The following is a 57671-nucleotide window of genomic DNA, read 5'->3' on the forward strand; positions in this document are numbered from 1 at the left end:
GGAAAATCAAATCACAATAAACTACAATCCTCTTTCACAGGTCGAAACTCTCTCGGCTCAGTGAAAAAAATGTCCGTCAAAATGGGGCAACTCCATACAGCTTTGCTAGAGATATTCTCCTCGGCAAATAATTAATCTCGGAATTACTCTCGTTGCGATGCTATTTGCACTCGCGCAAAAAGTATTCGATACTTTCGATGAGCATATTTAGAAGGACTCGACCGCAGCGCGCAGCCCCTTTAAATTCATCATCATTTGCTTCTTGATCCGTTCGCGGCCAAGGTTACGTTTTAAACGACTGCCTAGGCCGGTAATTTGATCAGTGGAAGTCCGGTGCGTATAAAACACGATGGAGCCATCACGGTACGGCAGGCAACCAACCATCAGATCGCTAGAGTTGTAGGAGTGTCCAACAAAAAACTGCCTGGTGACAATCAATGGGCCAGCCTCGGATGCGAGCAGGATACGGTGGCTGAGAATGGCCGTAGGTCGCTTTTCCACTTCCCGGTTAAGCCAAAAGAATCGTTCCTCGGCACTAGGCGGCAATGAGGTTGGATAATTTAACCAGACTTGTTGTAAAGCTGGGGAAAGACGCGCCAGTAATTTGCTGTCAGCAGCTGCAAGACGTAATTCCTCTGCAGGACTGGCGTTTGCTCTGTGGCGCGCGTAAGATGCGATTCCAGCCAGACCCTGCTTGCGGTAAGCTTGCCAGCGCTGCACTAAAATCTGCTGATAATGCTGCGATACGCTTGCAACCAGAGTAGCTTCATCGGCATCGGCCAATTTCTCCCTGAGCGGCGCAAAGCTGTTGATTTCCTCGGCAGACAAATTAAATTGATCACCTGGTACAGCAGCGAGCAAATTCCGAACCTCATCCCTCTGCTTAACCGTAAAAGCAAACCCTTTGAAGGCATCTATGCCGGATTGTGGAGGAATCTCACCCAGTGCATAGACATCCGGATCAATCGTTGCAAAATCACCCCTCTTGAAGAAAGCTGCGAGTTTCGCCGGTGATGATGGAATATACATGCCCAGCCCTATCGCCAATTCCTTCTGGGTTGTCTTACTCATTTTAAAAGTAACGATCTTGCCTCGCTCCAGGTCAGCTATTTTATTCTGACTCAACTTGAGCATGGCAATGATATTCTCAGCAGTGGGCGTGGAAGCTGCGATTTCCGTAGCACACAATAACAGCATCTGCACTAGAAAAAGCCAGGAAAATTTAACGCACATGGGATAGCTATTGGCACGCTTGCTCATTCATACCTCCTTATACTCAGCATAAGTTGTGAATTCGCGGTTTCGGGTTACCTATCCTCTCGTCCCAACTTTGTTAAAGTATATTCAGAAATATAGGCTATATCACCGCGCAAGCGAAACGGTATCCAGCTGATTGGATTAGACAAATACTTTTGGTAAAAGTACCCGGAAAGGTCGAGAAGAGAATAAATGTGGGTAAAAGATATTTGCCACGATTGGGAGCAGAAAACACCTGGTCGATGATTTACTTATATGAATGTTGGATCAATCGACAGCCAGAACGGCCATTAGCGAGACAGTACAACTGCTCAATAATTCAGAAGCACTATCGCGTGCTCGCAAGTTTGTTTAGAAAGATACCATGCTCTGGTATCAGCAATCGGTTTATTTACCACTATTTAAGATCGCCAGTATTTATGCGTCATGTAGATACGGATACGAAAATAAAAGGGAGTAGCCTAACCTACAATTAATGATGATCTCTTTCAGCATATATTTCCGCTTCCACACTCTCCGAACAACGCCGCATCGTTGCCACAATCGGCCCGCTCATGGTCCATTGCGATGAACTGGAGAAATTGCGCGCCGAACCGAGCAGAAGCGACGGCTGTGCATATGTTCCACTCAGGTACTTGCTGGAGGCTGTTTCGTCATTCCCGCACAGGTGGGAATACCGCGCGATATCCCACTTTGCCGGCCAAGGAAGAGGTAATAAATTGGGTGCAGATATCACGTTCAGAGAGTTGCTTTTTATTCATTGCTCAACTGTCTTGCCTCCTTTCCCAGCTACGATGCAGACTGCTTATTAGCCGCGATGAGCTGTGGCGTTAAATGAGGGGCGATAATTTGCAGTAGCTGGACAAAGATCTTGGGATTGCCTGCGACGACCTGTCCGCTCTTCATGTAGTTTTCATTTCCCTCCAGATCGCTGACCATGCCCCCTGCCTCGAGAATCAGCAGACAGCCTGCGGCAATATCCCATGGAGACAAGCCGATTTCCCAGAAACCGTCGTAGCGCCCGGCTGCAACATACGCCAAATCCAATGCAGCAGAGCCAGGGCGGCGAATGCCAGCCGTTTTGGGGATGATATCCTTGAACATGCCGAGATAAGCTTCCAGAAAGGAAAGATCACGGAATGGAATACCGGTACCGATCAGTGAGTCCGCCAGTTGGGCGCGCTTACTGACGCGTATGCGTTGATCATTGAGATAGGCGCCACGTCCACGGCTCGCGGTGAACAATTCATTGCTGACCGGATCGTATACCACCGCCTGCGACAGAATGCCTCGATGTAATAACGCAATTGATACCGCATATTTAGGGAAACCATGCAGAAAATTGGTGGTACCATCCAGCGGATCGATAATCCACTGATAATCTGACTTTTTGGGGTCTCCGCGATTACCGCTTTCTTCTGCTAGAATCGAATGCGTAGGATAAGCATCCAGCAATACTTTGATGATGGCTTCTTCAGCCGCACCATCTACTTCACTGACAAAATCACTGTGCGATTTGCGCGAAACATTCAGAATGTCGAGGTTTCGTGAAGCCTGATTGATAATACTGCCTGCACGGCGCGCGGCTTTGACCGCGATGGTAAGCATTGGATGCATTTTATAAGACCAAGAAATATAAAGAATTAATTGAAAAGCGTAATTTTAATATGAATCTCCTCTGCCCGCTCGATAATGTCCGGATTGTGTTAAGCCATACCAGCCACCCCGGCAATATTGGGGCGGCCGCAAGAGCGATGAAAACGATGGGATTAGGCGCACTGTACCTGGTCAATCCCAAATCCTTTCCGGACAATGAAGCGGATGTCCGTGCCAGCAATGCTCGGGACATCCTCGAACGAACGCATGTGTTAGGCAGCCTTGAAGAAGCGCTGCATGATACTGTGCTGGCCGTAGCAATGACCGCCCGTCCGCGTGATCTATCCAGCCGGACTCTTGACGCCAGGCTGGCTGCGAAGGAACTGCTTGAGCATGCAGCACAATCTCCGGTTGCATTGGTTTTTGGCAGGGAAAGCTCCGGGCTGACTACAACTGAAATCAGCAAGTGTCAGCTCACGGTGCATATACCGACTAACCCTGATTATTCTTCTCTCAATCTGGCTGCTGCGGTGCAAATCATGGCCTATGAGCTGCGCATGGCGTTCACCGAAACAATTACTGGGCAATCATTCGCTCAACCTCCCGTGCAGTCAACGCTACAGACAACCAGACAGCTCGCCAGCTTCCACGAGATCGAGTTGTTTTATCGCCATCTGGAACAAGCCATGATCGATAGTGAATTTCTCGATCCCAAGCAACCTAAACGACTCATGCAGCGAATACGTCGTATGTTCGCGCGCGCTCACTTGGAAAAAGAAGAAGTGAACATCTTGCGCGGTATACTCAGCGCATTGGAGAAGCATCGCTCAAGGTAAGTTTTTTCGTTTGGATTGACTTAACCAGGTTATTTAGCGATGATTGCTGTTGATGCTTCTTCACTTACCTCTGTTTAAAAAAGGAATGATCATGACAACTAATACAATTTTCAAGCATAAAGTTAATACCATTATCAGTAACAAACATTTATTGAAACATCCTTTTTACATTGCCTGGACCGAAGGCAAACTGACCAAAGAACAATTACGGCATTATGCAGAACAATATTTTTATAATGTGCTGGCTGAGCCTACCTATTTGAGCGCCGTGCATTTCAACACACCGCACATTCATGCCGAAACCAATAGCGGTGATATCAGTGTGCGCCAGGAAATACTCAAAAACCTGATCGACGAAGAACATGGTGATGGTAATCATCCGGCTTTATGGAAAGCGTTTGCATTTGCCCTGGGCGCGGACGATAAAAGCCTGGCCAATGCAGCCGCACTGCCTGAAACAGAAAATCTGGTGTCGACCTTCCGTGACATTTGCTTGAATCAGCCTTTCTATGCAGGTCTCGCAGCACTGCACGCATTTGAGTCGCAAGTCCCCGATATCGCTGCAGTAAAAATTGATGGACTGGCTCGGTTCTACGGTATGGACAATCCGGAGGATTATGAATTCTTTTCGGTTCACCAGAAAGCAGATATTTATCACTCACAAGCCGAATGGGCGATTATCGAGCGATTTGCTGATACCCCCGCAAAGCAGGCTGAAGTGCTCGCTGCTACCCAGCGTGCATGCGATGCGCTATGGAAGTTCCTGGATGGTATTCATGAAACCTATTGCGCCAATCTGAGCTGCGATAAAGAAACTGTTGTCACTCTGCATTAATTAAACATACTGGTGGATAACATCCTGTTATCCACCAGTATTCTCAAAACCCCACTTCTGCCGCCTTCATTCCAATGGAATGATCCCTTCTAAAGTCGCAAAGCATCGATTCCGGCTGGTGGTTAAAAAATCCTGGAAATACGGAAGGGAAGCGATTTCTTTGCGCGTCGTCACGAATAAGTCGCTCCATAGCCCGTTAACACCGATGCGTCTGGCGATGACATAATCATAATCGACATAGCTCTTGATCCCCCAATTGGGTAATGCCGCGATACCGCGGCGGCTGGCTACCAACTGCAAGATAGCCACAGTCAACTCCGCTGTCCGCCGTTGCCATGGTATACCCGCGGGCATCAGCACCTTGCTGATCAGATCGATACGTTCTTCCGGTACTGGGTAGGTAATGAGGGTCATATTGGTAAAATCTACCACATCCAGAACGCGCTTCTTTCCTAGCTCATGACCTGGCGCAAGTACTGCCAGAATCTCGAAGCGAAACAATGGATGATGAATGAGACCTCGCTGAAGTTTATTTTCTGAGCCAATGACAATATCCGCCTCTCCCTGTTTGAGCAGCTTGATAGGGTCAGCGTGAAATCCGGACACCAGATCCAACTCTACCTCCGGCCAATGCTCGCGAAATGTGTCCATGATCGGCATCAACCAGTCAAAACAGGTATGGCATTCCAGCGCGATACGTAAATTCCCTGTGGTTCGCTGCGAAAGCCTAGCGAGATCCCGCTCTGCCGCCTGCACCTCCATAATAACTTTTTCTGCTAATCGAACAAGGCGCTTCCCTGCATCAGTCAGTTGGATGGCATGTCCCTGACGCTGAATCAGCGGCAACTGATAATAATCCTGTAATGCCTTGATTTGATGAGAAAGCGCCGATTGGGTGAGATGCACGCGCTTAGCAGCGAGCGATACGCTGCCGGTTTCCTGCAACGCTGTCAAAGTACGAAGATGGCGTAATTCAAGCATATATGAATATTATTCATTCTTATAACAGAAACTTTCATTTGATTCATAGTTTAGCATGTCACACAATCATTATTCTCTTCAATTCAATAGAAAAAATAATCATGGCTTTGACACATAATCTGGGATTCCCACGGATAGGCGCACACCGGGAATTGAAACGTGCTCTTGAAGCATACTGGCACCAGGATATCGATGCCGGGCAATTACAAAAGCAAGCGCAAGCGATACGCGAAAGAAACTGGCTGGTACAAAAGGAAAAGGGTATCGATCTGATTCCTGTAGGTGATTTTGCACTCTATGATCATATGCTCAATATGACCGCATTGCTTGGAGCAGTGCCGGAACGTTTCAATTCAAGTCAGCATGAAACGCCGCTCGACGTGTATTTCGCCATGGCGCGCGGCGCATCTCATCAGTCAGCGATGGAAATGACCAAGTGGTTTAATACCAACTATCACTATATCGTTCCAGAATTTAACAGGCACACTCAATTTCATATTGCCTCAGAACAACTGTTTAATGAAATCACTGAGGCCAAAACCCTGGGGATTTCTCCCAAAGTGGTATTGATCGGACCACTAACCTATTTATTTCTGGGCAAGGAGACAGAACCAGATTTTAACCGCCTGGATTTGCTACCCCGCCTGCTGCCAGCTTATCGCGATATTTTGGCTAGAATTGCCTCGTCGGGCGTACAGTGGGTCCAGATGGATGAGCCATTTTTGACATTCGATCTGGAGGAAATCTGGTTAACAAAACTGAATGAAGCCTATACAGCGCTGCAAGGAAGCGGCACACAATTGCTGTTGACGACTTATTTTGGCGCGGTTGATAACCATGCGGAAAAACTCAAAGCCTTACCAGTGGATGGCTTACATATCGATTTATGCCGCGCGCCGCATCAGCTTACTACATTTCTTAGCGATTACCCCACCAATAAAATCCTGTCACTTGGAATAATCGATGGACGCAATGTATGGCGTGCCGATCTATCCCAGGCGCTGGCAACCTTGTCGCAGACGCAATCGATTTTAGGTGAGCGATTATGGATTGCACCCAGTTGCTCGCTATTGCATTCTCCAGTGGATCTCGATCTGGAAACCCGACTGGATGGTGAAATCAAGAACTGGCTCGCTTTCTCGGTGCAAAAGCTCAATGAAATCGCGATTCTCGGTCGTGGCCTGAATAAGGGAGAAGCATCGATCGGGTCATTTCTAGAAGCTTCCTCTCAGGCAAAACAAACAAGACAGCAATCTAACCGGATACATAATCCAGTCGTACAAGAACGACTGAAAAGGCTGACATCTCATGACTGCCAGCGTCACCATCCCTTTGCCCAACGGCAGTCGCTACAACATCAGCATTTTCAGTTACCGTTGCTGCCCACAACCACTATTGGCTCGTTTCCTCAGACAGCTGAGATTCGTAAGGCGCGCGCAGCTTTCAAGAAAGGTGAGCTTACTCATGTCGAATACCTTGAGATTATGCGCATTGAAATTCAGGATGTCATCAAGAAGCAGGAAGAAATAGGGCTTGATGTGCTCGTGCACGGTGAAGCCGAACGCAACGATATGGTTGAATATTTTGGAGAGCAGTTGTGGGGATATGCTTTTACTGAAAATGGCTGGGTACAAAGCTACGGCTCCCGTTGTGTCAAGCCCCCTATTCTCTATGGTGATATTTACCGCCCGGAAGCTATGACGGTCAACTGGATCAGCTATGCCCAGAGTCTAACCAGCAAGCCGGTCAAAGGCATGCTGACTGGCCCGGTGACCATGCTGATGTGGTCGTTCGTACGCGACGATCAGCCCTATTCAGAAACTGCATTGCAGCTTGCACTGGCCATTCGCGATGAAGTGAAAGATTTGGAACAGGCAGGAATTGGCATGATTCAGATCGATGAACCTGCCTTTCGCGAGGGACTCCCTCTGAAAAAAGCTGACTGGTCTGAATATCTGCAATGGGCAGTCAAAGCGTTTCGTGTCGCGAGCTCAAGCGTAAAGGATGAAACACAGATTCATACTCATATGTGCTATTCGGAATTCAACGACATTTTGCCAGCCATCTCGGAAATGGATGCAGACGTGATTACCATTGAAACGTCACGTTCACGCATGGAATTGCTGGATGCATTCGTACAGTTCGCTTATCCCAATGAAATCGGCCCTGGTGTGTATGACATTCATTCCCCACGCATCCCGGATACTGGCGAAATGCTGGCATTACTGGAAAAAGCGCTGCGACACATCGGACCCCAGCAATTATGGGTCAATCCGGACTGCGGACTGAAAACGCGAGGTTGGCCGGAAACTCAAGCTGCACTGGAGAAAATGATCAATGCTGCACGCATCCTGCGCGATAGGCTCGCTGTTTGATGCCACCAGCGGGAGAGTCCGTACCGAATCATTTTCACTCGCACGATTGATGTATCGGAAAAGTTTGAACTACTTGTTTACTTTAGGCATTATAATTTCCATTGATTAGATCAACGTTCGGAAGCGTGCAGATCAATCTATAAATTACTCCGTTTTGCTCCCTGGCAAATCCGGGAGCAAAACATCATCAGCAAATCATCGCTCAATTTTCAGCATTATCATGGATGAACAATCAAGTCTGCTGGCGCTGTTTACCAGCAGTTTCCTGGCTGCCACGCTTCTTCCAGGTGGCTCAGAGGCCGTATTAGTGGGCGTGCTCATGGCTTACCCTGAACTTTATGGACCAGCCTTGGGAATCGCAACGCTCGGCAATACGCTGGGTGGAATGAGTTCCTATATGATAGGCCGTTTATTGCCGGATGAGAAAGCCATGCTCAGCAAAATCGGCAGTAAAACGCGTGGAGTGGAGTGGACACGCCGTCATGGCGCACCGATACTCTTTTTTTCTTGGTTACCCCTAATCGGCGATGTATTGTGTGTTGCTGCAGGCTGGCTACGTATTCACTGGCTTTGGGCTGTTATATTTATCGCTGCAGGAAAGTTTGCACGCTATTGGGTGATTGCGACTGCAATCAGTTAACCCCACTCCCAATCTCTGAGGGTTAACTGGTTATTACCTAATTCTTTATTTCTCAAGTAATTTCTGCAGTTCTCCACTTTGATACATCTCGGTCATGATATCTGAGCCACCGATAAATTCACCGTTAATATAAAGTTGAGGAATGGTTGGCCAGTTAGAATACTCTTTAATTCCCTGGCGAATTTCCGAATCAGCCAGCACATCAACCGAAAGAAAGCTTTGAACGCCACATGCATTAAGTATCTTAACGGCGTTCGCAGAAAACCCACACAGTGGTTGCTCAGCGGTGCCTTTCATATATAACACTACCGAATTGGAATTAACTTGCTGCTCAATCAACTCATTCACGTTCACGTCTTGATATCCTCCTTAATTAATGATCTTTAAAGCTGGTTTTATTATTGGATGGTCACGTAACATTATGGTTCTATTTCTTTTTAGGAATCATTGCGATATCTCTTGATCGATCCAGAGAGATGCAGAAGAAACACCCTTCTCATATTCTAGCAGTTAGCTTGTCGCTAGCGTACGATCATATTGTTGCCCACCGCTCACGCGAGGGATCCCCGCCAAATCCGGGCAAGAGAATATGTTAATGAAATTGGATTCTGCCAGCAATTGCCGGCAAATAACGGCCTGATCATAACCATGCTCCAGCAGCAGTTCACCGCCTGTGGCCAAAAAATCAGGCGCATTGGCAATGATCTGGCGAATACAAGCGATACCCTCATCCACTGCTGTCAGCGCCAGACGGGGCTCAAAACGAAGATCACCCTGACCCAGATGCGGATCTCCCTCAGCAACATAAGGTGGATTCGAAACGATCAGATCAAATCTCTCCTGATCAAGCCCATCAAACCAGTTTCCCGCCAGTAGCTGCACATTATCCACGTCCAGTTTTTCTGCATTTAACTGAGCGACTGATAATGCATCACGCGACAAATCGACTGCAGTAACCTGCGCAAGCGGTCGATGCTTGGCAATAGTGAGCGCGATTGCACCACTCCCAGTACCTAGATCAAGAATATGACACGCTTGATTAACTGGAATACGTGATAAGGCAAGCTCTACCAATAACTCTGTTTCCGGACGTGGAATCAGCACGGCCGGCGTGACTTTAAAAGTCAAATCATAGAATTCACGTTCACCGACAAGATAGGCAACCGGTTCACCTGCAATTCGCCTTGTGATCAGCGATTGGAAAGAGTCAACTTGCTCGGGACTCAGTACATAGTCTGAGTAAGCAGCAAGAAAAACGGTGTTTACCTTTAGCACGTATTGAAGCAGTAAGCGTGTCTCTATGTCATCTATGTGACAGCGAGCGTCTTGCAGCGCCTGTGCAATGGTAACTTGGAGATTTGCACAACTACTGTCAGACAGGGACCGACACCCCCTTCTATCCATCATTTTTCCATCATGGATGCCAGCTGCTCTGCCTGGTGTTCAGCCATCAATGCTGAGCATAGCTCATCGATATCTCCGTCCATGATTTGATCCATCTTGTAAAGTGTGAGATTAATCCGATGATCTGTTACCCGTCCTTGCGGAAAATTATAGGTGCGAATCCGCTCAGAGCGCTCTCCACTCCCCACCAGTGATTTACGTGTTGCCGCCTGCTCTGCCTGCTGCTCACGCATTTGCTTATCCAGAATTCGAGCAGCTAGCACACTCATCGCCTGCGCTTTGTTTTTGTGTTGAGAGCGCCCTTCCTGACATTCGACGACGATACCTGTCGGTAAATGGGTGATACGCACGGCTGAATCAGTTTTATTGATATGCTGACCGCCTGCACCAGATGCCCGGAAGGTATCAATCCTTAAATCAGATGAATTCAGTTCAACTCCAGTAATTTCATCCACCTCTGGAATAACCGCTACCGTACAGGTAGAAGTGTGTACTCTGCCCTGCGTTTCTGTCGCGGGCACACGTTGCACCCGATGGGCACCTGATTCAAACTTGAGTCGGGAGTAAGCACCATAACCGATAATCCTGGCGATAATTTCCTTGTATCCACCCACATCGGAAGGATTTTGCGAAATGATCTCGACTTGCCAACGCTGACGCTCAGCAAAGCGTGTATACATACGAAACAGATTTCCCGCAAACAGCGCAGATTCATCTCCACCTGTGCCCGCACGAATTTCCAGAAAAATATTGCGCTCATCACTGGGATCTTTGGGTAATAACTGCTTAAGCAGATCAGTTTCGATTTTCTGGAGTTTTTCTTTCCCAGCCACCATCTCAGCATCAGCAAAATCACGCATCTGAGGATCAGCACCCATCTCTCTAGCGGTTTGAATATCCAGCTCGGTTTGCTGATGAGCCTGATATAGCTCAACCACTGGAACAATCTCCGCTCGCTCGCGTGTGAGTTTTCGATAATTATCCAAATCGGCTGTAATCTTCTCACTGCTTAATAGCTGGTTCAATTCTTCCAGCCGTACACTCAGACGAGTGAGCCGGTCTGCAATACTCTTATTCATTGTGGGTAATGTAGTTGATATAACCGATTGATCAGCTCAACCAGCTTATCTCGCTCATCATCGGCGGCATGATTCAGCATGCTGGAAGGAAGGTGTAAAAATTTATTGGTCAGCCCATTGCTGAGCGATTCGAGTATCTTCTCCGGATCCTCACCTTTTGCCAACAGCTTCTGAGCGCGTGTAAGCTCGTGCCTGCGAAACCGCTCGGCCTGATCGCGTAATGCTCTGATGGTCGGAACCAATTCACGCGTTGCCAGCCAACGCATAAAATCGATCACATTGGACTCAATAATGGTTTCAGCTTGCGCCACTGCACTGAGGCGTGAATCTAGCCCCTCTTTGACAATATCAGCCAGATCGTCCACGTAATAAAGAAAAACATCATCCAGCTCTGCAACTTCCAGTTCGACATCCCGAGGCACGGCCAGATCGACAATAAAAATGGGCCGGTGTTTGCGAATCTTGATTGCGCGCTCCATCATTCCCTTACCCAAGATCGGCAGCGGGCTCGCGGTGCAGGTAACCACAATATCGTGCAATGCTAGTTGCTCTGGTAATTCGCTAAGCGGAATTGGCCGCGCGTTGAAGCGCCGCGATAATGCTTCGGCCCGTTCAGCAGTGCGATTAGCAACCGTAATCCGTTTAGGACGCCTAGCCGCAAAATGACTAGCACAAAGCTCAATCATCTCACCCGCACCAATAAACAGGACATTCTGCTCGCTGATATCACCAAAGATGCGCTCTGCTAAACGAGCAGCGGCAGCAGCCATTGACACGGAACAGGCGCCGATCTCAGTAGATGTCCGTACTTCCTTAGCTACAAAAAAAGTACGTTGAAACAACTTATGCAGCAGCAAACCCAGCGTTCCAGCACTCTCCGCTGATTTGATTGCATTTTTCATCTGACCGAGTATCTGGGGCTCACCCAGCACCATGGAATCCAATCCACTGGCAACCCGGAAAGCATGTTTGACTGCCTGCTCTCGTGGCAATCGATACAGATAAGGATCTAATTCGCGTACGGTTAAATGATGAAAATCCGTAAGCCAGTGCACAGCTGCGTCGGGCTTATCGGTGCTACAGTAAATTTCGGTACGATTACAAGTTGAAACAATGGCCGCCTCTTTAACTGCATGATGCCCCACCAAATCATGCAAGGCATGTTCCATTGAATTTTCTGGAAATGTAACCTGCTCACGTATATCTAACGGTGCTGTATTATGATTGATACCAAAAGCAAATAGCTGCATGAAAGGTGATCTTTAAATGGCTATAAATCGAAAAGTGTAATTATAGCGAAAGTTTAAGCACCATCAATGGAACGAATACACTTTACACTCCTCCTTACTACTCTCATAAGCTTTGAATAATTAGACTAATGCCATGCCATAATTGGGATAGTGGAGATGCTATTTTTAGGAGAACCCTCAATGATTCTATCGCTATAGGTCAAGTAAATTAGCACATTGCGTTTGGGGTCGTAAAAACGCACTACCTGCAATGTTTTAAATAGCAGCGAAGTGCTTTTTTTAAATACTTCCTTACCATCTTTTTGACCATTTTTCACATTCTCTGGCAGCTCGATTGGACCTATCTGACGACAAGCTATTGAAGCATCAGCAGTGTCCTCAGCCACTCCCACCGTACCACTAATGCCACCTGTTTTTGCCCGACTGAGATAGCAAGTAGCCCCTGCAATCTCTGGGTCATCAAACGCCTCAATGACAATTTTATCATTAGCGCCCAGTATCTTGAATTTGGTGGATACACTGCCAATCTGCTCAGCCGCTAAAGGTGAAGCAACCAACAATATTAAGGTAAATATAGAAAATCTGATTTGCTTTGCAATATTTAAGAGATAAATCATGGTACGGCTCCTCTCTTTCATCATGTTTCAATCAATGCCCAACTCATCTTCTGATCACGATCCACTTTAACCATTAGATGACATAAAGCAATAAACGTTTAGCTACACCTATTGACACTTGCGCAAGGCCACACCACCAACTTAAAGCGCCATTACGCTTGCCTCTGTGTCAATCTACAAGTTGAGGAATAGGTATCTTATAAATGGACAGGATTTTTAACGTGCATCTCCTAACGATAAAAGTGTTTTATGATGTAAATTGGATTAATTATCCCAGCATTATGCAAACCATGGCGGCTTCTTTATTACGCTTTGAAAAAGCGGTTAAACTTACCCTAACTCACCAATGAACCAAGCAATCTGAATTAAGCAGTTCATTATAAAAATAGCACAAAAAAATAGCCTGAATCTAAACTTTATAGCAAAGTATTTGTCTTGATGGAGCAATAATAAAAAAACGGTATCTATCGATGCCTGTGTGCTTTCATGCTGCAAGCAGAAAAACCAAGTAATTAAAGGAGGTTAAAAAAATGAGCAAAAAAATATCATTCAACGCACCTCAAGCGACGAATCTGAGCATATCATACTAAAAGGCGAGGGTTGAGTACCATGCAGCACAGTAAAATAGCCACGCCGCTAATTATTCGCACCTTTTTAAATATCTCAATCTTTATACTTGCCTTACTGCATTTAGTCTTTTTGCTGTTTTGTATTGCTATTACATCGCGTATCAACCAAACAAGCTGCTCAAGCTTGCAAAAAATTACACTTAATAATCATATTGTTGAATATAATAACATTCAGTATTAACTTAACCCGATTAATGAATGAAATTCTGGCGATCTTTGCTTCAAGGATTCTTGTCAAATCCCTCTATTTCGTCTGAAAGGATCATTCCGTGAACGTTTTTTACGAAGAATCTGGTATTTTCAAGGTCGGCGCCGTTCTTGCTGACAATATGACTTCTTTACAGGTAGAAGCATCGCACGGCAAGCGCTCTAAAATCAAAGCTTCATCGGTATTATTACGATTTGAGGCGCCACCTTTATACGAATTTATGTATCAGGCGCAGCAGGTTGCTGCTGATCTGGATCCTGATTTCCTCTGGGAATGTTGTGCGAATAGCGAAGAGTTTTCGAGCCATACTTTAGCCACCGATTACTTCGGGTACTCACCTAGCCCAGTAGAAGTAGCTGCAATCATGATTCTTCTGAATAGCGCTCCTATCTATTTTTACAGAAAAGGACAAGGACGTTATAAAGCCGCTCCGCCGGAAGCTTTACGGGCGGCACTTGCCAGTCAAGAAAAGAAGCGGCTGGAAGCAGAACAGCAAGCTCGTTATAAGCAACAGCTGAGTGCCTTCACTCTTCCTGAGGAATTCAGGTCAAAATTGGATGACCTACTTTATAAACCCAATAAAAATACTATTGAATGGAAAGCACTTGAGTCTGTCTGTACTGCAACCAAACTCAGCGTTCCCAAATTATTAGAAAAATGCGGCGCCATATCCTCTACACACGATTATCACTTTAATCAATTTCTTCGAGAGCATTTTCCTGAAGGAACCGCTTTCAATTTATCCGAAATAGATTGTGTTTTCAATGATCTTGAAAAGTTGCCCATAGCAAACGTGGCCGCTTTCAGTATTGACGATACGACCACTACTGAAATTGACGATGCTTTTTCAGTCGCGCCGCTCCCTCTGGGAAGCTTCCGCATTGGTATCCATATAGCTGCACCGGCTTTAGGGATTACCCGTGGCTCGCTTTTGGATAAAGCTGCTGCGAAACGCCTTTCGACTGTCTATCTGCCTGGCCAGAAGATTACTATGCTTCCTGAGAAAACGATTGATCTCTGCACTCTCAGCGAAACACGATTATGTCCAGCACTCTCGCTCTATTTGGATGTAGCGGACGATTTTACTGTAACCTCCACCCAAAGCCGGATAGAAAAAATCAGGGTCATCGCCAATCTGCGTCACGATACGTTGGAACAACAGTTTAATGAGGAAACGCTGAGAAAAAATCTCGCGAATTACCCTTTTGCTCATGAATTAAGTTTACTTTGGCATTTTTCCCGCAAGATGGAAATACTACGTGGCAAGGAAAATGACCTCAATAATGAAAAAGTTGATTATAGTTTCTTTGTTGAACAGGATCGCATTACCATTCAGGAACGTCGACGTGGCTCACCGATCGACAGAGTCGTATCTGAATTAATGATTTATGCGAATACTGAATGGGGCAAGCAACTTGCTGATGCTGGGATTGCCGGTATTTATCGCAGCCAAAATGGAGGAAAAGTAAGAATGAGCCTTTCCCCAGCGCCTCATCAGGGTCTGGGTGTCGCACAGTATGCGTGGAGCAGTTCACCGATGCGTCGGTACGTGGACTTAATCAACCAGCGGCAGCTCATCGCATTACTGACGGATGCAACCCCGCCCTATTCTAAAGAGAACGATGAATTGCTGGTATCAATACGGGATTTTGAAGAAGTTTATAGTGTATATAGCGATTTCCAACGCACCATGGAACGTTACTGGTGTTTGCGTTGGTTACTACAGGAAGATATTAAAATAACTGGTGCACAGGTAATCAAGGAAAACTTGGTAAAGCTCGATCGCATTCCTTTGATCGTACGAGTATCTCCATTACCCGATCTCTTACCGGGCACACTTGTCAAGTTAGAAATATCCCAAATTGATTTAATTGAATGTACCTTGAATGCACGATTTCTACATAAGGAATAAGCTCGAGAATATGTTTCTCGTCTTTAAGCTGATTAAGTTTATCTATCCGTTACTCGTTTCAAAATGCTAGATTACAGCCTTTCGATGCCTCATCCTTGGTCATTTTATCAACCTAAACGCTTCTATATCGCAATACTGATTTCGCTGCTTCTACATGGAATTATTGTATTAGGAGTCACTTTTAAGGCGCCGGCACCTGCTTTCAATAATGTCGCAAAATCGCTAGAAGTTATTCTGGTCAACAGCAAATCAGAGCAAAAACCCAATGAGACGAATATATTGGCGCAAGCCAATTTGGAAGGAGGCGGTAATGTTGACGATGATCGGCGTGCTAAATCACCTTTTCCAGTATTGCCAAAAACCAAACCATTAGTTAATCTTGCCCAAGCAACCCAAAAAACAAAACAGCTGGAAAATGAAGTCAAGAAACTCATGACTGCCGCTGAAAGCAAACCTCGCGTCAGCCAGAACGATCCTCAGCCAGAGCAATCTCAAAACAAGCCAGCACCCACATTTGATAGCACAGACCTGCTACAGCGTAGCCTTGAAATCGCTCGCCTAGAGTCTCAAATTGCTAAAGAATACGAAGAATATCAGAAGCGACCTAAACGCAGGTTTATCGGTGCACGTACGAAAGAATATCGTTTTGCTCGCTATGTGGAAGACTGGCGGCTCAAGATCGAGCGCATCGGCAATCTGAATTATCCGGAGGCTGCTAGAAAGCAGAAGCTTTATGGTAACCTGCAACTGACGGTGGGTATTCGATCAGATGGCAGTCTTGAGTCGATTGGCATTGATCGCTCGTCCGGAACAAAGATTCTTGATGATGCGGCCATCCACATTGTCAGGCTGGCGGCACAAAACGGTTTTGCGCCTTTCCCACCGGATATAAGTCGCGACACGGATATCTTACACATTACCCGTACCTGGGTATTTGCACCCTCAGATAAACTGGTCAGTGAATAATCTGCAAAATAAAACCCCGCAATCTCAATCCACTTGATACCTATACAAAATTTCATTCATCAGTCCATTTTGCAAACAATCTTACGTTATGCTTGACTTTTACGCTGTGATTGGCAACCCCATACACCATAGCAAATCACCGATCATCCACAAGGAATTTGCACGACAAACTCATCAGAATATGCAGTACGAGGCTATTCTAGCGCCTTTGGATGGCTTCGAAACGGCAGTTAAGAGATTTCAGCAACGGGGAGGCAAGGGTATGAATGTCACCCTTCCATTCAAGCTGGAAGCTTATGCGATATCAACTCGCTTAACAGATCGGGCAAACGCTGCGCAAGCAGTCAATACACTCGAATTTGATGAAAATCATGGCATACTTGGCGATAACACTGACGGGGCCGGCTTGATTCGGGATATCGAGGTGAACCAGAGTGTTGTTATTGCTGACAAAAGCGTTCTATTAATGGGAGCAGGCGGGGCTGCGCGTGGCGTTATTTTGCCCCTGCTGGAGCAGAAACCACGCATACTTGCTATCGCCAATCGTACTAAAGAGAAAGCGCAAGTGCTGCAGGAACAATTCTCTTCTCATGGCAATATCTTAACTGGTCATTATCAGGACTTCTCTGGAGAACGTTTCGACATTATCATCAATGCGACATCAGCGAGTCTCCATGATGAATTACCTTCTTTACCGACAGGTATCTTCGCAGAAAAATCAACTGCCTATGACATGATGTATGGCAAAGAACTCACGCCATTCTTGAGATTCGCCAAGCAGCAAGGCGTAAGTAATCTGGTTGATGGCATTGGCATGTTGGTTGAACAAGCGGCGGAATCTTTTTTCTTGTGGCGCGGAGTAAGACCTGAAACAAGAAAAGTGATTGAAATGTTAAGAAAGAAAGGACAGTAAACTAGAAAGCACCAAAGCCGCGCATTGTACAAGGATGTCGATCATTCAATTTGAATTCCTCAAATGGTCTAATCTCACAAGAGATATATGGCAAAACTTTTCAACCGCTGGCGATGGCGACTCTTGTTGTTATCTTTCAGCGTTGCCCTGCTCTACCTGGTATGGATACTTCTCCACATTGTTTATTGGAATACTTATAACCCACACACGAGTGCGTTCATCCAGAGTCGACTGGAAATCTTAAAGCAACATTATCCTGGTGCTACAGTACGCCATCAATGGGTGGCTTATGAACATATTTCTCCCTACCTAAAACGAGCAATCATCGCTTCAGAAGACAGCCAGTTCATGAAGCATAATGGTTTCGATTTTCAAGCGATTCAACATGCGCTTGAGAAAAATATCAAACGAGGTGAATGGGTAGTCGGTGGCTCAACCATCAGTCAACAGCTTGCAAAAAATTTGTTCCTGTCAGAGCAAAAAACAGTTTGGCGCAAGCTTGAGGAAATGATTATCACCATCATGCTCGAGCAGATGATGTCCAAACGCCGGATACTGGAAATTTATCTCAACATGATCGAATGGGGTCATGATGTATTTGGCGCAGAAGCAGCGGCTCTTCATTACTTCGGCGTATCGGCCTCGGCCTTGTCTGCCTGGCAGGCAGCGTTTCTTGCCTCAATGATCCCTAACCCGCGCTATTATGATAGAAACCGCAAGGCACAGAAGTTGCTGAAGAAAAGTAATATCATACTCAGCCGCATGCCTTTAGCCCAGATCCCATGAGATAGATCTTATCCAGCAATCGATTTCCCGGAAGTTTATCGGACTTGGCACGTAGCAATCTCGCCACTGTTAACGCTCTTCTATTCACGTTCTTCTATTTCTGCTAATTGGCTTAAGAGGCCAGACTGGGTTAACATCCCTCCCTTTTCTTTTACTTTTGGTTCATGAGCAACAAATCTGTAAAAACAGGCACTCATTCCTGTGATATAACAAAAAAAACAATATTTGAATCACTCTGTCTGGCGGTTGACTGAAGTTGATTTCTTGTTTGTTTATTATGACAACCCTTTTTCTACTGGATGATCTGCCATGAGTGAAGATAATAATCACCATGAAAATGAAGGCTTACAAAGTAAACTGGAACGAATAATTTATTTGCTCCGCAAGTACAGGCTGGTAGAAGGGTTGGTGCGCCTACAAGATTCACCACGGCAAGAACTGGTCGAATCCGTTATCCAGAAACAAAATCTGGCGAGCATTCAGAATATGCTCGAGAAGCTTCACCCGGCGGATATTGCACATATTCTGGAAACACTACCACTGGAAGACCGCCTCTTCATATGGGGTCTGGTCAAGGCAGAAAATGATGGGGAGGTGCTGCTCGAAGTATCTGATGCTGTGCGCGAAACGCTCATTGCTGATATGGGCAGCAGCGAATTGGTGGCAGCAGCCGAACAGCTTGATGCAGATGAAATTGCCGATCTTGCACCGGATTTACCCAGCGAAGTTATCGAGGACGTATTCCGGGCGCTGCCTCTGGCAGAGCGAGAGCAGCTGCGCGCTGCCATGTCCTACCCGGAAGACTCTGTGGGTGCGCTCATGGATTTCGACGTCATTACGATACGCGAAGATGTCAGACTTGAGGTGGTATTGCGTTATTTACGGCGCTTAGGTGAATTACCAGACCATACCGATCAGCTGTTTGTCGTTGATCGCAATGAATATCTTAAGGGCGTATTGCTGCTGAATCAGCTATTAGTCACCGATCCCGAGGTCATGGTCAGCGATGCGATGACCAAGGAAATCGCTAAATTTCACCCTCATGACAAAGCACAACAAGCAACCCAGGCTTTTGAACGCTACGATCTTGTTTCCGCCTCAGTGGTTGATGTAGATGGCAAGTTATTAGGGCGAATAACCGTTAACTCAGTCATAGATTTCATCCGGGAAAAAGCCGAAAGTGAAGCGCTCAGCCAGGCTGGTCTGAGCGAAGAAGAGGACTTGTTTGCGCCGATCTGGAAAAGTGTCAAGAACCGCTGGGCGTGGCTTGCCATCAATTTGGTAACAGCTTTTATTGCGTCACGCGTCATTGGCCTGTTTGAGGATTCCATCGAAAAACTGGTTGCACTCGCTGCGCTCATGCCGATCGTAGCAGGGGTGGGTGGAAATTCTGGCAATCAAACGATTACCATGATCGTTCGCGCTATTGCACTGGGCCAGGTCAGCACTGACAGCACAGTTAAACTCATTGGCAAAGAGATTGGTGTCGGTCTGGTAAATGGCTTAGTATGGGGAAGCATCGTTGGATTATTTACTTATATCATTTATCAGAATATTCCGCTTGGCCTGGTCATTGCTTTCGCTATGGTTCTGAACCTTCTACTAGCCGCATTAGTCGGTGTGCTCATTCCATTGACTCGTAAAAAATTGGGTCGCGATCCAGCCATTGGATCCAGTGTTATGATCACCGCTGTAACAGATAGTGGAGGTTTTTTTATTTTTCTAGGACTTGCCACACTCTTTTTGTTATGAGCGAATAGCCATTATTGTTCAATCCGATTCCAAGCTAAAATAGCTATTTTCCTAATTCTTTAGCAACTGTTTTTCCTGGAACCACCATCAAATAACATTTGTAGGTAAGATGAGGTAATAGCAGATGAAGGGGCATTCTTATCCAATGACTGCGCAGATACAGGAGCAAACGCGCTAATCTGGCATATTTCGATGGTTTATCTGGATGCAGCGGGAACAGAGCGGGGGGAACTAGAAAATGCATGATCGATCGCGAAAAGATAGATGGTTTCTCATTTAATTCATTTTCTACGTTTCCAGGCACAGGTGTCTGAAAAACTAGACGAGAAAATTGGATGCCATAAAAAAGTGGCTTTCCTAAACAAAGCTGATTGGCACGTTCAATCAATTTTCTCCAAAACCCTGGATCCTCATTACCGAAAACTGCCAGTGAACCATGGAGATCTAGCAAATCACGCAGATCGTCAGCCAGCTCATTATTTTGAAATAGATTAACTGCGCAGTGAAGCACCATGTCGACAGGACAAAGAATCTTATAATCTGTATGACTGGGTGTCATAGCATCATCAAACAAGAGGCGGGTATCAATTTTCACTCTACTCGTAACAGGCGCAATAGTATGGTGAATATCAATTTCTGTTTCTCGCTCCCTATGGATGAGCGCAGGAATTTCATGACTCCATGCCCGGTAGTAGCGCTCATCATAAGCAGAAATATCCCGATGCCTCCACCCTTTTTTCAATAGCAAGGCCTCGACCTGATCCAGGCTCTCTTTCGGCACCATAATATCCAGATCCACAAAATACCGCCCCTCTGCTGAGGGTAGCTTAGCCAGCGCATAAGCAGCGCCTTTCAGAACAATCATCGGGACTGGAGTGTCTTTTAATGCCGAAGCGATTCTATTTAATTCCCAATGAGCGAGTTGCTGAAGTTTTTTAGCTCGAATCAATCCAGACCGTAATTGATTGGCTGCACGAACAGGAATTTTATCCAGGAGATCTCTTCTCTCAAGCTCAGCCGCCAGAAAACCAAGCAGTTTCACTCTTCTTACCAACCGCAATAACAATTCCCAATCTGGTATTTTATACTCGACTACAGAGGCAGGATTGTTCAGCGCATTAAGTAGTAATCTGTGATGGTCAGGCAAATTACGTGTCATCAGTCAGCTCATTCAAGGCGGCGATCACACGATCAAAATCAGAATAGACGAGTTTGTAACAACGACAAGTTCTCACCAGCTGTGTAACCGCTTTAAAACTTGTCTCACCGAGCATCCCATAATTAAATGAATTGCTGGCCAGCAATAAGAATGCTTCGGATTGAGGTAATGGCTCAAGTTTTAGGGGTGCATTTGCAACCCATTTGGGAAAAACGATCCATTTGGCTTTTGCGGTCTCGCCTGCTCGCTGAATACTTTCCTTAGGTGGTCGAACATGTGCAACCGTGCCTTTCTGGGTATTGAATATTTCATCTCCCAGCACTGCTTCAGGCAAATAATTTCTGATCACACCAATAGATTGATTCTTAAGTGGCATTAATCTTGGTACAGGAAGAAAATCACCCAATTGGGGATCCATCAATCCAAATTCATCTGAGAACAAGCGATATCCGCGATGTACCAGTGCTGTACACAAGGTAGTCTTACCACTACCGGGCCAGGCTGGCAGTAACATTGCACCATCATTTCTCTCTACCACAGCAGAATGAAACAATAATAAATGATTAGTTCGGACAGCCACCGCCAGATTAATCCCCCATTCTAAAACCGCTAATGCTTGATCTGATGGAAAAGAAGGAAAGGGAGATTGCCCATCGATCAAAAAGCGAACAAATGAAGCAAACGGCCGCCTAACGGAGTGTTTTGGCAGAACTTGCACATGAAATTCGGCAATTTCATCTTCAATTAACTCATAGTTAGCATAAAGAGGGTAAAGCTGATTTGCTAGTTGTAGCAGCTTGGTGCGTATTTGAACATTGAAAGGTCCCAACTTAACTCTAAGCCCCTGCTCAGAAAGCAGAGAAACAAATCTCTCAACGGGAACCTGTTCAACGATCACATGAATGATCCTATTTTACTTGTTCTATTAAACCCAGCTCATCAAAACGATGAAGAGTTTTACTCACCTGATCAGAAAAAGTCGTATCAGACTGCAATTGAAACTGGTTCATCAAGTTTTGACAAATCTCATCTACGGAAATAGCAGACAAAGGACGGCTATGGAGATCCACAAGAATCTGAAATCCCATCTGATTCAAGAAATGAGTTTTCCCAGATTCAGGATGAAAAACAGTATACTCACCACTCCATTCTTCTATATGTAAAGATGAAAAATTAACCGACCGCCAAGATGTTTTGGAGGACACGCTCTTATTCGAAAACTACTTAATCAATATAATATATATATATAAAAGCTCTTACAATATACTAGAATCTGGCAAGACTCCTTTACCACTCAGAGAGGCATAGGCAGTAGCTGAAATCAAGATTCCTCCTTCCCTTTGACATGCGCTAGCTTGCAGATCAGCACTATCCGCACTATCAACCGTCACCGATGGGAGGGTACCTAGATCAACGGGTCTTTCATTTACAACATCCACACTCCCATCAGGACCGGGATGGACACACAGTAAATCCCCGTTCGTACTCTTCGCTGCAACATCCAAATTCTCAATCGGAGTGACTAGATTACTCGTGCGCGCTACTTGAGCCGCAACACTGCTACTCAGCGTCATGATAATTGGAATAGCAACGGTATTTTTGAGCAGCCGCCTACGATTATGCTCTGGTGAAACGGTTGATGAATCCTTGATCGGATCCGATTGCTTCTGAAATTTATCTTTTGACATTTCCAATACTCCTTCACGATGAGCAGGGATCTATTGTTATCCCAGCTTTCCTGATCGTTACCAACGATGCCTGCTTATGCAGTATATCACCAGTCCATTTTATTCGGGTACTTCCACTTAGCAAGAAATAATTATGATCGCACCCTTTCTCTCAATTTATATGAAGCAAGATACATACCATCGCTGCGCATTATGCAACTAAACAAATAAAAACAATAGTATGCAACTTCATAGTTTTTCCCAAATACAGTTGCAAATATTGCATCTGTAAAAAAAATCGACAAGACCTCCTTGCACTATAAAACAAAACGCTATAAAACCATTGTCCCCAGCAAAACATCGTTGCTCATAACGTTATCCCATCGCTACCATAGGCTCATGCCAATTAGAATTAATCATAGTAGCGCTCAGACCGAATCCCTGCTTGCCTGTAAATCCATTGATAGAGCACCGGCAAGACCAGTAACGTCAGCGCCGTGGAAGACAAGATACCCCCAATCACCACGGTGGCCAATGGTCGCTGCACTTCTGCACCCGTACCCGTAGCCAGCGCCATCGGAACAAAACCAATTGCAGCCACCAGCGCTGTCATCAACACAGGGCGCAGCCGGGTAAGTGCGCCTTGCTGAACCGCATCATCCAATGCCAGCCCCTGTTCTCGCAAATTACGAATAAAGGCCAGCATCACCAGACCATTCAATACAGCCACACCAGAAAGTGCAATAAAACCTACTCCTGCAGAAATGGACAAGGGAATATCACGTAACCATAGCGCCATCACACCACCCGTCAGCGCAAATGGGACGCCTGTAAACATTAACAGTCCATCACGGAAATTGCCAAACATTGTATATAACAAAATCAGGATCAGCCCAAGTGCGACTGGAATCACGATCTGAAGTCGTTGAGCAGCGGAAATCATTTGTTCAAACTGCCCCCCCCATGTCACCCAATATCCGGTGGGGATTCGTATTTTTTCAGCAATCAGTGCTTCCGCTTCACTGACGAAAGAACCCAGGTCTCGGCCGCGCACATTTGCGGTCACGACCACCCTCCGCTTGCCATTTTCACGACTGACCTGGTTAGGGCCCTGGACAATTTGAAAGTTAGCCACTTCACCCAGCGTCACATATGCAGGTGTAACAGCTGCTGGAGACATATTTCCAATCCCTGCTATGTTTAAAGCAGGCACACCAATTGGCAGGCGCTTGAGTGTTTCAATATCACCCCGTAAATGTTCAGGCAACCGCACTTGCAGATCAAAACGGCGATCACCCTCAAAAATAAGCCCAGCGCTTCGCCCGCCCATCGCAATCGCAACGGCATCCTGCACATCGGTCACATTCAATCCAAACCGCGCCATCTTTGCCCGATCCATTTGGATGGAAAGTACAGGCAGGCCGGTGACTTGCTCAACCCTGACATCTGATGCGCCTGAAACAGTGCTCAGCAGCTTTTCAATCTGCTCACCTACTTCAAACAACGTATCCATATCGTCGCCAAACACTTTTACTGCAACATCTGCACGTACGCCCGATATCAGCTCGTTAAAACGCATTTGTATGGGTTGGGTAAATTCATAATTGTTACCGGGTACTTTCAGCACCATCTCTTCCATTGCGGCAATTAATTCTGCTTTAGTACGATAAGATCCGGTCCATTCTGATTGCGGCTTAAGCATGATGAAGATATCTGCCACGCTGGGCGGCATGGGATCAGTTGCAATTTCAGCAGTTCCAATCTTGGAAAATACCCCATCTACTTCAGGAAATGACTTGATGGTTTCCTCTAGCTCGTTCTGCATTTCAACCGCCGTCGTCAGACTGGTACCAGGGATACGGAGGGCATGCAGCGCAATATCCCCTTCGTTCAGACTCGGAACAAATTCACTTCCTATGCGGGTTGTCAGCAAGCCTGAAAGCACCACAATGACCACAGCGATAGTGATCGTAAGTCCATGATTACGCATCGCTGCGATCAGCATAGGCTTATAAATACGCTTTGCCCAGGTTACGACCAGACTCTCTTTTTCTGTGACTTTGCCGGAAAGAAAAAGCGCTACGGCCGCCGGAACAAAAGTAATGGAAAGAATCATTGCCCCAACTAGCGCTGTCACAACTGTAGAAGCCATGGGATGGAACATTTTACCTTCCACACCTGTTAACGCAAAAATAGGAAGATAAACGATGATGATGATCAATTCACCATAAATCAGTACCCGGCGCGCTTCTTTGGTTGCATCGAATACCAACTCAAGGCGCTCGGAAAGCGTTAACGTCCGCCCCAATCTTCCTTGCTCATGTGCTAAGCGACGAATACTATTCTCGACAATAACAATTGCCCCATCCACGATAATACCAAAATCGAGCGCGCCCAGACTCATCAGGTTAGCGCTGACATGATTAGCCACCATTCCACTAAACGTAAACAGCATTGATAACGGAATAACCAACGCAGCAATCAATGCAGCGCGCAGATTCCCCAAGAACAGAAGCAGCACCACGATGACCAGCGCTGCGCCTTCCAATAGATTAGTGGCCACGGTATGGATGGTTTTGTCCACCAGTGTCGTACGGTCATAAACTGGTTTAGCCACGATGCCTTCAGGCAAGCTGCGATTGATTTCAGCCAGCTTCTTGGCAGCTGCCTGAGAAACGATCCGGCTATTCTCCCCGATCAGCATATGCACCGTACCTAACACGACTTCTTGACCGTTTTGGGTGGCAGCCCCTGTGCGCAATTCCTTACCGATCAAAATATCCGCCACATCTTTAACGCGTATCGGGATACCCTGCCGAGAGCCAAGTGTGATATTGCCAATTTCATCAAGGTTGGTAACCTGACCAGGTAGGCGAACCAAATACTGTTCACCGCTTTTTTCGATATATCCAGCGCCGACATTGAGATTGTTACGCTCCAAAGCGGTTACCACATCCTGAATCGTCAAACCGTAAGCAATCAGTTTTTCTGGATAAGGTGTAACATGAAACTGTTTGACGAATCCCCCTATTGAATTCACTTCAGTCACACCTTGAACCATGCGTAGCTGAGGTCGAATAATCCAATCCTGGATTTCCCGCAGATCAGTGGCTGTATAAGCGGTACCATCGGGTTTGCGGGCGCCTTTCTCAGTCCCGACTGTCCACATGAAAATCTCTCCCAATCCCGTGGAAATTGGCCCCATCGTAGGTTCGATTCCGACAGGCAGCCTGCCTTTAGCTTCCTGGATACGCTGACTGACCAACTGGCGCGCGAAATAGATATCCGTTCCATCCTCGAATATCACCGTTACCTGAGACAAGCCATAGCGAGAAAGAGAGCGGGTATAATCAAGATTGGGCAGGCCCGCCATGATGGTCTCAACCGGAAAAGTAATGCGCTGCTCCACTTCGACTGGCGAATAGCCCGCCGCTACCGTATTAATCTGTACCTGAACATTAGTAATGTCTGGCACGGCATCAATGGGTAGCTTTTGGTAACTATAAATACCAACCACGGCCATCATCAGCACTGCTACGAGTATCAGTCCGCGATGATGAATGGATAGATGTAAAATTCGTTCAAGCATGATGACTGACTCCGCTGAGGTGACTGGATGAATTAGTGATCGTGACTCGCACCAGTTTTACCCAGTTCAGCTTTAATGGCAAAGCTGTTACCTGCCGCATATTGTTCCCCGGCAGATAATCCCTTGAGCACTTCAACCATCGTGCCATCACTCCGACCAAGCTCCAGTGGTCGTGCTTCGAAATAGTTTCCGTAACGAGCAAATACGACCGACCAATCACGTAATGTTTGAATCGCTTCTACCAATACCGCTACAGGCACCTGTATTTCTTCTGCTACCAGCTCGGCATTGACAAACATGCCGGGCCGCCATCTCTCATCATGGTTATCCAGTTCGACACGCGCTGTAGCTGCACGTGTTGGTCCACCGATCAACGTCGTTACATAGGTGACAGTCCCCTCCCCTTCCACATCAAATGCTGTCGCCTTAATCGTTGCTTGCTGTCCGACTTTAACTACACTCAAATCTTTTGGATAAACCGTGATCGCTGCCCATATTGTCGAGACATCGGCAATCGTAAAAATTGCTTTATCCTCTTTAACCGCTTCCCCCAAGACGATCGCTTTTTCGGTAATAACGCCCGGAATCGGCGCACGAATTTCATAACGGGAAAGATTCTTTCCCGAATGAGCAGATTCAGGACTTACCCCAAGGGCGTGTAGCCTTTCAGATGCAAGTTCCAGCGCGATTTTGGCTTCATCCCATTGCTGCTGGGCCGTTAGATACTCCTGCTTGGCAGTGATCTTTTCTTCCCATAATTGTTTTTCACGTTCATAGGTGGTTTGTGCTAATGCCAGTCGTTTGCGCGCAATGAGATATTGACTGCGCAAATCAGCCAGCATGGGACTTTCAATAACTGCCAGCATCTCTCCTTTTTGTACCTGCTGGCCATGATGGCGTTCGACCGAAATCACCATGCCTGGTATACGCGGAACAACTTGCAGGATGGTATGTTCATTAAAAATGATTTCTCCAGGCAATCTGAGCGTTGGTTTAATAATTGCAGGGATCGCTGTAGCAATTTGAACGCCAGTACTTTTCAATGTCTCGTCCGACATTTCTACCCGGGCCTCGACCTGGCTATACCCCCAACGAAAAGTCTTGCCGTTCCATTCTGCTACAATCACCACATCAAAAGAGTGCGGCTCTTCTACCTCTTGATCACCGATCAGATAATCGCCTTCGGGTGTAAAGCGGAATAATTGGGCGGGTGCACCCAGGCGTGTCAATGTAATACTGACATTCGCCTCAGCAGGCGGAATCAACCCGCCTTCACGGTAAAGATAAAGCCGAAATTGGGGGGGCACCCCTTTTTCAAAAATAGTTACTTCCACACTAAAATCATCTGTCGTAAAAAGCTTTCCTCCTCTGGGACCTTGAGCCGGTTGATACTGACCATCCCTCTCCCCAGATGCAGAATCAATAGCAGACACCCCCTTCCCCTCACTCGTTGTTGCATCTATCGAACGAGGTGCAGTGGATTTACCTAGGGTTAGAATGAGTCCACTTAGAACAATACCGATGATGATCACGATCACAATAGGCATCCATCGTGTTTTATCCATTGCTTATTCCTTGTATTCCAGATTGTCTTCAGATTGGCGTGTATCACTCATGCTGAGAAAATCATCAATCGGCGCCGCGATTAAACGCTCGATTTCATTGATCAACCGCTGATAATTAGCAAGTGCACGCACATACAAAACCCGGTTCTGAAACAAAGCACGCTGCGCATCAAGCATTTCCAGGAAGCTGAACCTCCCCAGCTCATAACCTCTATTCGCCACCTCAAATGCACTTCTGGCGCCTGGCAACACCTCATCATGCAGCAGCTTAATCTCATTCTGCGCCGCCAGTAATGCCTGATACGCCCGCGACAGCTCTGTTCTTAGTAACAACTCGGCCGCAGTCTGTTCATCCTTCGCCTTGTTCAAACGCTGATAAGCTTCCTGCAAATTGCCCTGATTCCGGTCAAATACCGGAATCGGTATGGATAAGTTGACAACTGCAGTGGTATCTTCAGTTACCAAGTAGCGCCTTACCCCGCCTCCCAGCGTTACATCAGGAATGCGCCTCGACTTCTCAAGTTCGATAATCGCTTTACGATGTTCGATATTTTTAACACTGCGTAACGCCAAAGGATTATTTAGAATACGCCGTTCTAGCACTTCAAAAACCGGGATCACGACAGTCGACTCAAGATCTCCCAGTACTTTGCCAAATTGCGGCATGGCACTGCCCCACAAGAGCGCCAATTGTGTACGCGTTGAAGCGAGATCTCGTCTCGCTTGCTCAAGCTCGATATTCGCTGTTGAAAGCGCAACCTTGGATCGTGTTTCCTCGATTGGGGGCGCCTTACCTGACTCGACCCGCTTAGAAGCTGAATCGACTACTTTCTGTGTCAGCTGTAAAGTTTCCTCTGCCACCCGCAACCGCTCTTGTCCTGCCAATACATCGATAAACATATTAGCTGTTCTTGCAATCAGCTCCAGCTTTTTGGCTTCATAACTTTTATCCGCTAATTCCTGCCCTAGCGATGCCACATTTATCCTTGCACTACGTTTTCCACCCAGTTCGATTAACTGACTGATCCGGAAAGTGGTAAATCGTTGAAGCGCTGAGTTGGAGGAATTAACATCTTCTGCTTCGACAGTGAAATCAGGATTCCTAAACTTACTTGCCTGAAGTTTTGTTCCTTCAAAAGCAAGTATCTCCTTAGAAAAAGATGCAAGCTCAGGATTGTTTTGCAACATGAGCTCCAATACATCACGCAAGGTTAAATCGACCTCTTCAGCGGGCAACGACTGTGCAAGAGAATTCAAAGGCTTATCGGTATTTAAACCTATTGAATCAGAACTTGCCATCACCCGGAATGGGTAGCAAAAAATTACCAGAAACAGGATTAAGATTTGTACTTTATGCGGCAGGCAAACCTGTAACACCTTGTGTCGTAATCTAAATTTCATAGCATCCTCTGCAAAAGCGTTAATACTTTTAGCTTGTGCTCGCAATGACGAGCAGATTGGCAGCGCTGTTGAATCACGCCATATCTACACCGCGAATACGGCTTATTTGAATAATGATGAGGGCATCACACCCTAATCATACGACACTCAAACCACTCGCATGATCTAGGGATTCAACTATAGAGTGGCAGGATTCTTTCGAGGAGGACGGAAAAGAGAATCTGGAATAGATTCAGGAATGATTTCAGAAACAAATACCGTCAAAACTTCTGCCTCAGCAACTGAGGCCATTATCAGAAACGGTGAATTCACAAAAAAAGGCTGATATTGTCCGGCTGCATGAAGACATAAATGCGTAGCCGCATCCAGCTCACCGTTATCACCAAGAGCATGGTGCAGATCAAGATGCTTTTGTGGATCAGCAGTAAACAAAGCAGCATGATAGTGATGATCCAGTTCATGAGCGAAGACCTTGTCATTAAACGACCAACCTAATGTATTCGTGAGCATGCTCACGAAAAAAATCAAGATGACAGAATTAATAGTTAATCGCTTACGCATATTGGAAATCTATCACTGCTAATCATATTGCTTGCAGATCTTTGTTTAAAGCATTAAAAATTATCAGGCTAATTGATCCGTTGATGACTGTAAAGAAAAAATTCAAATAATTTCTACTCCTTCTTGCATCAACATTTCTACTAATGCAATAAGCGGCAGTCCAATCAGAGCATTTGGATCATCTCCCCTCATTCGCTCGATCAATGCAATCCCGAGACCTTCAGATTTAGCACTTCCCGCACAATGATAAGGCTGCTCTTTGGACAGATAACGCTCAATTTGTTGATCGCTTAACTCGCGAAATTTAACAAAATACGGAACAATCCTTTTTTGCAGTCGGTTAGTGCGACTATTCAATAAACATAGCGCTGTATGAAAAACAACCTCTTTACCCTGCATAAAATGTAACTGCTTGACCGCATTAGCATGATTCATGGGCTTACCTAATTGAGTACTTCCCAGCACAGCGACCTGATCCGCAGCTATGATAAGAGCATCGCTATAAATTGCAGCTATAGCATGTGCTTTATCTTCAGCCAATCTAAGGGCAGTGGCTTCAGGCATTTCATCTTGCAAAGGTGTTTCATCAATTGCCGGACTTACCGATTCAAAAGGAAGTTTTAGACGCTGAAGTAGTTCGCGGCGATATAATGAACTGGATCCCAAAATAAGTCTTGGGTGAACATACTGTTTTTTCAAAATGTTATAATAGTTACAATAGAATTTTGACACCTAATTATAAAAAATATAGCATGCAATGTTTACGCATAAACGCTTTATCATAGATTCTCTCAATTTTGTCCGCAATTCCGAGGTACATCATGGTAGAATCTTGCCCGCTGAATTGGAACGTTTACGCGAATATTTACTGGATCATTCTGGAGAGATTGTTTACTCGATAAGTGGTGTTTTTGACGAAAAAGGTAGACCGACACTCAAAATAATGATCACAGGAATGGTTACTCTTTGTTGTCAGCGTTGCCTCAGTAAGCTAGAACATACATTGGATGTGAAAACTAGTTTGCTAATAGCAAGAAATCAAGATGAGTACTCATATTATGATGAAGATAATTCAGTTGATGCCATTCTAGCATCTCCTGATATTGATGCATTAACACTTATTGAGGATGAGATCATTCTGAGTTTACCCATTTCTCCTCGTCACCAGGAGAATGAGTGCTCAATAAATAACATTACTATCAGCACTTCAGAAAAGAAACACCCCTTTATTTCATTGAAGTCGTTAAAGAAGTAAACATACTAAAGTTTAATTTGGAGTCAACATATTATGGCTGTTCAGCAAAATAAAAAATCCCCTTCCAAGCGTGGCATGCATCGTTCCCACGATTTTCTGACTAACCCACCTTTAGCCATAGAGCCTACTACTGGGGAAGTACACTTACGTCACCATATTAGCCCTAATGGATACTACCGCGGCAAGAAAGTCATTAAAACCAAAAACGACGAATAGATTCCGTATATATCTCGCCTTTGATTTCATCAAACACTACCCGCAACTGTCATAGCGTACTATCAAGAGTAATCTAAAGTGAACATCACTGTGGCGATTGATTGTATGGGCGGTGATCATGGCCCACATGTTACAGTTCCTTCAGCAGTGGAGTATTTACTTCGCGACCCTGAGGTAGATATTATTTTGGTCGGAATTCCTGATGCGATCAAAACCGAATTACGCGCCGTTAATATGCCTCTCAGTTCACGAATAAGACTATATGCTGCCAGTGAGGTGGTAAGTATGGATGAGCCTCCGGCATTAGCTTTGCGAAACAAAAAAGACTCCTCCATGCGTGTTGCGATTAATTTGGTTAAAAGTGGTGAAGCACAGGCATGCATCAGTGCTGGTAATACAGGAGCGTTATTAGCAACCTCTCGATTTGTTCTAAAAACCATACAAGGTATTGATAGACCAGCGCTTGCAGTTGTTTTGCCTACCATTACAGGACACACCTACATATTGGATTTAGGTGCAAACGTCAATTGCACTGCTGAACACCTACTACAATTTGGTATGATGGGCGCAACGCTGGTATCTTCCATTGAGAATAAGAAATCCCCGAGCATTGGTTTGCTAAATATAGGCGAAGAAGATATCAAAGGCAATGAAGTGGTCAAGCAGGCAGCAGAACTACTACGCGATAGCGGATTAAATTTCTACGGAAACATCGAAGGTGATGATATTTATAAGGGAACAACAGACGTCGTGGTTTGTGATGGTTTTGTTGGCAATGTTGCCTTAAAAACTTCAGAAGGCGTAGCGCAAATGCTCGCTACTTTTTTACGCCAAGAATTCAGACGCAATATATTTTCGCGAGCTGCAGGACTCGTAGCTTTGCCTGTTATCAACGCTTTCAAACGACGAGTTGATCATCGCCAGTACAATGGTGCCAGCCTGCTTGGGCTACGTGGCATTGTTATAAAAAGCCATGGATCTGCTGATAGGCATGCATTTTGTGCAGCCATCAAACGGGCCACTGAGGAAGTGCGCGGGGGAATGTTGCGTCATATCAGTGAACACATAGCAGAATTACAACACAATATCAAAAAAAATAAATTCAATTCAGCTACTGTGGAATGAAACAATAAAAATGTACTCAAGAATCATTGGAACAGGCAGTTATTTACCTGAAAAAATTCTGACTAATCATGATCTCGAGCGTATGGTGGATACCAGTGATGAATGGATACGTGCTCGCACTGGCATTATCCAACGCCATATTGCGGCTGAGAATCAGATGGCAAGTGATCTTGCGCTGGAAGCAAGTCGCAGAGCTATAGATGCAGCAGGTATTCAAGCTCAAGAGATTGATCTGATCATTCTGGCTACGACAACCCCGGACATGATTTTTCCGAGCACTGCTTGTATTCTGCAGGATAAACTTGGCATTAGTGATGGCCCAGCATTTGATGTGCAAGCGGTATGTAGCGGCTTTATTTATGCTCTGGCTACGGCTGACATGTTTGTCAGTTCTGGCAAGTGTCGAAATGCACTGGTTGTAGGAACCGAAGTATATTCACGCATTCTTGATTGGACTGACCGTAGCACTTGTGTTTTATTTGGCGATGGCGCTGGGGCTGTAGTATTGACGCAAAGCAATCAACCTGGAATACTTTCAAGTCATTTGCATGCCAACGGAAGCTATAACAAAGTACTTGCAGCACCGGGTAATATCTGTGGCGGTAAAATTCAAGGCTCACCTTTTATTACTATGGAAGGAAACACTGTATTCAAATTTGCAGTTAAAGTTTTAGAAGAGGCGGTGTCTGAGGCCATCACAGCTAATAATTTACAAGCATCCGATATTGATTGGTTGATTCCCCATCAAGCAAACATCCGTATCATAAAATCTACTGCCAAGAAACTTGGAATTCCAATGAAAAAAGTGGTTACGACTGTCGATCAGCATGGTAACACTTCCGCCGCTTCTGTACCGTTAGCTTTGGACATTGCCGCACGTGACGGACGTATTAAAACTGACCAGTATGTCTTACTGGAAGGTGTTGGCGGCGGTTTTACTTGGGGGTCAGTACTACTGCGCTGGTGATACATGAAAACTGCATTTGTTTTTCCTGGACAGGGATCGCAATCAATCGGCATGATGAAAGGTTACGCAGATCTCCCATTGATGCACGAAACATTTTCTGAGGCTGCTGATATTCTTAAGCAGGATTTATGGATATTGGTTAATCAAGGTTCAGCTGAAGATATTAACTCAACAATCAATACACAGCCCATTATGTTAACGGCTGGGGTCTCAGTTTATCGCGCATGGGAAAGCTTGGGAGGAAAAAAACCAGATTACTTAGCAGGACACAGCTTGGCGGAGTATACGGCACTCGTTGTATCGGGAGTTTTAAGTTTTTCTGATGCACTAAGGCTGGTAAGTTATCGCGCAAAAATCATGCAAGAGTGTGTCCCGGAAGGTGTGGGTGGCATGGCGGCAATAGTAGGATTAGATGATGATGAAGTACGAGCAGTTTGTACTGAGGTTATGAGTAATTACGAAGGAATGTTATTAGAACCCGCTAATTTCAACTCACCCGGTCAAGTAGTCATCGCCGGCCATAAAAATGCGGTACAGCATGCAATGGAGCTATCCAAAGCAAAAGGCGCGAAGCTAACAGTGTTGTTGCCAATGAGTATTCCATCACATTGCTCACTCATGAAACCAGCCGCAGAAAAAATGCGTCAATTACTTGAGAAAATATCGTTTGAATCACCCACGATCCCCATTTTGCATAATGTAGATGTACAACAGCATTATGAGGCCGCGTCTATCAGAGAAATATTGGCAAAGCAGCTATATAGTCCAGTACGATGGACAGAAACCATTCGCGCTTTTGTATCAGCGGGTGTAGATCATGTCGTCGAATGTGGACCAGGCAAGGTATTAACCGGTTTGACAAAGCGTATCGATGGAAAATTAAAAAGCTTATCACTGACGGATAGTAATACCCTCAAACAGACAATCGATATATTGAAATAAATTGCAGCCAATATATTATCAAACGGAGAAATAATGTTAGACACCCAAGTAGCTTTAGTTACAGGCGCCAGCCGAGGAATTGGACAAGCTATAGCCTCTGAGTTAGGCAAGCATGGTGCTATTGTAATAGGTACGTCGACAACTCAGGATGGCGCAGAAATTATCAGTCAGTATCTAAAAGAAGCCCAAATAAAAGGAATGGGCCTAGCAATGAATGTCAACAGCATTGCACAAATTAATAGCGCCATTGAAACTATCCGTGAAATATTTGGTGAGATTAGTATATTGGTCAATAATGCTGGAATCACTCGCGACAATTTACTGGCCAGAATGAAAGATGAAGAATGGGATGAAATCATCGAAACCAACCTAAAATCGGTATTCCTCCTAAGTCGCGCTGTACTACGCTCCATGATGAAAGCTCGCTCAGGACGGATTATTAATATTTCATCTGTTGTCGGGGTAACCGGCAACCCCGGACAAACAAATTATGCTGCAGCCAAAGCTGGTATGATCGGTTTCAGTAAATCACTAGCGCGTGAGGTAGGAAGCCGAAATATTACCATTAATTGCATTGCTCCTGGGTTTATCGATACTGATATGACGCGATCTCTTACCGCTGAGCAGCAGCAAAATCTAATCCAGCATATTCCATTAGGAAGATTGGGGCACCCAGCAGATATAGCGTCAGCAGCAGTCTTTCTAGCTTCTCCAGCAGCAAGTTACATTACAGGCACGACTTTACACGTGAATGGTGGAATGTATATGGATTAATTGAATTTAGTAATTTGGAGAAAACCTTCCAAATTACGGCATTAATCTTTATGTCAAATGATCCTATTAATAAAAAGCTTTGTTAGAAATAGCCTGAATGTAGTAAAGGTGTTAGTTTTGTTAGTATAAGAAATTTGTTAAAATTGTTTAGATTTTCTCACGTAGACAGGAAGGGTGTATAGATGGAAAATACAGATATAGAACAACGCATTAAAAAAATTGTAGCCGAACAATTAGGTGTAAATGAAGCAGACGTCAAAAATGAATCCTCTTTTGTAAATGACTTAGGTGCTGATTCGCTTGATACCGTAGAGCTTGTTATGGCATTGGAAGAGGAATTTGAGTGCGAGATTCCTGACGAACAAGCTGAAAAAATCAATACTGTTCAAGAAGCGATTGACTACGTTAATCAGCATACCTCTCATTAATTTTTCTTCTATCTTTATCTACCGGAGTTATTTTTGTCCAAACGTAGGATAGTCGTTACAGGACTAGGTATTGTTTCACCTGTAGGAAATAATGTTTCTGATGCCTGGCAGAACATTGTTGCTGGAAAATCTGGCATTACCAAGATCACTCGCTTTGATGCTTCATCTTTTTCTTCACAAATTGCTGGCGAAGTTAAGGATTTCGAAATTACGCAGTATCTATCAGCAAAGGATGCGCGCCGAATGGATATTTTTATTCATTACGGCATGGCAGCGGCAATCCAAGCAATAGAAGATGCGGGTGTTGAAGATCTGGCAGGGCTTGATCCAGAACGTATAGGCGTTAATATTGGCTCTGGTATCGGTGGCCTGCCAATGATTGAAGATACTGATACTGCTTATCATGCTGGCGGGCCACGTAAAATTTCTCCGTTTTTCATACCCAGTACTATCATCAACATGATATCCGGTAATCTATCTATCATGTTCGGATATAAAGGTCCCAATTTGGCTATTGTGACTGCATGCACTACTTCTACCCATACTATTGGTAGCTCCGCACGCATGATTGAATATGGGGATGCAGATATTATGGTTTGCGGTGGTGCAGAATCATGTGTAAGTCCGCTTGCGATTGGGGGATTTTCTTCAGCCAGAGCTCTATCAGTCCGGAATGATGACCCCGCTTCAGCCAGCCGTCCCTGGGATAGAGATAGAGATGGCTTTGTTTTAAGTGAAGGCGCCGGTATTTTAGTTTTAGAAGAACTGGAACATGCAAAACAACGTGGTGCAAAAATATATGCAGAACTCGTTGGATTCGGTATGAGCGCGGATGCACATCACATGACTGCCCCGTGCGAAGATGGCGAAGGAGCAGCCCGATGTATGTCAAACGCTCTTAAGACCGCAGGTGTTAACACCAATGAGGTTAACTATATCAATGCTCATGGCACCTCGACTCCTTTGGGCGATATAGCCGAAACGATTGCAATCAAACGGTGTTTTGGCGATCATGCAAGAAAACTTGTTATCAATTCTACCAAATCAATGACTGGTCACTTATTAGGGGCTGCTGGTGGAATAGAGGCCATATTTTCTGTACTGACTCTATACCATCAACTCGTACCACCTACTATTAATCTTTTTGAACCTGATCCAGAGTGTGATTTGGATTATGTTCCCAATACTGCCAGAGATATGAAAATCAATTTAGCAATATCAAACTCCTTCGGGTTTGGGGGAACTAACGGCACGTTGGCATTTCGTAAGATTTAGCTATAGATTTGGCGTATGTGGGCATTAAAGCGCCTCTTCCAGAAACCAGGATTACTTTTTTTATTTACTTTCATTGGAATTGCTCTCTTTGTCGGTTGGTTTTATTATCTTGTTAATACTGCAACTAAGTTACCATTTACCCCTTACGAATTGTCGATTACATCAGGAAACAACCTAAAAAGTATTTCCAATCGACTAACTTCTGATCATTTGATCCCCAATGCCTGGTCTTTCATCTTATTATCGAAAGTGCTCGGCTATGAATCATCTATAAAGGCAGGTGAATATGTACTTGTTGAAGATACTTCCCCTCGGCAGTTACTGGAATATCTTGTTAAGGGTGATGCGAAACAAAATGAAATTCGGTTCATTGAAGGGTGGACATTTCTCCAGCTCAGGAAAGTGTTAGATGAACATCCAGCAATTCGACACGATACACTTAATCTTAGCGAGCAAGAAATTCTACAGCTGATTGGTGCCAGTGAATTAAAAGCAGAAGGCTTATTTTTCCCGGACACCTATTTTTTTCTAACAGATAGCAGCGATATTAGCATTTTAAAACGCGCCTACCGAACAATGCAAAATCATCTAAAAGCAGCCTGGTCTTCTCGAAAAGAATCTCTTCCCTTAGAATCAGAATATGAAGGATTGATTCTAGCTTCGATCATTGAAAAAGAGACTGGCAAGGAAAGTGACCGCGGCATTATTGCAGGCGTATTAGTCAATCGGCTGCACTTGGGTATGAAACTGCAAGTTGATCCAGCTGTTATATATGGAATAGGCCATAAATTTGATGGCAATTTACGTAAGCAAGACTTGCTTAGCGATCAAGAATACAATACTTATACCCGTTCCGGACTTCCTCCCTCGCCTATTGCTATGCCAGGACTAGCTTCAATTCAAGCAGCTTTTAATCCAGCAGAGACCGATGCGCTCTATTTTGTTGCGAAGGGTAATGGTGAATCGCATTTTTCAACCAAACTGAAAGACCATAACCGTGCTGTGCATGAATACCAGAAACGGTAGTACTCATGCTCCACACCTCTGAATCCACGCTCTTTTACAAAATTAAATAATGCAGTTTTCCATCGTCATTCCCACTCTCAACGAATCAGAAAATGTGGACTTACTGTTAACACGTTTGCTTGCTCTTGATTTGGTACCAGGAAGTTTTGAAGTTATTTTTGTTGATGACGGGTCAACGGATGGAACACCAGAAAAAATACGTAGATGGGAAGCACACAAGAAAAATATTCATCTTGTTGAGAGACAGGAAAAACCAGATCTAACGGCATCAATTCTGGCAGGTACAGCTATCGCCAAAAGCGATATCATCGTTGTAATGGACGCAGATTTGAGCCATTTACCTGAGCAGTTACCCGCTGTCGTTGCGCCAGTACTGGATGGTAATTATGACGTTGCAGTAGGTAGCCGATACATTCCCGGCGGAAGTACTCAAGGTTGGCCTCTATATCGGCAATGGCTGTCACGGGCGGGTGGCCTACTTGCACGCCCTATTTGCGATGTAAGCGATGCTACTTCTGGTTTTTTCGCATTTCATCGCAAGCTTATAACCAATATCCCAGAAAAGGCTCGCGGATACAAAATACTTCTTGAGTTGTTGATGTCAGGTCAAGGAAATCTTAGCGTCATAGAGATACCCATCACATTTCATGACCGAGCACAAGGCACCTCGAAATTATCCCTTTCACATCATCTGATTTATCTACAGCGGTTGATCACACTAGCCGGAGGCACAGTATCTATCGGCACAGCTAGCCGTTTTGCAATTGTTGGGTTTATGGGTATTTTTGTCGATGCTTTGATATTCCAATGGATGATAAGTTGGAACTCTGGACTCGCATTGGCTCATATTACGAGTTTTTTAGCAGCGGTTACTATAAATTATACACTTAACTCTAAATGGTCGTTTCGATCGTATCATGAGGGCAACCTAGATTGGTATCAATTTGGTCGCTTCTTAACTGTCGGATTATTTGCACTACTCTTACGTGGTGGCGTACTTGCGCTCCTTGTCTATACTTGGCATTTGCCAGCCGAGTTAGCGATATTCCCAGCAATTGCAGCAACAGCAGCTGTTAATTATCTTGGCTCAGCCTTTTATGTTTTCCCAGAAAATAGAAATCGCCCATCATTAGATATACGCTGGCGAGTGGCTGCAGTTGGAATTGTGCTTTTTGTTATTCTACTGCGCCTTGTTTATCTTGGTCTGGCTCAACTCATTCCTGATGAGGCTTATTATTGGCAATATACTCAGCACATGGATTTGAGTTTCTTCGATCATCCTCCAATGGTGGCTTGGTTAATCTGGCTAGGTACCACAATTGCAGGCCAAAATGAGTTAGGTGTCAGAATCGGCGCCTTTATCTGTGGCTTGATAGCTATGGGCTACCTCTATGCATTTGCGCGCAACCTATATGACAAATCAACAGGTATGCGTGCAATCATGCTGCTATCTATCCTGCCATTTGGCTTTGCTTCTGGTCTAGTGATGACACCCGATGCACCATTGATTGCCACTTGGGCTGCCACTTTATATTATATGGAGCGTGCTCTTGTAGCTGGTCGAAACATAGCTTGGCTAGGGATGGGAGTTGCTTTTGGTTTGGGCCTATTGTCCAAATATACACTCGGTTTATTGGGTATTGCCGCTTTAGCCTTTGTTATTTTGGATCCTGCTGCGCGTCGTTGGATGCGTCGGCCTCAACCCTATCTCTCGGCAATCCTCGCACTATTGCTATTCTCACCCGTTATCATCTGGAATTATGAAAATAACTGGGTTTCATTTTTATTTCAAACTGAAAGACTTGGTGGTGGAGGGCATACTTTCTCCGTCCATTACCTGCTCCTTTATATCGCAATCATTTTAACCCCAGTGGGCTTATATGCTGCCTTGCATGCGCTTCGATATATTTGCTCTAAGAATAACAACTATGATAAATGTGAGCGTAGGCGCAATTTATTTGTGCTTATATTTACTGGAATTCCACTGGTAATTTTCTTGGGCATCAGTACGTTTGATACACCACGATTTCATTGGACCAGCCCTGTCTGGCTTGCCATTTTACCCACTATCGCATGGATGATGGGGCAGAGTAGGACCCTATATACTATCTCCAGTCGTCTGCGTGCAATATGGCAACCAACCATTATCGTTTCGTTACTTGCCTATACATTTGTACTACATTATGTCGTACTAGGTATTCCAGGAATACCCTATCAATTTCTTACTGAACATTATTTCTGGAAGGAAGCCACTCTTGAAGTCGAAAAGATAGCTGAAGAGATGCGATCCCAAACTGGACAAGTGCCGATTGTAGTAGGCATGAGTAAATGGTCAATTGCAAGTGCATTATCTTTTTACAATAAAGATAGTAATAAAATGGATATCCGCTCGCGAAATATGTTTGGAGACAATAGTGCCATGTATGATTTCTGGTTTCCATCGCATCCACCTAGTAACCGTCCTATTATCTTAGTAGGAATGGAACGCCATACGCTTGAGCGTGATCGAGAAGGAGACGAAATTGATCACATGCTTGACCAACCTAGTACTGTACAATATAGAATAGTGACACGAAATGGTACACCCTTGCGTCACTTATACTATCGCACCGCACAAGGATACCATGGCAGCGCTATCTCAAAGCTCACTAAAAGACAGTGAATACAACTGCGCAGTATAAATCAAACCCTCGAACTGTGCCTGCCCTACTTATGACGACTCTTTAGTGGCTATGCTTGAGCATAGTCTCAACCAGCCAAATAGAACCAATTCCAAAACTAATTAGCACCACTTGCTGAACTGTGGCAGCCAACTCAGGTCGTTTATGCAAACCTGGAATGAGATCTGCCATTGCCACATAAATCATACACGCTGTTGCAATTGCAAGCATTGGCAAGACGAGATGATTAAGTTGATGCAGCATAAAATAAGCAAGTACCCCTCCTACTAAAGTTGCAACACTTGATAGCAAATTAAGTAAAAGCGCATGAGTGCGGCTGTAACCAGAATTGAGCAGAATAATAAAATCACCAGCCTCTTGGGGAACTTCATGAGCAATAATTGCAATAGCGGTAACAATGCCGAGCTGGATATCAACCATAAAAGCTGCTGCAATGAGTATGCCATCGACAAAATTATGAAATGTGTCTCCTAAGATAATCATCATACCGCTACGGCCATGATCGCTCTGGATCTTGTAAATAGAACGACCATGCTCAGGATCATGTACCTCACATTCATCCATATGGCAGTGCCGCCACAGCACGAGTTTCTCTAGGATAAAAAAAATGAGTATACCTAGCAGAACTATGATCGTTATTTGTTTTGGATTCTCAGAAAGCTCGAGAGCCTCAGGCAGAGTGTTTAAGAATGCCGCCCCTAGCAGTGCCCCGATTGCGTATGAAACCAACATAGATACCCATGAGCTACGAGTATTAAAAGTCAATATGGCCGCAAACAGTATACTCAGTAAGCCACCAAGCAGGCCAGCCAGAATGATCCAGGTGAGAGTTGACATAAAATTTATTTTTTGCAGAAAATCATGGAAGATAAACGCCTTGTATCATGTGTTATAGCACTTGCCAACCTAAGAAACAAAATGCTTTCCTCCTTAAAGGAAAGCACCAGAATGATTTAGTGGTTTGTTGCTAGCACCCAAAAATATATTTATTCTCCATGATAAATTTATACACGGTATTTGTGCTACTTTCTTCCACATTTGCGCCCCAACGACTTCTTCTCATTTAAGTCGTATCTGCTAACCAAATCAGTGCGGCCATTCTGCCTGTTTTACCATCTCGGCGATAAGAATAGAATCTTGATGGGTCACTAAATGTACACTCATAACCGCCATAAACTTTAGTGACTCCAACATCTGTCAGTCGTTGCCGTGCCAATATAAATAGATCAGCAAACCATTTCTTATCACTATGGCCAGGAGTAAAGGCAGCGCCAGATTTGCTATCTTGCTCCAAGAACACTTCCCGCACTTCTTCCCCGATCTCAAAATGCTTGGGACCAATTGCAGGACCAAGCCAGGCAATAATTTCAGAGCTCTTACAAGCCATCTCCGTAATAGAGTTCTCAATTACTCCTCTGGCTAATCCTCGCCAGCCAGCATGGACAACACCCACAACACTGCCTGCTGTATCGCATAGAAATATCGGTAAACAGTCTGCCACCAATATTGCACACACTCTCCCGCCACAACGACTCAATGCTGCGTCACCTTCAGGCTTTACTTCATTCTCTTCCACCCAGACTGGTCTCGCTCCATGAACTTGTTTCAACCAGCATGGATTACTCGGCAAATATGTACGTAGCAATGCGCGATTCTGTTGTACCAATAATGAATCATCGTGTACATGATCACCTAAGTTTAGTTCTGCGTAAGCACCGCTTCTGTTTTTACTCACCCCGCCCTTTCGGGTAGTGAAAATTGCTTTTACATTTGGTGGCGATGGCCAGCTTGGGGTAATCCAGTGATGCATAATGTAAGAAGAATTCATTTTATAGCTAATCGGAAAATAGCATATTGTTCTGCCAGCATTCTAATTAGATCTATAAAAAATCTTTCACTGAATAATTGATGAATGTAGCTTAGAAAAAGCTTGGCAGACATGTTCGATTTGCTCAGAAGTATGTGCTGCATTTACGCTGCATCGTACCAATGATTTACCTTCAGGTGCTGCCGGGGGAAGAATCAAGTTGACGTAAATGCCATTCTCAAGCAAGCCGTTCCACAAAGCTAATGCTTGTTGGGGATTATCTAATATGGTTGCTACGACAGGTCCAGGTTCTGGACCAACTTGAAGTCCGATCATCTTAAGATGCGAATAGAGTTGCCGTGCATTTCTCCATAGCTGCTCACGTAATTTACTGCCATCTCGGAGTAATCTTAAAGCCACGCGCGTTGCTGCAATGGTAGATGGCGAAGGTGAAGCTGTGAAAATATAAGGGTGACTCACATAACGTAACTGGTCAAGTTGCAGATGATTACTCACACAATAACCGCCTATCCCACATAAACTTTTACTAAAAGTTCCAGTAATAAAATCAACTTGGTTGATGAGTCCAGTCTTTTCAGCCAGGCCTTGCCCAGTTTCACCCAAAACACCAAGCGAATGTGCTTCATCAAGCAGTAAAATACTGTTATAAGCATTTTTTAAGCTTACAATTTCAGCTAAAGGTGCTTGGTCACCCAACATACTATAGATACCCTCAGCAATAATGAGGGTATTCTTACTACGATCACCCAGCCGTCGAAGACGTTTTTCTAAGTCCGCCATATCATTGTGCCGGAAGCGGATGATATCCGCTCCACTTAGAATACATCCATCATATATACTTGCATGAGAGTCGCCGTCAATAAGTGCTACATCACCCGCGCCTATTAATCCGGAGATCGTTCCGAGATTAGCTTGATAGCCTGTTGTAAAAACGATACATGATCGGCAATGGTAAAAATCAGCAAATTCCATCTCGAGCGCACGATGCCCCGAATAATTTCCATTTGCCATTCGGGAACCTGTAGTACCTGTGCCTTCCTTATCTATCGCTTCATGTGCTGCTTTCCTACATTCTGGCGAGAAGCTAAGTCCAAGGTAGTTATTGGTACCAAGAAGCAAAATCCGACGTTCACCAATTCTTGCTTCTGTTGGAGAATAAATTTCTTCTATAGGTATACCAAAAGCGCTTAATCCAGTTGGTAATTGTGCCTTTCTAGCTGCAGCGGCTGCATCAAGTTTTTCTAGTAAATTCATTTTGAATCGGACATGATTCTGTAAATCAAATTAGCAAGATCACGGACAGTGAGCACGTCTGTGAGAGCATTCAATGGTATTGAAATATCAAAGTGATCTTCTAATTCCATAATGAGATTCAATAATTTTATGGAATCAATCGCTAGTTGAGTAATGAGATTTGTTTCGGGTGTAATTTCCAGTTCCGGATTTGCGAAACTTGCTAGGCGTTGGCTTAATAAATGCAAAATGTCTTCTTGGTTAATTTCTGCCATTCGTTAATTAAAAAATTCAGAGTTTGATCAATTGTGGCAATGTATCACAGAGATGAAGTTTAGGGTACCAGCACGCTAAACCTCGCTTCAAAGGCGCTATATCACACACCCAATCTGGGTGTTGTAATTCGCATACTTTTCCAGGAGTCAACATGGGTGAATAGCCTATTAATCGGGATACCCACAAATTAACGCAGGCGATTAATTGAAGCATTGGGCCAGGTAATCTAATGCATCTAACAGGTTTTCCTAAAATGTCTTGCGCAATAGCTGCTACTAGTCGATAAGTATAACCACCCGGCGTGCCATCATCAATCTCAAAAGTCCCTGTAATGGGTTTATCGCTACGCAACCAACAATGAATCGCTGCTACTAAATCATTAACATGAAGCAATCCGAAGCGATTAGCCAAATGACCGACAGAGGGTAGTACGCCATAACAAGCTGCTTTAAAAAGTGGTTGAAGCTCTTTATCGCCGGGACCATACACAGCCGCGGGACGAAAGATAGTACATGGCATATTGTCCGAACAATCATTAATCAGTTGTTCAGCTTTGAATTTACTGATCGCATACCATGAAAGTTTAGGTTCTCTTGCTGCCAGAGAAGATATAAAAAGGAAACGAGGCCCAGATTTCTGCTCAATAATTGCGTGCAATAGATTATCTGTACCCACTACGTTATTATGTAAAAAGCTTCCTAGGGAATTGCCTCTTACCGCGCCTGCGCAATGTATTACAGCAGATACTCCCTTAACAAGTCTTTGTAGCGACCCGTGATTATCTAAATCCCCATATATCCACTCTAGGTTTTCTCGTTCAGCAGATGAGACCCGTCGAGTCAATGCGCGAACGTTCCATCCATTTCCCAGCAGACTATCAAGCAATGCCTGACCGATAAACCCAGTGGCACCCGTTACTGCCACCACTTGTGACATTTAATATTATCTGTCTCCAGACTGAACTATAGATATCTGATCAGCTATATTTGCGCGTTGAAGAAAACCTTGTCGTGCTGCAAAACGTGACAGTTTACCAGATGATGTTCTCGGTAACGTGTGAGGTGGTACTAATTCAACTAAACAGTTAACACCAAAAGCCATATAGACCATTTGCTGTAGCCGACTTGTAAGGGACTGCCTTTCCTCCACCGAGGATAAACGACACTCAACAACTAACACGACGATCGTCGTATCATCTGCCCCATTAATTCCAAAAGCTGATGCTTCACGGGATCTAACTTCTGGTTGCTGCTCGGCAAGCTCCTCTATATCTTGCGCACGAATATTTCGACCGTTAACAATAATGACATCAGTACGGCGTCCAGTAATATACAAATCACCTTCCAGAATGAATCCAATATCACCTGTATCAAGCCAGCCTCCCGGCTTTAATGCCTTATTGGTTTCTTCGTGATTATTATAGTATCCGGTCATAATGCTCTTTCCTTGAACCAAAACACTACCAACCATCATCTGGGACAGCTCTTCTCCATTATCACCAACAATTTTAACAGTATGCTCGGGAAGTGGACGGCCACAATTGACAAACTCATTAAATTTCCTGCCTTCCGCTTGTACTCTCACTGCCATTTTCTTTTCAACCAACGTTTTAGTATCAACCTGTAAACTCATCACGCCTTGATTAATCTTCGAGAAAGAAACAGCAAGAGTAGATTCTGCCAAGCCATAGCAAGGTAAAAAAGCACGCTCATCAAAGCCTGCCGCAGAAAATTTATCTGCGAAGTTTCTTAAAATATCTGGTCGGATCATTTCGGCTCCGATACCTGCTGCACGCCAACAGCTTAAATCAAGTTCCTTTAAATCCGACTCTCGAACTCTTAACGCACAAAGCTTAAGACCAAACGGTTGACTAAAAGCAACCGTACAGCGATTACGGCTAATTAATTTCAACCATTGCAGTGGCCTAATTGCAAAATCCCGTGTTGCCAAATAATCCACCGAGAGCTGGGCGGCCATTGGTGACAATACAAGACCCACCAAACCCATATCATGATAAAACGGAAGCCACGAAACACAACGATCACTAGCATGCACTTCTAGTCCATTACGCACTATTCCACGGAGATTACACATCAAGGCTCGCTCTGTAATAACTACTCCGCGAGGCATCCGTGTACTCCCTGAAGTAAACTGTAAATAAGCAACTTCTTCCGGAGAGTTGGGTTGCAAAACCACTTCTACTTCTGGCAACATATCAAGCTGATTTGGCGTTCCGACCCATTGCAAATGATCAGTGCTTAAACCTTCAACAGCTTCTTCAAGAAACCCAACAAAATCAAGATTAGCTATTGCAACACTTGCTTGGCTACTTTCAAGCATGCCACGCAGCTGTCGAACATATATTGCATGACTGCCAAGATTAACGGGTATTGGCATCGCAAAAGGAACAAACCCTGCATATCGGCATGCAAAAAACAACTCAATAAACTCAGGCGTTGTATCAGCAATTAGCGCCACACGATCACCACGCGCCAAACCTAAACCAGATAAACGGCGAGCAGCTATATGCGCATTTTGTTTAAGTGCACTATAGGAAAGTACTGATCGCAACTCTCCCTTTGCATCATAAAAATTATATCCTGTCGCTCCGCCTGCTGCATACTCCAGTGCATCAATCAGCGTATCAAAATCTGCCAGTCGCTGAACCAGCGTGCTAGCTGTAGGTGTCGCTGCCATTGACAATTTGCTTGAAGGCTGAGTATCAGATTCTTGCATTAGCGGATCCTCCAGCGTAATTATTGTCGAACTCAAGATCTTCCCCTCGAAGTAATGGTGCTGGTCATCTTATTCTAAGACCATTTTAACGCAATAATCCCCAAAGACATTTTTTATCAATGCGTTAGATTATTATCCATACGTCTTTATTTTTCGTTGCTTATTAAATACAACTGTCTCATATTCATTGACGAAGGAGCTTATAGCAAGCGCGATTTCCCTGTCAAGGCTATATTAATCACATGTTGTTTTATAACAACAGTCGCATTATTGATCTAGTCAGATAAAGTTTTAGCTACTAAATTAAATTTATAGCAATAAATTAGTACATAAGTAACGTTAAAGTAATTAGGTCCGTTTCAAAACTCGACATAGCGGGCGAGCCTGCGAGACCTAAGTTTTATCATAGCGGTATAGATAGAGGTGAGAGCGGTTTTGGCATGTCGTGATGTGTCAAAGCCGACATCGCTCCTCGCATCCGTCCCGTCTGTCTTTATGGACCACGCATCAATAATGGTCAGCGCCGGGCTTTCCTTCCGGCCTTCCAGACCGCGCGAGCGACGCGATACAGAGCATCGTGAATACACTCCCATACGGGGTCGTGCGTATCCACTCCCGGAAATAACGGTAAACCGTCTGCCATGAGGAAGTCTTTGGGTCGCATATTCCACTGGCAGCCCGGTTGCAGCAAAGAGAATATCTCGCGCTCACCACGGCGCAAAAACAAGTCGTGTACGGACAACCTGTGCGGCGGGTAGCAGAGCCACAGACACGGCTTTATTTTCTCCCATTCCGTACCTGTCATATCGCTTGCATAATCCTTGCGAGTGTCAGGTGTCCATACCATCGGTTCCTCTTGTAAAGCATCGAACACTTCACAAGTGAATCGAATTGTTAGTCCGCGCTCAACCCTTATATCAGAAGCCTTGAAACAGACTCTCAGAGCTATCGCAGACTAATAATTGACCAACCATTCCTTTGTGCATGCCCTTCGAGCGTGGCATCAGGATCAACGGCGACAGGATGCGTCACTTTCTTCAGAAGCGGTAGATCATTCAGTGAGTCACTATAAAACCAGCTTTCTAAAAAAGAAAGCCAAGTTAGATTATGCTCATCCAGCCATTGCTCCAGTCGCGTGATTTTCCCTTCTCTGAAGCAAGGTGTTCCTGATATTCGACCTGTGAATTGACCCTCTTTCTGCTCTGGCTCAGTTGCAATCAGATGGTCAATGCCTAATATCCGCGCAATTGGTGCGGTGACGAAGCTGTTGGTTGCCGTTATGATGACGCATAAATTACGCTCGAGCTTATGCTTTGCAATCAACTCATGCGCACCTGGCGCAATCAGTGGGATGATTTTCTTCTGTATGAATTCACTGCGCCATGCGTCAAGCTGCTCTCGTGGATGTCTTGCAAGCGGTTTTAGCTGAAAATCAAGAAATTCATGGATATCGAGCGTCCCTGCTTTATATTGTTCATAAAATTCAATATTTCGCGCTTCATACACTTCGCGATCAAGCACTTTCTGTTCGATTAGAAATTGAGCCCATTGAAAATCACTATCTCCAGCAAGAAGTGTATTGTCAAGATCAAATAAAGTCAGCTTCATGAGGCAGCCTGTAATAATTCACGTAATAAGGGAAGTGTTATTTGCCGCTGCTTGGCAAGCGAATAACGATCCAATGCATCAACCACTCTAATTAAGGTAGGTAAATCACGCTGCTCGTGCCGCAACAGATAATCGCAAATCTCATGAGACAACTCGAACCCGCAGCTGATTGCATGACTTTTCATAGCTTCTCTTTTCTCCTCATCGCTTAATTCATGTATCTGATAAGCTAATCCCCAGCCAAGACGCGTAACTAGATCCTGCCGTAAGGTCAATTGTGTAGGGGGTACTTCGCCACTTACCAAAAATAATGCATTTCCTTCCTCTCGTACCTGGTTATAAAAATTAAATAATCTGACTTGTGCAACTGACCCCAATCGTTCTACATTATCGATCGTCACACAGTCAATAGAATCCGCATCAAACACAAATTCACTATTAATTTCACATGAAACATAAATTGCCCTAAGCTGCTGTTGGACAAATGTCTCAGCCACCGCCTGCAACAAATGGCTTTTACCACACCCAGCACTACCCCACACGTAAATAAAACGCTCTGGATTCTGATTAGCATTAGTTACAGCATTCCTGAGTGTTTGTAGCAATTCAAGATTACGCCCTGGAATAAAGTTCTCCAGTGTGGGGGGCCGTGGTGGCGCAATATCGAGCAATAACTGCTTCATGGACGCATACAGAGATTATTTCAGAAATAATCCTACTTTACTTTCTTAGCAACACGATCATCAGTACCTGCCTCAGGATAAACGAATCGTTCTGGACTTACTATCTCCAACTTTTGGCAAACGAACCGTCAATACACCATTCTTGTAATTAGCCTCTGCTCTCTCGGTATCCACATTGCGTGGCAACGGAACCGATCGTTGGAATGTTCCATAGGCACGTTCCATAATATGGTAAGTGCTATCCTGGGTAACCCGTTCGAAGCGTTTTTCTCCACTTAGATAGAGCATGCTGCCATCCAGGGTGATTTGCCAATCTTCTTTCTCAATACCAGGCACTTCCACGCGCACAACGATCTCTTTATCCGTTTCCTCCACTTCTCCTGCCAGCAAACTCCACCGTGGAAGCACGGGCAGCTGACTATCGCGCTCCGCGATCGCTTTATCTTTGCTGTGTGAGAAATGGGTCAGCGCCTCTCCACTACGACTAAGCAACTCACGCCAGCCTTCAGAAAGATTTTCCCAGGCACGACCCAATTCACGGCCGATACTTTTTCCTGCCTCTTTTAATGATTCCAACATAATTGTTCTCCTATTTCATCATTAAAAAATACATTGATGGCCGTTTTATAATCACTGATACCATCAACGCGACCAATTCACTCGCAGCAAGTTTTCATCCGAGTTATAGTGAAACTCAAGCTCACCCTGATAGGCATGATGAATCGCCTCGCCCATCCCGCGAGCAAGATGGATATCCGTGGTAGTAATCAACGTGGAATCGTTTGCTTCTTCGATCTCCATAATACGTTTGAGAGGATGTTCTGCACGCTGATACTTTTCCTCATTATGCACAAGATGCATGATTTCCTCGCGATGCGCTGAAAAAAACGCTCCCTGCAGGGTCAAAAAGCCCGCAGGATAGTGATCATGGATACGATGGCAGGCTGGGCAAGTTTCTCGATGGGCATCATCTGGAGCAGCCAACCACTGCCAGCGCCCCTGATGATAGACTGCATTACAATCTGGGCACACGGTCGGCTCATGTAACTTACCTTTGGCCTTATAAGCATCATAAACTCGCTCCTGAAAAAAATTATCGCGACGAGTAATCTTATAGAAACCTGGGGGAATTTTAGAATGACTCATAGCACACATCTCCTTTAATAAATATGAAATATGAGCATCATGACTTGACTTAACAAGGTTCAATATAGCTCATGACTACTTACCGAGCGATCAAAACTACGAATCCAGCTTTCTCAAGTCTCATATCCTACCTGTCTTTTAAGTGATTAACCAGATTACCATCACAAAACTGACTACCCGTTAGCCGTTTAAGCGTATGATTTGAGTGACAGACAGAAAGGAGGGGAAGGAAATGTTTCGTGATCGTAAAGAAGCAGCCATCTTATTAGCAAAGCAACTGAATCTGTATCATGACCAACACCCCCTGGTGCTGGCGATTCCCCGTGGTGCAGTACCTATGGCGAAAATTATCTCCGACATGCTAAATGGCGACATGGATGTCGTGCTCGTACGCAAATTACGTGCACCCGATAATCCGGAATTCGCCATTGGTTCAATAGATGAAACAGGGTGGACATATCTTGCCGAATATGCACACCAGGTGGTAGACGATCCACGTTATATCGAAATCGAGAAAGCCACTCAACTTGAAGTCATGCGCGAGCGGCGTAATAGCTACACACCGATTCGTCCACCTATGGATCCACAAGGACGCATCGTCATCATAGTAGATGATGGTCTAGCAACCGGTTCCACCATGATCGCTGCTCTGCATGCCGTACGCGCTAAACATCCTCAAAAATTGATATGCGCGGTACCTGTTGCACCCGCCGAAACTCTGGCTAAAGTGGCGCCTTATGCAGATGAGATGGTATGCCTTGATACCCCAAAGCTGTTTTATTCAGTAGGACAATTTTATCAATCATTTCCTCAGGTTAGTGATGAGGAAGTGATCAGGTTATTAAAAAAAAACGATGAGTAATTATTTTGGAATACTGAAATGCTGGACAAACCAGTCTGCCGCATGACGCGCAACCTGTTCCAGTGTGCCAGGTTCCTCAAATAAATGCGTCGCTCCCGGTATCAAAGTAAGCTGTTTTTCGCAATTCAACAGCGAATAGGCTTGTTGATTCAACTCAATCACACCGTAATCTACTCCACCAACAAGTAGCAAAGTGGGTGCAGTAACTTGCCTTAAAGCTTGCTCTCCAGCGAGATCAGGGCGCCCACCGCGCGATACCACGGCCGCAATTTTATTTTCCAGTTTTGCTGCAGCCTGCAGTGCTGCAGCTGCACCCGTGCTAGCACCAAAATACCCCACCTGCAGGGATTGCATCTTCGACTCACCCTTCAACCATAATGTGGCAGTGAGCAAGCGTCGTGTGAGTAATTCGATATCAAAGCGTGTTGCATAGTCTCGATCTTCTTCTTGCGTCAACAGATCAAATAGGAGTGTTCCCACACCACGATCCTGCAACACGCTAGCTACATAGGTATTACGTGGGCTGAGGCGACTACTGCCACTACCATGGGCAAATAGCACCACACCTGCTGCAGAAGGTGGCAACACCCATTCACCACCCAGTCGGGCAGCGCCATCCTGAATAAATACTGCGCTCATATTAAGTCTCCTATAGCAACTGGAATACGCCGCCTGCCAAATATCTCGGCATATTCACCAAAACGACCAGCAATGGTGGCATTACAATCAGGACAATGACCGTCTGTAGTCAGACGATACTGCGCAATCTCATACCAGTCACGCTCAATCAAAGCTGCGCCACATGATGAGCAAAAGGTGATCTCTCCCTCTCGATTATGCACGTTTCCCGTATAAACGTACTTGAGTCCTGCCGTCTGGGCAATTTTTCGTGCCTGAATCAGGGTACTCGTTGGAGTACTCGGTATGTCAATCATCTTGTAGTCGGGATGAAACGCCGTAAAATGTATTGGTACTTCTACATCGAGTTCTCTAGCCACCCACTCACTGAGCGCCTGCAGTTCTTCTGCAGAATCATTGAATCCAGGAATTAATAATGTTGTCAATTCAAGCCATATCTGTGTTTCATGTTTGAGATATTTCAGTGTATCGAGCACCGATTGCAAGCGCGAACCGGTTTGCTTGACATAGAATTCCTCGGTAAACGCTTTTAGATCGACATTGGCCGCATCCATTTTGGCGAAGAAATCGCGTCGGGGTTCGGCATGGATATAGCCCGCAGTGACTGCCACGGTCTTGATATCCCGCTCATGACATGCATCGGCCACATCCATGGCATATTCTGCAAAAATGACCGGGTCGTTATAGGTAAACGCAACACTTTTGCAACCCAAACGTTCGGCAGTTTGCGCAATGGCCTCCGGACTAGCCTGGTCAGCAAGCTTATCGAAGCTACGTGATTTGGAAATATCCCAGTTTTGACAGAATTTGCAGGCAAGATTGCAACCTGCCGTGCCAAAAGACAAAATACTGCTGCCCGGATAAAAGTGATTCAACGGCTTTTTCTCAATCGGATCCACACAGAAACCCGAAGAACGGCCATAGGTTGTCAGCACCATTTCATCGCCCACCCGGCCCCGTACAAAGCACGCACCGCGCTGCCCTTCATGCAATTTACAATCACGCGGACACAAGTCACACTGAATACGTCCATCACTCAGCCGATGCCAGTATTTGGCAGGATATCGTTCTGCATTGCTAATGGGTTCATCCATTTGGGTATTCCTCAACATCATCAATTTCACGCCATTTGGTTACGGTATAGCGCGACAGCTTGACCCCTTCTGCCCAAAAATCTGCAGGCAACCCTGCTTTCTGTTTCAATCGGGTCAGAAACTGACGTGGCTGCGAAAGCTCCTGCCACACTTGGGGTAAAAATGTACTGCGACAGTGGCCATATTCAAACACTACGCCATCTATACCTGGCCGCAACTGCACTAGCGCATCCGCCTCGTCCTGCACTACCATCGTCAGCATCGGTGATAGCACTGAAATTTCGATATCAGTATCGTCAAACTCAGCCGCACGCAAAGGTGCAAAACGCGGATCATGTAGAGCAGCAGACACCGCATTACTTTTGACATCCATTAATAATGATCGTTGCGCCTCAAGTGAGCCGATACAACCACGCAACTGATCATCCTGCATTAGTGTAACAAAACACGCGCCCAATTCTTGCAACCATGGGGCGTGCTCATCAATATCCGACCGATAAACCACATTCAAAGTACGAGCAATCGCATTCCGTCCAATCGATAACAGCTCTTTTCCTCGATTAGGCTGCATATTCAGTATTCCCTGAAGATGAATGAGGTAGTGTAAAAGCAAATGCGCCATAACCCACCACCTGATCAGGTGAACCACCAGTATCTCCTGAGTTGCGTAAATCTAACAAATGCGGGGTCAAATGATGTCTGCGCGCAGCTATCATCAAACCATTAATGGGTACCGCACCACAAGCCTGCCCTTGATCAATGGATTGGCGCAATTGAAGAATGGACAAAGCAGTCTCGTTATCTTCTCGTTGCGCGAGGCGATAAGGTAAATAGTGCGAAAGATCGGAGCTCACAATAATCAAGGTTTCCTCACTCCCCCACAAATAACCCAATACCTCGGCGACCTCCTCGGCGGAGGTCATCCCTACGACCAAGGGCAAAATCGAGAAATCCGTTAAGGTGCTTTGTAAAAAAGGCAATTGCACTTCCAGTGAATGCTCTAGTGCATGCGCACGCGCACTGATTGTCAGTTGTGGCAAGTGTGCAATTCTATTGATGATAGCTGTATCTACTCTCACCCTGCCCAATGGTGTTGCAAAAGCATCTACATCTGGCAATGCCAAACCACGTACTGCAATATGGTGTGCGGGACCAAGTAAGATGACACGACGAATACGCTCAGCAAAGGAACAAAGCGTGACATATCCAGACGCTGCTATCGCACCCGAATAGGTATAGCCCGCATGCGGCACAATCAATGCCTTTGGTATGGATTTATGCGTCTGGGCAGCACCCAATAATTGTTCGATATTCTCAGTCAGTCGCTGTGAATCAGCTGAATAAAATAGCCCAGCCACAGCAGGAGGGCGGACGGTAATCATGAGAAAATTTCCCTAAATTAGATACCGTTAACATAAGGGTGATCTCTGGAAAATCAAGGAAATATTAATTAAAGCTAAGTCACTGCCAGGAAACAAGAAGATTACACTTTTATGTAACTTATCGACTTGTAATCATTCATTTTTTTAAAATCTGCAGCAACAGTCATTCCACAAAAAGTAAATCGTAGTGCATAAAAAGTACAATAAAAATCAATCAGGACTGCCGCGTATCCAAATACTGCTTATGCAGATGTCTGAGCCATACCAGCATTACAGCACTGATTGGAAGTGCTAGTAAGATACCGATGAATCCGAATAGCTGACCGAAGGCTAGTAAAGCAAAAATCACCACGACCGGATGCAGGCCGATACGCTCACCAACCAGCCAAGACGTAATCAACATGCCCTCAAGTAATTGACCAACACCAAACACGGCCCAAACCGTCATCACGCCACTCCATTCCTGAAACTGCATGACTGCGGCAAATGTCGCAAGTGCCAAACCCACGATTGCACCCAGATAGGGAACAAATACTAAAATACCTGTCAGAAGTCCGATTGGCAGAGCAAATTCTAACCCAATCATCCATAACCCGTCGCATAAAAACCGCTCATCAGAATAATGACTGCAACCTGTCCACGCAGGAACTCTACCAGCACACGATCAGTTTCATGCACAAGCGGATACAGCTGCTTTCGCCAGGCAGGTGAGACCCACTCATTGATCTGGGAAATCAAGGTGTCCCAATCACGCAGTAAGTAAAACAGCACAACTGGCACAAGCAGTAAATTCATTAGAAAATCCAATACCACGACGCCACCACTCGTCAGTGAAGGTAGCATCTTAGCAGCAACACCTCCAGCACTTTTCCAGTGCTCTGCCAAGGCTTGTCTGAGCATGGCTACGTTCAACTGCAGGTCGATTCCGAGCGTTGTTTTCAGCCAGGGAATCCATTGACTCTTAACGGTTTCAAGGTAATCCGGAGTACGCTCAACCAACCGCATTATCTCCTTCTCAAACAATGGCATCATGACTAAAATCAAGGCCGTGAATACACCCAGTGATAAGAGCATGACCAGCACCGTTCCCAAGGTTCGGGAAACTCTTTGGACTGACAGTCATGAGACGAGTGGATTACAGATATAGGCAATAACTGCAGCCAGTAAAAAAGGCGTCAGCATTGGACTCAAAAGATAAATCAGCGCCCCAAATACACCGATCAGAATGATCCACCAAAGATAATGTTGATCCTCAGAGTGTTTAGAGTTCATTTGCGGTAAAATTACACTTTCCGAGAAGTAGCACTCTATCCGTAACCAAGCGAGAACTCAACTTGACTTCATCTAATTCCCAACATCCTAAACCAGAACAACTATCCTATCGCGATGCCGGCGTAAACATTGATGCAGGCAATCTTCTGGTTGAGAAAATCAAACCTTTTGCCCAACGCACATGGCGCCCGGAAATACTTGCTGGAATCGGAGGTTTCGGTGCACTTTTTGAGGTCCCTCAGAAATACCGCAATCCGGTATTGGTATCTGGAACCGATGGTGTAGGCACCAAATTAAAGGTTGCCTTCCAGTTTAATCAGCACGACAGCATTGGAATCGATCTGGTTGCCATGAGCGTCAATGATATCCTCGTTCAGGGTGCAGAACCGCTGTTCTTTCTGGATTATTTTGCTTGCGGTAGCTTGAATGTAGATACGGCTACTCGAGTTGTTCAAGGTATTGCGGCAGGCTGTGAACAAGCTGGATGTGCCTTGATTGGCGGAGAAACGGCTGAAATGCCCGGCATGTATCCAGAAGGCGAATATGATCTGGCTGGTTTTGCCGTGGGAATCGTAGAGAAAAGTAGCATCATCAATGGATCTACCATTTCGGAAAACGATATCATTCTAGGAATCGCCTCCAATGGTGCGCATGCCAATGGTTTTTCGTTGATCCGCAAAATTATCGAAAAACATCCTGTTGATTTAAACGCCAAACTAGGGAATAGCACTCTGATAGAAACCATCATGGCGCCAACCCGTATCTACGTAAAACCTGTACTGGAATTAATCAGAAAATTGCCTGTGAAAGGTCTTGCCCATATTACCGGTGGGGGGCTACTAGAAAACATTCCACGCATTTTACCTACGGGAATGATGGTCGATATCCAGAAGGATTCTTGGGAAATTCCTCTCTTATTTCCTTGGTTGCAACAGCAAGGCAACGTTGCTAATGAAGAAATGTTTCGGGTTTTCAATTGCGGCATAGGAATGGTTTTGGTGGTTGCACCTGAACATGCTGATGAGGCGATGGCCGTTTTACATGCCTGTGGAGAAACTGTCTGGCGAATCGGCCATATCAAGCAACGTCACGCCGACGAGCCAGCCATTTTAATTGCTTAACCAATATAAGTATGATGAAATCACTGGTTATTCTTATTTCTGGTCGTGGCAGCAACATGCAAACGCTACTTGATGCAAAACTCCCAGCTAAGACCATCACCGTAATCAGTAATAATCCAGCTGCAACAGGGCTGGAAATTGCTCGATCGCGTCACATCCAGACTCATGTCGTCGATCATCGCGCTTATCCAGATCGCGAAACGTTCGACGCCGCCCTAGCAGAAAAAATTGATGCCTGCCAACCCGACTTGGTCGCGCTTGCTGGCTTCATGCGCATTCTTGGTGACAGTTTTGCTAGCCATTATCAGAATCGATTGATCAATATCCACCCTTCCTTGCTACCTGCTTTTTCCGGCTTGAACACACACGCGCGCGCGCTTAAAGAAGGTGTAAAAATTCATGGATGCACGGTACACTTTGTTACTTCGCAACTCGATCATGGACCTATCATTATTCAAGCTGCAGTCCCTGTGCTGCCTGAAGATACCCCTGAAGCTTTGGCTGCGCGTGTTCTCCAGCAAGAACATCGGATTTACCCGCAAGCCGTGCGCTGGTTCTTGGAAGATCGTCTTACGCTTACCAATAGTTGTGTAGAAATTCGGGCGGCAGCCATAGAAAACCATGCTTTATATTCGCCTCCCTTAGATCAATGAAAATTCTCTTCAAACGCATTGATGGTCTCGCTATAAATTTTTGCACGCCTTTAATCAATACGTTATGCCTCTTACAGAAAAAAGCTAAACCTCTCACGGATCAGTTTAAGACGTTCTCGAATCATTACCCATCCAATTAATCATGCGCCCAACGCTTGCCCAACTCGACATGGCTACGGTAGCCATACGTACTATATTACCGCTGAAATTCCCCGCCGATACTCTGCTCCGCCTGTTTTTCCGTGATCACTCAATGGCGGGGCAGAACGATCGAGCTGTCATTGCAGAGATAGTGTTCGGTATTTTACGTCACAGATTTTTTCTGGAATGCCTGACGGAGAAAGCAACACCCCGCACTCTGCTTCTGGCTTACCTAGTCAAATTTGAAGGCATGAATTTGCGTGAACTGGCCTCTTTCGTTAATGAAAGCGAAGCTAAATGGCTCGCACACATCAAAGCAATCACATTAGC

At 45.1% G+C, this 57671-nt stretch carries 57 protein-coding genes (1 of these 57 running past the window's edge); 23 read left to right on the forward strand and 34 right to left on the reverse strand.

Annotation, left to right across the window (positions count from 1 at the left end):
• Positions 1–207 precede the first annotated feature (207 nt).
• The 3 genes from BLW34_RS03845 to BLW34_RS03850 all read right to left on the reverse strand — a co-directional run bounded on the left by BLW34_RS03845 (position 208) and on the right by BLW34_RS03850 (position 2874).
• Positions 208–1260 (reverse strand): hypothetical protein, encoded by a 1053-nt coding sequence (locus BLW34_RS03845; RefSeq protein WP_090575855.1) that lies wholly within the window; start codon positions 1258–1260, stop codon positions 208–210.
• A gap of 469 nt (positions 1261–1729) precedes the next feature.
• Positions 1730–1993 (reverse strand): hypothetical protein, encoded by a 264-nt coding sequence (locus tag BLW34_RS15490; RefSeq protein WP_143037860.1) that lies wholly within the window; start codon positions 1991–1993, stop codon positions 1730–1732.
• A gap of 53 nt (positions 1994–2046) precedes the next feature.
• A complete protein-coding gene (locus tag BLW34_RS03850) occupies positions 2047–2874 on the reverse strand; it encodes an inositol monophosphatase family protein (protein ID WP_090575859.1) in 828 nt (275 codons plus the stop codon).
• A gap of 50 nt (positions 2875–2924) precedes the next feature.
• Between BLW34_RS03850 and BLW34_RS03855 the strand changes: the two genes are divergently transcribed.
• Entirely contained in the window at positions 2925–3689 is a 765-nt protein-coding gene (locus BLW34_RS03855; protein ID WP_090576056.1) for an RNA methyltransferase, read from the forward strand.
• A gap of 91 nt (positions 3690–3780) precedes the next feature.
• Positions 3781–4524: a 4-aminobenzoate synthase gene (locus tag BLW34_RS03860; RefSeq protein WP_090575862.1), complete on the forward strand. Its 744-nt coding sequence runs from the start codon at positions 3781–3783 to the stop codon at positions 4522–4524.
• 66 nt (positions 4525–4590) lie between these two features.
• Here BLW34_RS03860 and BLW34_RS03865 read toward each other — a convergent pair whose 3' ends face one another.
• On the reverse strand, positions 4591–5505 hold the full coding sequence (locus tag BLW34_RS03865; protein WP_090575866.1) for a LysR family transcriptional regulator: 915 nt from the start codon (positions 5503–5505) through the stop codon (positions 4591–4593).
• Between the two features lie 101 nt (positions 5506–5606).
• Between BLW34_RS03865 and metE the strand changes: the two genes are divergently transcribed.
• Together metE and BLW34_RS03875 are read left to right on the forward strand one after the other, a co-directional pair.
• Positions 5607–7880 carry a 5-methyltetrahydropteroyltriglutamate--homocysteine S-methyltransferase gene (gene metE, locus BLW34_RS03870; RefSeq protein WP_090576059.1) on the forward strand — a complete coding sequence of 758 codons (2274 nt, stop codon included), beginning with the start codon at positions 5607–5609 and terminating at the stop codon, positions 7878–7880.
• 220 nt (positions 7881–8100) lie between these two features.
• A complete protein-coding gene (locus tag BLW34_RS03875) occupies positions 8101–8520 on the forward strand; it encodes a YqaA family protein (protein WP_090575870.1) in 420 nt (139 codons plus the stop codon).
• 45 nt (positions 8521–8565) lie between these two features.
• On the opposite strand, the gene grxD is transcribed toward BLW34_RS03875, so the two are convergent.
• The 5 genes from grxD to BLW34_RS03900 all read right to left on the reverse strand — a co-directional run bounded on the left by grxD (position 8566) and on the right by BLW34_RS03900 (position 12870).
• Positions 8566–8874: a Grx4 family monothiol glutaredoxin gene (gene grxD / locus BLW34_RS03880; RefSeq protein WP_090575873.1), complete on the reverse strand. Its 309-nt coding sequence runs from the start codon at positions 8872–8874 to the stop codon at positions 8566–8568.
• 156 nt (positions 8875–9030) lie between these two features.
• The gene (gene prmC / locus BLW34_RS03885; protein WP_256203562.1) at positions 9031–9927 is read right to left on the reverse strand and encodes a peptide chain release factor N(5)-glutamine methyltransferase; all 897 of its coding nucleotides are present in this window, start codon (positions 9925–9927) and stop codon (positions 9031–9033) included.
• Positions 9924–11003 (reverse strand): peptide chain release factor 1, encoded by a 1080-nt coding sequence (gene prfA / locus BLW34_RS03890; protein WP_090575875.1) that lies wholly within the window; start codon positions 11001–11003, stop codon positions 9924–9926. Before prfA ends, prmC begins: the two co-directional genes overlap by 4 nt.
• Positions 11000–12253 carry a glutamyl-tRNA reductase gene (hemA, locus tag BLW34_RS03895; RefSeq protein WP_090575878.1) on the reverse strand — a complete coding sequence of 418 codons (1254 nt, stop codon included), beginning with the start codon at positions 12251–12253 and terminating at the stop codon, positions 11000–11002. The genes prfA and hemA overlap by 4 nt, the downstream gene beginning before the upstream one ends.
• Before the next feature lie 125 nt (positions 12254–12378).
• Positions 12379–12870 carry a CreA family protein gene (locus BLW34_RS03900; RefSeq protein WP_090575881.1) on the reverse strand — a complete coding sequence of 164 codons (492 nt, stop codon included), beginning with the start codon at positions 12868–12870 and terminating at the stop codon, positions 12379–12381.
• Between the two features lie 898 nt (positions 12871–13768).
• Here BLW34_RS03900 and BLW34_RS03905 point away from each other — a divergent pair.
• From BLW34_RS03905 to mgtE, 5 genes are all read left to right on the forward strand, one after another.
• The gene (locus BLW34_RS03905; protein WP_090575883.1) at positions 13769–15619 is read left to right on the forward strand and encodes a ribonuclease catalytic domain-containing protein; all 1851 of its coding nucleotides are present in this window, start codon (positions 13769–13771) and stop codon (positions 15617–15619) included.
• Between the two features lie 84 nt (positions 15620–15703).
• Entirely contained in the window at positions 15704–16585 is an 882-nt protein-coding gene (locus BLW34_RS03910; RefSeq protein WP_090575886.1) for an energy transducer TonB, read from the forward strand.
• Positions 16586–16673: 88 nt separating this feature from the next.
• A complete protein-coding gene (gene aroE / locus BLW34_RS03915) occupies positions 16674–17498 on the forward strand; it encodes a shikimate dehydrogenase (protein WP_090575889.1) in 825 nt (274 codons plus the stop codon).
• 87 nt (positions 17499–17585) lie between these two features.
• A complete protein-coding gene (gene mtgA, locus BLW34_RS03920) occupies positions 17586–18284 on the forward strand; it encodes a monofunctional biosynthetic peptidoglycan transglycosylase (protein WP_090575892.1) in 699 nt (232 codons plus the stop codon).
• A 309-nt stretch (positions 18285–18593) separates the two neighbouring features.
• Positions 18594–20036: a magnesium transporter gene (mgtE, locus tag BLW34_RS03925; RefSeq protein ID WP_090575895.1), complete on the forward strand. Its 1443-nt coding sequence runs from the start codon at positions 18594–18596 to the stop codon at positions 20034–20036.
• A 43-nt stretch (positions 20037–20079) separates the two neighbouring features.
• Here mgtE and BLW34_RS03930 read toward each other — a convergent pair whose 3' ends face one another.
• The 9 genes from BLW34_RS03930 to BLW34_RS03970 all read right to left on the reverse strand — a co-directional run bounded on the left by BLW34_RS03930 (position 20080) and on the right by BLW34_RS03970 (position 30677).
• Positions 20080–21195 (reverse strand): nucleotidyltransferase domain-containing protein, encoded by a 1116-nt coding sequence (locus BLW34_RS03930; RefSeq protein ID WP_090575897.1) that lies wholly within the window; start codon positions 21193–21195, stop codon positions 20080–20082.
• Positions 21185–22093, reverse strand: a complete 909-nt coding sequence (locus BLW34_RS03935; protein ID WP_090575900.1) for an HprK-related kinase A — start codon at positions 22091–22093, stop codon at positions 21185–21187. The genes BLW34_RS03930 and BLW34_RS03935 overlap by 11 nt, the downstream gene beginning before the upstream one ends.
• Before the next feature lie 10 nt (positions 22094–22103).
• Complete coding sequence (locus BLW34_RS03940; RefSeq protein ID WP_090575902.1) at positions 22104–22400, reverse strand: HPr-rel-A system PqqD family peptide chaperone; 297 nt, start codon at positions 22398–22400, stop codon at positions 22104–22106.
• Positions 22401–22451: 51 nt separating this feature from the next.
• Positions 22452–22883: a hypothetical protein gene (locus BLW34_RS03945; protein WP_090575904.1), complete on the reverse strand. Its 432-nt coding sequence runs from the start codon at positions 22881–22883 to the stop codon at positions 22452–22454.
• A 391-nt stretch (positions 22884–23274) separates the two neighbouring features.
• Positions 23275–26451 (reverse strand): efflux RND transporter permease subunit, encoded by a 3177-nt coding sequence (locus BLW34_RS03950; RefSeq protein WP_090575906.1) that lies wholly within the window; start codon positions 26449–26451, stop codon positions 23275–23277.
• A 32-nt stretch (positions 26452–26483) separates the two neighbouring features.
• Complete coding sequence (locus BLW34_RS03955; RefSeq protein WP_090575909.1) at positions 26484–28016, reverse strand: efflux RND transporter periplasmic adaptor subunit; 1533 nt, start codon at positions 28014–28016, stop codon at positions 26484–26486.
• A gap of 3 nt (positions 28017–28019) precedes the next feature.
• Positions 28020–29417 carry a TolC family protein gene (locus BLW34_RS03960; protein ID WP_090575912.1) on the reverse strand — a complete coding sequence of 466 codons (1398 nt, stop codon included), beginning with the start codon at positions 29415–29417 and terminating at the stop codon, positions 28020–28022.
• Between the two features lie 177 nt (positions 29418–29594).
• Positions 29595–29927 carry a hypothetical protein gene (locus tag BLW34_RS03965; protein ID WP_256325026.1) on the reverse strand — a complete coding sequence of 111 codons (333 nt, stop codon included), beginning with the start codon at positions 29925–29927 and terminating at the stop codon, positions 29595–29597.
• Between the two features lie 153 nt (positions 29928–30080).
• The gene (locus BLW34_RS03970; RefSeq protein ID WP_090575915.1) at positions 30081–30677 is read right to left on the reverse strand and encodes a Maf family nucleotide pyrophosphatase; all 597 of its coding nucleotides are present in this window, start codon (positions 30675–30677) and stop codon (positions 30081–30083) included.
• 58 nt (positions 30678–30735) lie between these two features.
• Here BLW34_RS03970 and BLW34_RS03975 point away from each other — a divergent pair, with 58 nt between their 5' ends.
• From BLW34_RS03975 to BLW34_RS04020, 10 genes are all read left to right on the forward strand, one after another.
• On the forward strand, positions 30736–31233 hold the full coding sequence (locus tag BLW34_RS03975; protein ID WP_090575918.1) for a YceD family protein: 498 nt from the start codon (positions 30736–30738) through the stop codon (positions 31231–31233).
• 33 nt (positions 31234–31266) lie between these two features.
• Complete coding sequence (gene rpmF / locus BLW34_RS03980) at positions 31267–31449, forward strand: 50S ribosomal protein L32 (protein ID WP_090542364.1); 183 nt, start codon at positions 31267–31269, stop codon at positions 31447–31449.
• A gap of 78 nt (positions 31450–31527) precedes the next feature.
• A complete protein-coding gene (gene plsX / locus BLW34_RS03985) occupies positions 31528–32574 on the forward strand; it encodes a phosphate acyltransferase PlsX (RefSeq protein ID WP_090575922.1) in 1047 nt (348 codons plus the stop codon).
• 10 nt (positions 32575–32584) lie between these two features.
• A complete protein-coding gene (locus BLW34_RS03990) occupies positions 32585–33541 on the forward strand; it encodes a beta-ketoacyl-ACP synthase III (RefSeq protein WP_090575925.1) in 957 nt (318 codons plus the stop codon).
• Positions 33542–33544: 3 nt separating this feature from the next.
• Complete coding sequence (gene fabD / locus BLW34_RS03995) at positions 33545–34483, forward strand: ACP S-malonyltransferase (RefSeq protein WP_090575928.1); 939 nt, start codon at positions 33545–33547, stop codon at positions 34481–34483.
• 33 nt (positions 34484–34516) lie between these two features.
• A complete protein-coding gene (fabG, locus tag BLW34_RS04000) occupies positions 34517–35257 on the forward strand; it encodes a 3-oxoacyl-ACP reductase FabG (RefSeq protein WP_177165951.1) in 741 nt (246 codons plus the stop codon).
• Positions 35258–35439: 182 nt separating this feature from the next.
• Entirely contained in the window at positions 35440–35685 is a 246-nt protein-coding gene (acpP, locus tag BLW34_RS04005; protein ID WP_046849580.1) for an acyl carrier protein, read from the forward strand.
• Positions 35686–35718: 33 nt separating this feature from the next.
• On the forward strand, positions 35719–36960 hold the full coding sequence (gene fabF, locus BLW34_RS04010) for a beta-ketoacyl-ACP synthase II (RefSeq protein ID WP_090575934.1): 1242 nt from the start codon (positions 35719–35721) through the stop codon (positions 36958–36960).
• 15 nt (positions 36961–36975) lie between these two features.
• Positions 36976–37986 (forward strand): endolytic transglycosylase MltG, encoded by a 1011-nt coding sequence (gene mltG, locus BLW34_RS04015; protein WP_090575937.1) that lies wholly within the window; start codon positions 36976–36978, stop codon positions 37984–37986.
• A gap of 49 nt (positions 37987–38035) precedes the next feature.
• On the forward strand, positions 38036–40648 hold the full coding sequence (locus tag BLW34_RS04020) for a glycosyltransferase family 39 protein (protein ID WP_090575939.1): 2613 nt from the start codon (positions 38036–38038) through the stop codon (positions 40646–40648).
• Positions 40649–40709: 61 nt separating this feature from the next.
• Here the strand turns inward: BLW34_RS04020 and BLW34_RS04025 are convergent, their stop codons facing one another.
• From BLW34_RS04025 to BLW34_RS04075, 10 genes are all read right to left on the reverse strand, one after another.
• Positions 40710–41504 carry a ZIP family metal transporter gene (locus BLW34_RS04025; RefSeq protein ID WP_090575942.1) on the reverse strand — a complete coding sequence of 265 codons (795 nt, stop codon included), beginning with the start codon at positions 41502–41504 and terminating at the stop codon, positions 40710–40712.
• Between the two features lie 226 nt (positions 41505–41730).
• The gene (gene pgeF / locus BLW34_RS04030) at positions 41731–42495 is read right to left on the reverse strand and encodes a peptidoglycan editing factor PgeF (protein ID WP_371263907.1); all 765 of its coding nucleotides are present in this window, start codon (positions 42493–42495) and stop codon (positions 41731–41733) included.
• Positions 42496–42561: 66 nt separating this feature from the next.
• Positions 42562–43749, reverse strand: a complete 1188-nt coding sequence (locus tag BLW34_RS04035; protein ID WP_090575948.1) for a serine palmitoyltransferase — start codon at positions 43747–43749, stop codon at positions 42562–42564.
• Complete coding sequence (locus BLW34_RS04040; RefSeq protein ID WP_090542342.1) at positions 43746–44003, reverse strand: acyl carrier protein; 258 nt, start codon at positions 44001–44003, stop codon at positions 43746–43748. The genes BLW34_RS04035 and BLW34_RS04040 overlap by 4 nt, the downstream gene beginning before the upstream one ends.
• Before the next feature lie 16 nt (positions 44004–44019).
• Positions 44020–44940, reverse strand: coding sequence for an NAD-dependent epimerase/dehydratase family protein (locus BLW34_RS04045; protein ID WP_090575952.1), 921 nt, complete (start codon positions 44938–44940; stop codon positions 44020–44022).
• Between the two features lie 6 nt (positions 44941–44946).
• Positions 44947–46740, reverse strand: a complete 1794-nt coding sequence (locus BLW34_RS04050; protein WP_256203566.1) for a fatty acyl-AMP ligase — start codon at positions 46738–46740, stop codon at positions 44947–44949.
• A 945-nt stretch (positions 46741–47685) separates the two neighbouring features.
• Positions 47686–48348, reverse strand: coding sequence for a histidinol-phosphatase (locus BLW34_RS04060; RefSeq protein ID WP_090575962.1), 663 nt, complete (start codon positions 48346–48348; stop codon positions 47686–47688).
• Complete coding sequence (gene hda, locus BLW34_RS04065; protein ID WP_090575966.1) at positions 48345–49031, reverse strand: DnaA regulatory inactivator Hda; 687 nt, start codon at positions 49029–49031, stop codon at positions 48345–48347. The genes BLW34_RS04060 and hda overlap by 4 nt, the downstream gene beginning before the upstream one ends.
• 72 nt (positions 49032–49103) lie before the next feature.
• A complete protein-coding gene (locus BLW34_RS04070) occupies positions 49104–49610 on the reverse strand; it encodes an Hsp20/alpha crystallin family protein (protein ID WP_090575970.1) in 507 nt (168 codons plus the stop codon).
• Between the two features lie 63 nt (positions 49611–49673).
• Complete coding sequence (locus BLW34_RS04075; RefSeq protein ID WP_090575973.1) at positions 49674–50177, reverse strand: BCAM0308 family protein; 504 nt, start codon at positions 50175–50177, stop codon at positions 49674–49676.
• Between the two features lie 232 nt (positions 50178–50409).
• Between BLW34_RS04075 and BLW34_RS04080 the strand changes: the two genes are divergently transcribed.
• Positions 50410–51039 carry a phosphoribosyltransferase gene (locus BLW34_RS04080; RefSeq protein ID WP_090575976.1) on the forward strand — a complete coding sequence of 210 codons (630 nt, stop codon included), beginning with the start codon at positions 50410–50412 and terminating at the stop codon, positions 51037–51039.
• Here BLW34_RS04080 and BLW34_RS04085 read toward each other — a convergent pair whose 3' ends face one another.
• From BLW34_RS04085 to BLW34_RS16765, 6 genes are all read right to left on the reverse strand, one after another.
• Positions 51040–51678, reverse strand: a complete 639-nt coding sequence (locus tag BLW34_RS04085) for a dienelactone hydrolase family protein (RefSeq protein ID WP_090575979.1) — start codon at positions 51676–51678, stop codon at positions 51040–51042. It abuts the gene before it with no gap.
• Positions 51675–52772, reverse strand: coding sequence for an AmmeMemoRadiSam system radical SAM enzyme (gene amrS / locus BLW34_RS04090; protein ID WP_090575983.1), 1098 nt, complete (start codon positions 52770–52772; stop codon positions 51675–51677). The genes BLW34_RS04085 and amrS overlap by 4 nt, the downstream gene beginning before the upstream one ends.
• Complete coding sequence (gene amrA, locus BLW34_RS04095) at positions 52765–53343, reverse strand: AmmeMemoRadiSam system protein A (RefSeq protein ID WP_090575986.1); 579 nt, start codon at positions 53341–53343, stop codon at positions 52765–52767. The genes amrS and amrA overlap by 8 nt, the downstream gene beginning before the upstream one ends.
• A complete protein-coding gene (gene amrB / locus BLW34_RS04100; protein ID WP_090575989.1) occupies positions 53333–54154 on the reverse strand; it encodes an AmmeMemoRadiSam system protein B in 822 nt (273 codons plus the stop codon). Before amrB ends, amrA begins: the two co-directional genes overlap by 11 nt.
• 214 nt (positions 54155–54368) lie before the next feature.
• A complete protein-coding gene (locus tag BLW34_RS16760) occupies positions 54369–54740 on the reverse strand; it encodes an AI-2E family transporter (RefSeq protein WP_256203568.1) in 372 nt (123 codons plus the stop codon).
• On the reverse strand, positions 54737–55228 hold the full coding sequence (locus tag BLW34_RS16765) for an AI-2E family transporter (RefSeq protein WP_256203569.1): 492 nt from the start codon (positions 55226–55228) through the stop codon (positions 54737–54739). The genes BLW34_RS16760 and BLW34_RS16765 overlap by 4 nt, the downstream gene beginning before the upstream one ends.
• Before the next feature lie 260 nt (positions 55229–55488).
• Between BLW34_RS16765 and purM the strand changes: the two genes are divergently transcribed.
• The 3 genes from purM to BLW34_RS04120 form a co-directional block, all read left to right on the forward strand.
• Entirely contained in the window at positions 55489–56547 is a 1059-nt protein-coding gene (gene purM / locus BLW34_RS04110) for a phosphoribosylformylglycinamidine cyclo-ligase (protein WP_090575992.1), read from the forward strand.
• A 14-nt stretch (positions 56548–56561) separates the two neighbouring features.
• Positions 56562–57200 carry a phosphoribosylglycinamide formyltransferase gene (purN, locus tag BLW34_RS04115; protein ID WP_090576065.1) on the forward strand — a complete coding sequence of 213 codons (639 nt, stop codon included), beginning with the start codon at positions 56562–56564 and terminating at the stop codon, positions 57198–57200.
• Positions 57201–57342: 142 nt separating this feature from the next.
• Positions 57343–57671, forward strand: the start of a protein-coding gene (locus BLW34_RS04120; protein WP_090575995.1) for an RsmB/NOP family class I SAM-dependent RNA methyltransferase. The gene runs 928 nt beyond the window's last position; only the first 329 of its 1257 coding nucleotides appear in the window; the start codon lies at positions 57343–57345; its stop codon lies beyond the right edge, outside the window.

Origin of the sequence: Nitrosomonas sp. Nm58 (assembly GCF_900107335.1) — a bacterium.
In the GTDB taxonomy this organism is placed as follows: Bacteria; Pseudomonadota; Gammaproteobacteria; order Burkholderiales; family Nitrosomonadaceae; genus Nitrosomonas.

What these genes read in the sequence shown, in the direction of transcription:
- BLW34_RS03930 (WP_090575897.1), bottom strand. Translation starts at nt 21,195, where the DNA reads ATGACACGTAATTTGCCTGACCATCACAGATTACTACTTAATGCGCTG.
- BLW34_RS16765 (WP_256203569.1), bottom strand. Translation starts at nt 55,228, where the DNA reads ATGCTCTTATCACTGGGTGTATTCACGGCCTTGATTTTAGTCATGATG.
- metE (WP_090576059.1), top strand. Translation starts at nt 5,607, where the DNA reads ATGGCTTTGACACATAATCTGGGATTCCCACGGATAGGCGCACACCGG.
- mtgA (WP_090575892.1), top strand. Translation starts at nt 17,586, where the DNA reads ATGGCAAAACTTTTCAACCGCTGGCGATGGCGACTCTTGTTGTTATCT.
- hda (WP_090575966.1), bottom strand. Translation starts at nt 49,031, where the DNA reads ATGAAGCAGTTATTGCTCGATATTGCGCCACCACGGCCCCCCACACTG.
- BLW34_RS04025 (WP_090575942.1), bottom strand. Translation starts at nt 41,504, where the DNA reads ATGTCAACTCTCACCTGGATCATTCTGGCTGGCCTGCTTGGTGGCTTA.
- aroE (WP_090575889.1), top strand. Translation starts at nt 16,674, where the DNA reads ATGCTTGACTTTTACGCTGTGATTGGCAACCCCATACACCATAGCAAA.
- BLW34_RS04070 (WP_090575970.1), bottom strand. Translation starts at nt 49,610, where the DNA reads ATGTTGGAATCATTAAAAGAGGCAGGAAAAAGTATCGGCCGTGAATTG.
- rpmF (WP_090542364.1), top strand. Translation starts at nt 31,267, where the DNA reads ATGGCTGTTCAGCAAAATAAAAAATCCCCTTCCAAGCGTGGCATGCAT.
- BLW34_RS03990 (WP_090575925.1), top strand. Translation starts at nt 32,585, where the DNA reads ATGTACTCAAGAATCATTGGAACAGGCAGTTATTTACCTGAAAAAATT.
- BLW34_RS04050 (WP_256203566.1), bottom strand. Translation starts at nt 46,740, where the DNA reads ATGCAAGAATCTGATACTCAGCCTTCAAGCAAATTGTCAATGGCAGCG.
- BLW34_RS04075 (WP_090575973.1), bottom strand. Translation starts at nt 50,177, where the DNA reads ATGAGTCATTCTAAAATTCCCCCAGGTTTCTATAAGATTACTCGTCGC.
- BLW34_RS04045 (WP_090575952.1), bottom strand. Translation starts at nt 44,940, where the DNA reads ATGTCACAAGTGGTGGCAGTAACGGGTGCCACTGGGTTTATCGGTCAG.
- BLW34_RS04080 (WP_090575976.1), top strand. Translation starts at nt 50,410, where the DNA reads ATGTTTCGTGATCGTAAAGAAGCAGCCATCTTATTAGCAAAGCAACTG.
- BLW34_RS04020 (WP_090575939.1), top strand. Translation starts at nt 38,036, where the DNA reads ATGCAGTTTTCCATCGTCATTCCCACTCTCAACGAATCAGAAAATGTG.
- BLW34_RS04085 (WP_090575979.1), bottom strand. Translation starts at nt 51,678, where the DNA reads ATGAGCGCAGTATTTATTCAGGATGGCGCTGCCCGACTGGGTGGTGAA.
- BLW34_RS03860 (WP_090575862.1), top strand. Translation starts at nt 3,781, where the DNA reads ATGACAACTAATACAATTTTCAAGCATAAAGTTAATACCATTATCAGT.
- BLW34_RS03850 (WP_090575859.1), bottom strand. Translation starts at nt 2,874, where the DNA reads ATGCATCCAATGCTTACCATCGCGGTCAAAGCCGCGCGCCGTGCAGGC.
- fabG (WP_177165951.1), top strand. Translation starts at nt 34,517, where the DNA reads ATGTTAGACACCCAAGTAGCTTTAGTTACAGGCGCCAGCCGAGGAATT.
- BLW34_RS03865 (WP_090575866.1), bottom strand. Translation starts at nt 5,505, where the DNA reads ATGCTTGAATTACGCCATCTTCGTACTTTGACAGCGTTGCAGGAAACC.
- BLW34_RS03855 (WP_090576056.1), top strand. Translation starts at nt 2,925, where the DNA reads ATGAATCTCCTCTGCCCGCTCGATAATGTCCGGATTGTGTTAAGCCAT.
- BLW34_RS03960 (WP_090575912.1), bottom strand. Translation starts at nt 29,417, where the DNA reads ATGAAATTTAGATTACGACACAAGGTGTTACAGGTTTGCCTGCCGCAT.
- BLW34_RS03945 (WP_090575904.1), bottom strand. Translation starts at nt 22,883, where the DNA reads ATGTCAAAAGATAAATTTCAGAAGCAATCGGATCCGATCAAGGATTCA.
- amrA (WP_090575986.1), bottom strand. Translation starts at nt 53,343, where the DNA reads ATGCAGCCTAATCGAGGAAAAGAGCTGTTATCGATTGGACGGAATGCG.
- prfA (WP_090575875.1), bottom strand. Translation starts at nt 11,003, where the DNA reads ATGAATAAGAGTATTGCAGACCGGCTCACTCGTCTGAGTGTACGGCTG.
- BLW34_RS03910 (WP_090575886.1), top strand. Translation starts at nt 15,704, where the DNA reads ATGCCTCATCCTTGGTCATTTTATCAACCTAAACGCTTCTATATCGCA.
- purN (WP_090576065.1), top strand. Translation starts at nt 56,562, where the DNA reads ATGAAATCACTGGTTATTCTTATTTCTGGTCGTGGCAGCAACATGCAA.
- fabD (WP_090575928.1), top strand. Translation starts at nt 33,545, where the DNA reads ATGAAAACTGCATTTGTTTTTCCTGGACAGGGATCGCAATCAATCGGC.
- BLW34_RS04035 (WP_090575948.1), bottom strand. Translation starts at nt 43,749, where the DNA reads ATGAATTTACTAGAAAAACTTGATGCAGCCGCTGCAGCTAGAAAGGCA.
- BLW34_RS03900 (WP_090575881.1), bottom strand. Translation starts at nt 12,870, where the DNA reads ATGATTTATCTCTTAAATATTGCAAAGCAAATCAGATTTTCTATATTT.
- BLW34_RS04040 (WP_090542342.1), bottom strand. Translation starts at nt 44,003, where the DNA reads ATGGCAGAAATTAACCAAGAAGACATTTTGCATTTATTAAGCCAACGC.
- amrS (WP_090575983.1), bottom strand. Translation starts at nt 52,772, where the DNA reads ATGGATGAACCCATTAGCAATGCAGAACGATATCCTGCCAAATACTGG.
- BLW34_RS03965 (WP_256325026.1), bottom strand. Translation starts at nt 29,927, where the DNA reads ATGCTCACGAATACATTAGGTTGGTCGTTTAATGACAAGGTCTTCGCT.
- acpP (WP_046849580.1), top strand. Translation starts at nt 35,440, where the DNA reads ATGGAAAATACAGATATAGAACAACGCATTAAAAAAATTGTAGCCGAA.
- BLW34_RS16760 (WP_256203568.1), bottom strand. Translation starts at nt 54,740, where the DNA reads ATGATTGGGTTAGAATTTGCTCTGCCAATCGGACTTCTGACAGGTATT.
- BLW34_RS03875 (WP_090575870.1), top strand. Translation starts at nt 8,101, where the DNA reads ATGGATGAACAATCAAGTCTGCTGGCGCTGTTTACCAGCAGTTTCCTG.
- mgtE (WP_090575895.1), top strand. Translation starts at nt 18,594, where the DNA reads ATGAGTGAAGATAATAATCACCATGAAAATGAAGGCTTACAAAGTAAA.
- mltG (WP_090575937.1), top strand. Translation starts at nt 36,976, where the DNA reads ATGTGGGCATTAAAGCGCCTCTTCCAGAAACCAGGATTACTTTTTTTA.
- pgeF (WP_371263907.1), bottom strand. Translation starts at nt 42,495, where the DNA reads ATGAATTCTTCTTACATTATGCATCACTGGATTACCCCAAGCTGGCCA.
- BLW34_RS03955 (WP_090575909.1), bottom strand. Translation starts at nt 28,016, where the DNA reads ATGGATAAAACACGATGGATGCCTATTGTGATCGTGATCATCATCGGT.
- BLW34_RS03950 (WP_090575906.1), bottom strand. Translation starts at nt 26,451, where the DNA reads ATGCTTGAACGAATTTTACATCTATCCATTCATCATCGCGGACTGATA.
- BLW34_RS04060 (WP_090575962.1), bottom strand. Translation starts at nt 48,348, where the DNA reads ATGAAGCTGACTTTATTTGATCTTGACAATACACTTCTTGCTGGAGAT.
- amrB (WP_090575989.1), bottom strand. Translation starts at nt 54,154, where the DNA reads ATGATTACCGTCCGCCCTCCTGCTGTGGCTGGGCTATTTTATTCAGCT.
- BLW34_RS03845 (WP_090575855.1), bottom strand. Translation starts at nt 1,260, where the DNA reads ATGAGCAAGCGTGCCAATAGCTATCCCATGTGCGTTAAATTTTCCTGG.
- BLW34_RS03975 (WP_090575918.1), top strand. Translation starts at nt 30,736, where the DNA reads ATGTTTACGCATAAACGCTTTATCATAGATTCTCTCAATTTTGTCCGC.
- prmC (WP_256203562.1), bottom strand. Translation starts at nt 9,927, where the DNA reads ATGATGGATAGAAGGGGGTGTCGGTCCCTGTCTGACAGTAGTTGTGCA.
- hemA (WP_090575878.1), bottom strand. Translation starts at nt 12,253, where the DNA reads ATGCAGCTATTTGCTTTTGGTATCAATCATAATACAGCACCGTTAGAT.